Origin of the sequence: Kitasatospora sp. NPDC093679 (assembly GCF_040683455.1) — a bacterium.
GTDB lineage: Bacteria > Actinomycetota > Actinomycetes > Streptomycetales > Streptomycetaceae > Kitasatospora > Kitasatospora arboriphila.
Genome location: NZ_JBFBDW010000055.1, coordinates 1 through 56,277 on the forward strand (window position 1 = coordinate 1; position 56,277 = coordinate 56,277).

The following is a 56,277-nucleotide window of genomic DNA, read 5'->3' on the forward strand; positions in this document are numbered from 1 at the left end:
CCTGACGGCCCGTCCGACGTTTCAAACCTTAGCCGATCCCCGCTCCGAAAAGCGAATCCGGCGCCGGCCCGAAGTGCAATTCCTATAAACGCGCACGCCGAATTCGCACCGGGACGCGACAAGGCGCGACCCGGTGAGGATCTGGAAGTGGCGTTTCAAGGGATTGGCCGCTCCGGGACCGTCCGCGCAGATGCGTGTCCGGTGCTCCCTGCCGAGCGACCAGTGAACACTACGCCGATCCGTCGGAAGATGCAAAACGGCCCCGGCGCGGAGTCTCCGCGCCGGGGCCGTACTGCTGTACCGGACAGGGGTCGGGTCAGACCCGGCCCATCTCCTCGGCGATCGCCGCGGCGAACGCGTCGATGTCGGCCTCGCTGGTGTCGAAGGACGCCATCCAGCGGACCTCGCCGGTGTGCTCGTTCCAGAAGTAGAAGCGGTAGCGCTTCTGCAGCCGCTCGCTGACCTCCCGCGGGAGGATCGCGAAGACCGCGTTCGCCTGGACCGGGCGGACGACCGTCACGCCCTCGATGCCGGTGACGGCCTGCTCCAGGCGCTTGGCCATCGCGTTGGCGTGGCCGGCGTTGCGCAGGTACAGGTCTCCGGCCAGCAGCGCCTCGAACTGCACCGAGACGAAACGCATCTTCGAGGCGAGCTGCATCGACATCTTGCGCAGGAACTTCAGGTTGCGGACGCGCTCGGGGTTGAGCACGACGACGACCTCGCCCAGCATCAGGCCGTTCTTGGTGCCGCCGTAGGACAGCACGTCCACACCGGCGTCGGTGGTGAAGTCCCGGAACGGCACGCCCAGGGTGGCGGCGGCGTTGGCGAGCCGCGAGCCGTCCATGTGCACGAGCATGCCGTGCTCGTGGGCGTGGTCGCAGATGGCCTTGACCTCGTCGACCGTGTACACGGTGCCGAGCTCGGTGCTCTGGGTCAGCGAGACGGCCAGCGGCTGGGCGCGGTGCTCGTCGTCCCAGCCCCAGGCCTGCTGGTCGATCAGCTCGGGGGTGAGCTTGCCGTCCGGGGTGGGGACGGTGAGGATCTTGATCCCGGCGATCTTCTCCGGCGCACCGCACTCGTCCACGTTGATGTGCGCGGACTCGGCGGCGACCACGGCGCCCCAGCGCGGCAGCAGGGACTGCAGGGCGACCACGTTGGCGCCGGTGCCGTTGAAGACGGGGTACGCCTCGGCCCGGTCGCCGAAGTGGCGGCGGAAGACCTGCTGCAGGTGGGCGGTGTAGTCGTCCTCGCCGTAGGCGACCTGGTGGCCGCCGTTGGCGAGGGCGATCGCCGCGAGGACCTCCGGGTGGATGCCGGCGTAGTTGTCGCTGGCGAATCCGCGCACGGTGGTGTCGTGGTGCCGCACCGCGTCGGTGCGGGTGTCGTCGGTGCCGATGGTCATCGGGCTGTCAGCCACAGGTGCTGTCCGTTCAGTTCTGCTGCGGGGCGGTCCCAGAGGCCCGCCAGGGTCTCGGCCAGGTCGGCGGTGTCGGTGAAGCCGGCGAACTTGGCGTCCGGCTTCTCGGCACGCATCTCGGGAGAGACCAGGGCCTTGATCACCAGGATGGCAGCCGCGGCGGTGGGCGTTCCGTCCCCGGCGGTGGTCTCCTTCACGAAGGAGTCCGCCATGGCGAGCGTCCAGGCCTCGGTGGCCGCCTTCGCGGCGGCGTACGCCGCGCCGCCGGCGGTCGGCTTGTGGGCCGCGGCCGCGGAGACCATGGCGTAGCGGCCGCCGCTGCGGACCAGCGCGGGCTGGAAGGCCAGCGAGGTGTGCTGCAGGGTCCGCACCACGGTGTCGTGCAGGAAGTCCCAGTCGTCGATCCGGGAGTCGAAGAAGGTCTTGCTGCCGCGCCAGCCGCCGACCAGGTGGAGCAGGCCGTCGACGTGGCCGTGCTCGGCCTCCAGGTGGTCGGCCCAGTCGTGGACCTCCTGCGGGTCGAGCAGGTCGATGACCTGGCCGCTGACCTTCGCGCCGGGCACGGTGGTGCGCACGCTGTCGAGGGCCTTGTCGAGGCGCTGCTGGTCGATGTCGGCGCCGATGACGGTGGCACCGGCGGCGGCGAGGCGCCGCATGGTGGCCTGGCCGGCGGGGCCGCTGGCCCCGGCGACCGCGATCACCTTGTCGTCGAGACGGGCGCTCACGCGGCGACCCCCTGGACACCGGTGCCGGTGATGCCGGTGGTGGCGGCGATGACGCCGCTCAGCTTCTTGGAGAGGGCCTCGTAGAACATGCTGAGGGGGAACTCGTCCGGCTTGACCGCGTCGCAGAGCGCCTTGTTGAGGGCCTTGCCGTCGGTGATGTCGAGCGGGAGCGCCTCGGTGCCCTTGGCCCAGGTGGAGGCGGGGTGCGGGGTGAGGTAGCGGGAGACGAGCTCGTAGGCGGCGATCCAGTGGGCCGTCTTCGGGCGGTCGATGCCGTCGCGGTAGAGGGTCTCGATCTCGCCGCAGAGCTGGTTGGTCACCTCGGCGACGCGGTCCCAGTCGATGGAGAGGCGGTTGTCGCGCCAGCGCAGCGCGTCGTGCTTGTGCAGGTAGGCGAAGAGCAGCTGGCCGCCCATGCCGTCGTAGTTGCGGACGCGGTCGCCGCTGACCGGGAAGCGGAACATGCGGTCGAAGAGGATCGCGTACTGGACGTCGCGGCCCTGGGCGTAGCCCTCGGCCTGCAGCTTCACGGCCTCCTTGAAGGCGGTGAGGTCGCAGCGGAGCTCCTCCAGGCCGTACATCCAGAACGGGCTGCGCTGCTTGATCATGAAGGGGTCGAACGGCAGGTCGCCGTGGCTGTGGGTGCGGTCGTGGATGAGGTCCCACAGCACGAAGGTCTGCTGGGCGCGCTCCTGGTCCTTGAGGAGGCCGGTGGCGTCCTCGGGGATCTCCAGGCCGAGCAGCTCGACGGCGCTGGTGGAGACGGCGCGGAAGCGGGCCGCCTCGCGGTCGCAGAAGATGCCGCCCCAGGTGAAACGTTCCGGCGCCTGGCGGACGGCCACGGTCTCCGGGAAGAGCACGGCGGAGTTGGTGTCGTAGCCGGCCGTGAAGTCGGTGAAGGTGATCGGCACGAACATCGGGTTGTCGAAGCGCTCGCGCTCCAGCTCGGCCAGCCAGTCCGGCCAGACGACCTTGAGCAGGACGGCCTCGAGGTTGCGGTTCGGGTTGCCGTTCTGGGTGTACATCGGAAAGACCACGAGGTGGTCCAGGCCGTCGGTGCGCTGCTCGGCGGGGTGGAAGGCGAGCAGCGAGTCGAGGAAGTCGGGCTCGCGGTAGCCGGTGTCGGCCCACTTGCGCAGGTCGTCCTGGACGGCGGCGAGGTACGCGGCGTCCTGCGGGAAGAGCGGGGCGAGCTCCTGCACCGAGGTGAGCACGGTCTCGACCAGCGGGTCGACCGTGCCGCGCTGGACGGCGGACAGGTCGATGGAGCCGTCCTTCGACTGCAGCGGGCGGAGGGACTCCACCGCGTCCTTCAGACGGAGCCAGGCGGGGTGGCCGGCCGGAGAGGCGGAAGCATCGCCAGCCACGGCGAGCGTCGGCGAAAGATTCTGCATCGGAGACTCACTTCGACAGGAGGTATTGCGACGTACCCACCATAGATACGAAAGGTTCTTCTGTTCAAGGGGGGTCTGTCGGGCAATCCTGCGGCGCATGGGGCTCACGGCGGGAGATCCGGCTCTCCGGGGCGTCCCACGGGGGCGGTCCGGAGTGGGTCGGAGGCCGCCGCATCCCGACCATCCCGCGCCCGCCGCGGCCCCGCCACCGGGAAGCGGCGACGCCCGCCGGGGTACGGTCCGGTCCCCGATCGGCCGGGCACTCCCGTGCGCCCCCCTGCGCGCCCTGCTGCCCGCCGCCCGGATCGGTGATCGTGGACGTACTGTCCGCTGGCACCGGTCGGGAGGGGCGCCGTGCACGGTCCGGCCGTCGTCACGTGGATGCTGGCGGGACTGGCCGCCGGCTCGGCCGCGCTGTGCGCGCTGCGCCTGCGCCGCCCGGGCTGTGCGGGGGCGCACCGCGAGGCAGACGCCGCCGAGGCCGCGATGGCGGTCGGCATGGCCGGGATGGCCGTGCTGCCCGGTGCGGTCTGGGGCTGGCTCTTCACCGTGCTGGGAGGCGCCCTGGTACTGGGGGCGGTCGCGGGGCGCGCGGGGCGCGTCCACCGCCTGCACCACGGGGTCGGGGCGCTCGCGATGGCGTACATGGCGCTGGCCATGGCCACCTCGCCGGCCGCCCCCGCCCACCTGCACCACGCGGCGCCGGGCGTCCCCGGAGCGGCCGGCACGCCGATGGGGCTGCCGGCGCTGACCGGCTTGCTGCTCCTCTACTTCGGCGGGTACACGCTGTGGGCGGGCAGTCGGCTGCTGTCCGCGCCCGGGGCCGCGGGAGGCACGACCGGGGTGGAGGGCGGCACCGTGCGGGCCTGCCGGGTGGCGATGGGCATCGGGATGTTCGCCATGCTCCTGACGCTCTGACGGCTTCCGCGGTGTTGACGGGGTGTCGTTGGTCACCTGTCCGCGGAAGCCGTTCCACCGGGGCGCGACGGAGCATAGGTTGGGAGCAGCGCACTGTCGCGCTCCTGATCGCTCCTCGGGGGAGCCCCTGCCATGACGGCCCTGCTGAGCCTGCTGCTGCTCGGACTGCTGCTCGCCACCGTGGCGCCGGGCCTGCTGGCCCGGGCCCGCTGGCCCGAGCGAGAACCCGTGCTGGCGCTGCTCGCCTGGCAGTCCCTCGTGGTGGCCGTGCTGCTGTGCTGCGTGCTCTCCCTGTTGCTCGCCTGTGCCGCCGCGCTGCCCGCGCTGCGCGTGGCGGTGTTCACGGGTGCGCCCTCGGGCGTCGAGGAGGCCTACGGCCTCGCGGGCGCCGAGGGCTGGGGCCGGCTGACGGCGGCTCTGCTGGCCCTGGGCGGGGTGCAGACCGCGGTGTCGCTGACCCGTGAGGTGCGCGCGGCCCGTGCGCTGCGCGAGGCGCGCCACGCCCAACTGGACGACCGGGCACCGCAGTTGCCGGGCGAGTCGGCGGCCGAGCGGCGCGGCGGTGAGCGCCTGGTGGTGCTCGAGAACCTCCGTCCGGAGGCCTGGTCGCTGCCCGGCCCGGCGGCCCGGCTGGTGGTGACCACCGGGGCGCTGCAGCAGTTGACCGACCGTGAGCTGGCGGCGGTGCTGAGCCACGAGCGCAGCCACGTCCGCGCGCGGCACCACTGGCTCGCGCAGTGCGCCGAGGCGCTGGCGACCGGCTTCCCCGGGGTGGGCGTGTTCAGCGCCTTCCGGGACCAGGTCGGCGAGCTGGTGGAACTGGCCGCGGACGACCGGGCCGCCCGTCGGCACGGGCGGATCACCACGGCGCTCGCACTGGTGGAGATCAACGCCGGACGCGGGGTGTTCGGCTCGTGCCCGCCGAAGCAGCTCGCACAAGCACCGCGCCGGGTGGACCGGCTGCTGGCGGGCGCGCCGCGGCTGCCGGTGCACCACCGGCTGCGGCTGACGCTGGCGGCGCTGGCCGCGCCCGCCGCGGTGGTGCTGCTGGCGATGGCACCCGGGCTGGGCACGCTGCTCTGACGAGGGCCCCCGCCACGGGGGATCGGCCGGGAATCAGTCGGGGATTCAGCCGAGGGTGCGGGCGAGCACCTCGCGGTGGATCGGCTGGGCCTCCTGGTACCGGGCGCGACCCTCGTCGGTGAGCGCCACGAAGATCCCGCGCCGGTCGAGCTCGCACATGACCCGGGCGACCAGGCCGTCCTTCTCCAGCCGGCCGATCAGCCGGGACAGCGCGCTCTGGCTGAGGTGGACCGTCTGCGCTATCTCCTGGACCCGGAGCTTGCCGGGGCCGACCCGCAGCTCGTCCTCCCAGAGGCGCTCCAGCACCTCGAACTCGCTCATGCCGAGGCCGAACTGCTCGCCCAGCGTGCGGTCGAGCGCGCAGGAGACGGCTGCGTGACGCGCGAGGACGTCCCGCCACTCGAACACGAGGGCGGACTCTGGGGCGAGATCCGGTTCAGCCACCCGGCCAGGATACCACGTGCCCGCACATCTATTGCAGGCGCATTAAATTCACTTGCACTGGATGCACGTGCATGTAGTCTCGTGGCCATGACGACCGCATCTGACGACCCGTCGACGACCGGGGCCTGGAGTCCACGCCTGTGGGGCACCCTCGTCGTCCTCTGCGCCGCCCTCTTCCTCGATGCCCTCGACGTCTCGATGGTGGGCGTGGCCCTGCCCTCCATCGGCACCGACCTCCACCTGTCCACCTCCGCCCTGCAGTGGGTGGTGAGCGGCTACGTGCTCGGCTACGGCGGGCTGCTGCTGCTCGGCGGGCGCGCCGCCGACCTGCTCGGGCGGCGGCGCGTCTTCCTGGCCGCCCTCGCCGTCTTCGCCGCCGCCTCGCTGCTCGGCGGCCTGGTCGACGACGGCGGCCTGCTGATAGCCGCCCGGTTCCTCAAGGGCGTGAGCGCCGCCTTCACCGCCCCCGCCGGCCTGTCGATCATCACCACGACGTTCGCGGAGGGCCCGGCACGCAACCGGGCGCTCTCCATCTACACCACCTGCGGCGCCAGCGGCTTCTCGCTCGGCCTGGTGCTCAGCGGCCTGCTCACCTCGGCCGGCTGGCGCTGGACGTTCCTGATGCCGGTGCCGGTCGCACTGGTGGCCCTGGGCGCGGCCGTCCGGCTGCTCCCCCGTCAGCCCGCCCCGGCCCGCGGCACCGCCGGGTACGACGCGGCCGGCGCGATCACCGGCACCGGCTCGCTGCTGCTGCTCGTCTTCACCGTCACCGAGGCGCAGAACGCCGGCTGGGCGAGCGCCCGCACCATCGGCTCGCTCGCCGTGGTCGCCGTGCTGATGGCACTCTTCCTGCTGATCGAGTCCCGGGCCGCCCACCCGCTGGTCCGGCTGGGGATCTTCCGCAACGGCGGGGTGAGCCGGGCCAACGTCGCGGCGCTGGCGGTGTTCGGCTCGTACGCCGGCTTCCAGTTCATCGCCACCCTCTACCTGCAGCGGCTGCTCGGCTGGTCCGCGCTGGAGATGGCCCTGGCCTTCCTCCCGGCCGGTGCGCTGGTCGCACTGTCGGCCACGAAGATGGGGGCGGTGGTCGACCGGTTCGGCACGGCCCGCCTGCTGCCGCTCGGCATCGGCTTCCTGACCGCGGGCTACGCGCTGTTCCTGCGCCTGGACGAGCACTCCGGCTTCCTCGGCCTGGTGCTGCCCAGCATGGTGCTGCTCGGCATCGGCTTCGCCCTGGCCTTCCCCTCCGTCAACATCGCCGCCACCAACGGCGTCGACGACGAGGAGCAGGGGCTGGCCTCCGGCCTGGTCAACACGGCCTTCCAGGTGGGCAGCGCGATCGTGCTGGCCGTGGCCACGGCCGTGATCACGGCGGGCAGCGACGGCGGCCTGAGCCCGCAGGCCCAGCTGGCCGGCTACCGGCCCGCGCTGCTGCTGGTGACGGCGGTCTCGCTGGGTGCCCTGGTGGTGACCCTGGTGGGCTGGGCCCTGGAGCGCCGCCGCACGGCAGCACCCGTCGCGGCCGAGTCCACATCCGTGCACATCCCCCGGGCGGTTGCCGGGCCGGCCACGGCCGGAGGCTCCGACGAGGGGGAGGACGCCGAGGGCAGGGTGCTCGCCGACCGCTGACGCCCGACCGGGACGCCCGACCGGCCGGGATCGACATCCGTCCAGGGCCGGGAACGCAGCAGCGCCGGCTCCACCAACACGGGGGTTTGGTGGAGCCGGCGCTGCTGCGTGCGCTGCCGCCGAGGCCGTCCGGGCCCGGGCATACGGCCGCGCCGCGACGGGCTCGGCCAGTATATTGGCCCGGAGCCAGTCAACGTTCGGAGCAGACACGATGGCACCTCGCGGGGAATCGGTCAATGAGGAGATGCGCCGGCGATCCCGCCGCCGAATCATGCGCGCCACCGTCGAGCTCGTCGACCAGCACGGATACGCAGGGACGACGCTCAGTGACATAGCGGAGCATGCAGGGCTCGCCCGCGGCCTGGTCTCCTACTACTTCGACGGCAAACGGCTGCTGATGCAGTCCGCCACCCACCGCCTGATGCACCTGGAGCTGGGCGCGGCACTGGCGGCGATGCCGGAGGGTTCCTCGCCGGAGGCGCGGCTGGCACGGGCCATCGACGCCGTCCTCGGTCTCGCCATGGACCATCCGCGGGTGATGCGCGCGCATCTGGCGCTGATCCTCGATCCGGACGTCGGCGCCTTCGTGCAGGATCCGGAGCAGCGGCAGTTGGGCGCGATCCTGCGGGGGCTGCTGAAGGACTGGGGCGCCCCGGATCCGGTCGCCGAGCACGCGGTGCTGCGCAGCGCGTTGATGGGGGGCTGCATCGGGGTGCTGCTGCCGGGGGCGTCCACGCCGCTGGCCCCGATCCGGGCCGACCTGTTCGCGCGGTACGGGCTCGTCTGGGAGCTGGGGGTGCCGCCGCAGCCCGAGGCGCCCGAGCGCGCCCAGGCACCCGTCCGCGGGGGGATCTCGACCCGGGCGTGACGGCCTGCCCCCGGGCACGCACGCCGGGCCGGCTCGGGGCTGTCTGCCTCGTTCGGCGGGTCGATAATCGGCTCGTGGGCACCAGCCGCGATCTCGTCCGGGGCCGTGCGTGTTACGCCGCCGGGGCCTGGCGCGAGGCCTTCGAGAGCCTCAGCGCCGCCGACGGAGCCGCACCGGTGGGCGCCGACGACCTGGAGCTGCTGGCCAGGTCCGCCTACATGCTCGGGCTCGACGAGGACTACGTGGCCCGGCTGGAACGCGCCCACGCGGATTGGCTGGACGCCGGTGACGTGCCACGGGCCGTCCGCTGTGCGGTGTGGATCGGCCACAGCATGCTGTTCCGGGGCCACGGCGCGCGGGCGAGCGGTTGGTTCTCCCTCGGCGAGCGCCTCCTGAAGGCCGACGGGCGGGACTGCGTCGAACGCGGGTACCTCCTGATCCCCGTGTGGCTGGCCCAGATGGGCGGCGGCGACTGGCAGGCCGGCCACGCCACGGCGGCCGAGGCCACCGAGGCCGGTGAGGCCTTCGGCGACGCCGACCTGGTGTGGTTGGCACGCGACGAACAGGCCCGGGCCCTGGTGAACCTCGACCGTGTGCACGAGGGCCTTCGCCTGGTGGACGAGACGCTCGTGGTCGTCGAGTCCGGTGCGCTGTCTCCGATCGTCAGCGGCATCGTCTACTGCAACACCATCAGCTTCTGCCACGACCTGTACGAGCTGCGCCGACTGCGCGAGTGGACGGACGCCCTGACCCGGTGGTGCGAGCGCCAGCCGCAGATGGTCGCCCACAACGGACTGTGCCTCGTGCACCGGGCCGAGGTGATGCAGTACGGCGGTGCCTGGACCGGCGCGCTCGACGAGGCCCGCCGCGCCGCCGAACACTTCACCCGGGGTGTGCTGAACCGGATCGCCTGCGGGCAGGCCCACTACCGGCAGGGCGAGATCCACCGGCTGCAGGGCCGCCCGGCCGAGGCCGAGGCCGCCTACCGGGAGGCCAACCGCTGCGGGTTCGAGCCGCAGCCCGGGTTCTCCCTGCTCCGGTTGGCGCAGGGCAACGGCGAGGCGGCAGCGGCCACGGTCCGCCGCGCCGTGTCCGAGCACACCCGGGACCTGGAGCGGGCGGCCCTCCTCCCGGCGTACGTCGAGATCATGCTGGCCGGCGGCGACATCGACGCCGCGGCCGAGGCCGCCCGCCGGTTGGAGGCCGTCGCGGAGCGCCGGGACGGCGACGTGCTCCGCGCGGCGGCGGCGTACGGCGTCGCCTCCGTGGCACTGGCCGGGGGCGACGCCTCCGCCGGTCTCGCCGCGGCACGGCGGGCGTGGCGCGGGTGGCAGGAGCTCGAAGTGCCGTACGAGGCCGCGCGGGCGCGTGTCCTGGTGGCGCTCGCCTGCCGTGCGCTCGGTGACGGCGACACCTCCGATCTGGAGCTCCAGGCGGCCCGCACGGTCTTCGTCGGGCTCGGGGCCGGGCCGGACGTCGCCCGTCTGGATTCCCTCGCCCGCGGCGGACCGGGCACGCACTCGGGCACCGGCGCAGGTGGGGACCCGGTCACGGGGCCGGCCGGCTACGGTCTTTCGCCGCGCGAGGTCGAGGTGCTCCGGGAGGTGGTCGGTGGCGCGACCAACCGGCAGATCGCCGTCGCCCTGGTGATCAGCGAGCACACCGTCGCCCGGCACCTGCAGAACATCTTCGGCAAGCTGGGTGTCTCCTCCCGCACGGCGGCGAGCACCTTCGCGCTGGAGCACGGCCTGGTCTGAACCGGATGGCCAGGATTGACCATGCCTCCCGCACCGGATCGGTGCCGGATTGGTGAATGTGCGCGACGCGGTGTCCGCCCCCGCGGACCTAGCGTCGAACTGTCCGAAGGGGAGGGCAGGCAGTGAGGAGGACTCCCCATGTACGTCGTGGTCCAGCACACGATCCTCGACCCGGAGACCGCGTTCTCCCGTGGCCGGACCCTCATGAGCGGCAGCGGAGCGCCGGAGGGCACCCGGGTGCTGCAGTTCTACCCGCATGTCGGGGGCTCCGCCGTGGCGTGCCTCTGGGAGACGGAGTCCGTCGGCGACGTCCAGCGCTTCGTCGACACGGCCCTCGGGGATTCCAGCACCAACCTCTGCTACGAGGTCGATGCGGATCGGGCGTTCGCCGACCGCCCGCTCGGCCTGCGCCCGTCACCGGCTCCGGCCGCCCACCCGGGCCCGTCCGGCACGTCCTAGGCGTGTCGCCGAAAAGAAAAGAAAGGTCGGGCACCCGAGGGGTGCCCGACCGCCTTCTGCCGTGTTCGCCGGCTCAGCGCTCCTTGAGGATCGAGGTGAGCAGGTCCACGGTCTGATCGGGCGTCAGGCTGTCGACGCAGAGCCGCTCCATCACCTGGATGTAGGCGTCCACGTCGTCGCGCTTGTCGAGGTAGAGGGCGCTGGTGAGCTGCTCCAGGTAGACGACGTCGGCCAGGTCCTGCTCGGGGAACCGCAGGATGGAGAAGGCGCCGCTCTCGCCGGCGTGGGCGCCGAAGCGGAACGGCATGACCTGGATGGTGACGTTGGGCCGGTCCGCCATGTCGATCAGGTGCTGCACCTGGGCCCGCATCACGGCCGGGCCGCCGACCGGGCGGCGCAGCGCGGCCTCGTCGATGACGGCCCACAGGTGCGGGCTCCGACCCTCCGTCAGCAGGGTCTGCCGGCGCATCCGGAGGCTGACCCGGCGCTCCAGTTCCTCGGCGCCGATCGCCGGGCGGCTCTGGCCGAAGACCGCGCGGGCGTACTCCTCCGCCTGCAGCAGGCCGGGGATGAACTGCACCTCGTAGGTGCGGATCAGCGCGGCGGCCTCCTCCAGACCGACGTAGGTCTGGAACCAGCCGGGCAGGACGTCGTTGAAGCTGTGCCACCAACCGGACTTGTTCGCCTCGCGGACCAGGCCGAGCAGGGCCTCGCGCTCCGTGGCGTCGTCGACGCCGTAGAGGCTGAGCAGATCGGCGACGTCGCGCTCCTTGAAGGAGACGCGGCCGAGCTCCATACGGCTGATCTTCGACTCGGAGGCGCGGATGGTGTAGCCGGCGTCCTCGCGGGTGATGCCCCGACCCTCGCGCAGGCGCCGCAGCTGCGAGCCGAGGAGGATGCGGCGCACCATCGAGCCCCCGCCGGGCTGAACTGTGGTCATGCGGTCGGAAACCTCCACCTCGGGTCAAACAGCGCACAGTCTGCCATCAGTTGGGCGCGCTCGGTGCCCGTAGTGGCGCAACGATCTACTACTTCTGCATCACATCCTCCATCTTGCACGTGCATCTGGCGCTTGCATATGCCAAACATGCGACTGCACGTGAATCGACTCTTGCATCTGCAGTGGGCGCAGAGGACCATGGTGCACGTGCACTTGCACGCACCTGACAACTCCGCGGGCTTCGCGTCGACCGAACGCGCGACCCCACACGCCCTCCCGGCCGCGCCCCTGTGCGGCCGGGAGTTCGTGTGCGGGTGCGGGCTTACCGGCGGGCGGCCGAGCGGCCGAGCGAGTCGGAGGTGACCGGCATGACCCGGGTGGGTCCCGCCGTGTCCGCCCCCTTATGGGAGGAGCTCTTCATGAGCACCGGTACGGCCATCGCTGCCGACCCGTACGTGGTCAGCTGTACCCTCGTCCCTCGCTACGAAGCCGTCAGATCGGCCCGCGACTTCGCCAGGACCACCTTGCGGAACTGGGGACTCGACTCGCTCTTCGACGATGTCGCCCTGGTCGCCTCGGAGTTGGTGACCAACGCGCTGCGGCACGCCGTGGGCGCGATGCCCGACGGCTGCGGCGCCCCGACGGCACAGGTGCCCGTACAACCGTCCCGCCCGCAGGGCCCGGAGGGCCGCACCCCCATACGCATCAGCCTGGTGCACCGGGCGCCGCAGGTGGTGTGCGCGGTGAGCGACCCCAGTAGTCAGGGTCCGGTGGCGCGCGAGGCGGACTTCGTGGCGGAGTCCGGCCGCGGACTGCACCTGGTCGATTCCTTCAGCACGTCCTGGGGCTGGCACCCGCTGGCCGGGGCGGGCAAGGTCGTCTGGGCGCTGTTCGAGGCCGCACCCGCGGTCGGGACCGGCCGGCACCGCTCGGTCTGAGCCGGTCCGCACCGGGCCCCGACCGGACCGGACGCGAGCCGGACCGGGACCGGACGGGACGGGCAGCGGCCGCGACGCCGGGTTGGGGCGGGCGGAGGGTAGGGGCGGGTCGGGCGGAGGGGACCCGATCGGCGACCGCGCACCGCACGGGCAGGCACCGCGACCGCAGGGAGACGGTCCACGGACGCCGCGCCGCCGAGCGGTCGGCCCGCACGCCCGGGGCCCGGCAGCAAGGGGGGTCGGGAAGACGTCGGACCCGCACGGGGCCGGGCACGCAGCCGGGCCGCCGCGGCGTCCCCCACGACGGCCCCCGGAACAGGAAGCCCGAACACCTGGGCCCACCGGGTGCGGCGGGCCGACGGGCGGTCAGGTCGCCAGGTGGTCGAACTCCCCGTCCTTGGCCCCGAGGAGCAGTGCGGCTATCTCGGCCCGGGTGTAGATGAGCGCCGGGCCGTCCGGGAACCGGGAGTTGCGCATCGCCACCTCGCCGCCCGGAAGGGCCGCGAACTCGACGCAGTTGCCCTGCGAATTGCTGTGCCGGCTCTTCTGCCAGACGACCCCGTCGAGGTCCGCAGCCGCCATGCCGTTGTACGTGTCACTCATCGCTGTCTCCCTGAGCCTGGCGTTCGCCTCACTTGACGTGATGATAGCTGGCCTGCACGTGCATCAGCACGGGACAAAGCGCGTGCATCTGACTCATCAGTAGCGTCGAACAACCGCGCCGTGCGCCGGGCAAACCAGGTCAAACCAGAGCAGACGTCACGGCAAACGATCACCGTACGTATGGGCCGCTCTGCGTCCCGTGGATCTTGACGCTCGTCGCCGGACTTTACGCGCAGTCACATCGGCCACTGTGAGGAGCATCACGCACCCGGACACCAGTGCGCACAGCGCTTTGCCGGTGTTTGTCCGACCTTGTGCCGTCACCACCAACCCCTCACGGGAGTCGACTGCAGTAAGGGCCCCGGTATGTCCTACGATCTCCGCCATGAGCACCGCAGCCATCCCGGGCGCGCCACTGCCCGTCCGTACGCCAGGCTCCCGTGCGCGGGGGCGCCACCGCCGTCCCGAGCGCCCCGAGGTCCCGGCCGGCTCCCCGGCCCTGCTGCTGGCCGTCCCGGCCACGGCCGGGCCCGAGGCCCGCCCGATCGTCGACGAGCTGCTCTCCATCGTGCGCGGCGAGCAGCCGGGCATCGAGATCGCCGCCGGCTACCTCGCGGCCGAGTCCGAGGACGCCCCGACCGTCTCCGACCTGCTGGCCATGGCGGCCGGCAACGGCGCGCCGCCGCCGATCGTGGTGCCGCTGCTCCCCGGTCCGCACGGTTTCCTGACGGAGCTGCACGAGGTGGCCGCGGCCGCCGGCTCCCCGGTGACCGACCCGCTGGGCCCGCACCCGCTGCTCGCCGAGGCCGTGCACGTCCGTCTCTCCGAGGCCGGTCTGGCCCGCGCCGACCGTGCCCGCCTGTTCGCGATCGCCACCTCCGCCGACGGCGTGGTCCTGACCGTCTCCGGCGGCGAGGACGCCGCCGCGGCCGCCGGGATCACCGGTGTGCTGCTCGCCGCGCGCCTCGCGGTGCCGGTGGTGGCCGCCGCCCTCGACGTCCCGGGTTCGGTCGCCGCCGCGGTGGACCACCTCAAGGCGACCGGTTCCGAGCGCCCGGCGCTCGCCCCGCTGGTGATCGGCCCGGAGGCGGACTCCGAGCTGCTGGCCACCGCCGCCGAGGAGACCGGCTGCCCGAGCGCCGCGCCGCTGGGCGCCTACCCGGCCGTCGGCCAGCTGATCGCCTCCACCTACCTGGCTGCGCTGCCGCCGCGGCCGGTCGACGAGGAGGAGCTGGCCGCCGCCGAGGCCGCCGCTCAGGCCGAGGCCGAGGAGACTGCCGCCGAGCAGTGAGCGGCGCGCGGTTCCCGACCGCGCACGCCGTGAATCGACGAGGGGCCCCGACCGCACCAGGTCGGGGCCCCTCCGCGCGTCCCGGGCTTCGGGCCGCATTGCCTCGGGGCCGCATTGCCTCGGGGACTCGGGCCGCGGGACTCGGGGGCCCTCCGTTGCGGGGACCTCGGGCCGCGGGTTCAGACGGGCAGCCGCCGGGTCGGTGCCGCCGCGTCGGCGAGCCGGATCGCGGGGGTGACGACCGCCCGGGGCGGCCCGTCCACCGCGGCCGGTGCGGCGGCGGCGTTCCACTCGGCCTTGCCCGGGCCGGGCCGCAGCTGCACGGCCTGCCGTTCACCGGCCTTGCGCAGGACGATCCGGGCCGGTTCGGGTGCCTGCGGGTCGAGCCACACCTCGTTGCCGCCGAAGGAGCAGTCCAGCACGGCGATGTCGTCCGGTTCGCCGTCCGTGGTGGCCCGGAAGGCGACGCCGGCCTTCCGATAGCCCGTCAGGTGACTCCGACCGATCGTCACCGTCGTTCCGGCGAGCTGGTGTTCGGCGGTGGCGACGGCGTAGTCGGACTGGCCCGCGGCGTCGATCAGCAGGCCGTCGAAGACGGTGCCCCTGTCCCGGCCGAGCGCGTGCACGGCCACTCCCCCGGCGCCGTTGCCGTACAGCACGCCGCCGTTGTAGTCGAAGTCGTTGAGGTAGGCGCCGTGCTCGATGCCCCAGCCGCCGTTGTGGTACGCGACGAAGCGTTCCAGGGTGTGGTGGTGACGGGCGTTCAGCCAGACGAAGACGCCGTTCTCGAGGTTGTTGTGGGCCAGGCAGCGCTCGAAGGTCCAGACGCCCTCGCTGGTCTCCGGCCACTCGTAGCCCGAGGCGCCGGTGGCGCCCTGGACGCCGACGGCCACGCAGTCGCGGGCGGTGCCGCCGGTGCCGGCGCCGAGCGAGAAGCCGGTGAGCCGGTAGCCGCGGGGGTTCGGCTCGTGGACGGTGCGGGAGGCCACGCAGGACTCGTAGGTGATGTCGTCGGACGGCGCCTGCGGGGTGCGGGTGTCCGGCGGGCCGTCCCACCAGTAGGCGTCCTCCCAGGTGTTGTGGCTGATGCAGCTGCGGAAGGTGATGCCGTGGCTGGCGTGCGGGACGAAGGCGTGGCTGCCGCTGTCGCGGACCACGACGCCCTCGACGACGGTGCCGCGGGAGGTGTCGCCGAGCATGTGGAAGTGCAGGCCGTACCGGCCGAGCACGGGCTCGGTGACCGGCGAGCCGTTCCAGGTCTCCTTGCCCGGCTGCCGCGGGCCGAGCCAGCGCAGTGCGGCGTGCCGGACGTCGGCCCGGCGCGAGCTGGTCAGGTGGACGTGGGCGCGACCCTCGGCGGTGCCCTCGATCCGGACGCTGCGGGTCAGGTTGAGCACCTCGGCGCCGACCGCGACGCCGCCGCCGGCGGTCACCCGCGGGTGCGGGTGCGCCAGGGGTGCGGTCAGCGTGACGGTCTTGCCGTCGACCCGTCCGATCGTGCACAGATCGTACCGGGTGGAGAATTCGTCCTCGCTCGGGGGTCCGGTCGGCGTGACGGCCAGCTCGTCGCCCGCCCGCCAGCCGACGGGCGGCTCGGCCAGCCGCAGCTCGGTGTCGCCGGCCCGCAGCGCGGTGGCCGCACGGACCCAGGCGGTCTTGGCGGCGCCGTCCAGCCGCAGGTAGCCGGTGCCGGTCACCCAGAGCCCGACGTCTCCCTCCACCACCGTCATGCCGCCGCCACGGAAGCTTCGTTCGTCCACGGACGGAAATCTCAGGGTGTGCACCGAGCCGTCCGCCGGGGCCAACGCCAGGATGCCGCGGACCTCCACGGCGCCCGCGGAGGAGAGCGTGAGGCTGCGCCCGGGGGCGAAGACCAGCGAGCCGCCCGGCTCGACCACCAGGGAACCGATCGACGCGTCGGCGTCCAGCAGGACACGGTCGGCGATCCTGACGGCGCTCCTCGCCCCGGGGACGGCGCCGCCCCAGCCCGCCGGGTCGGACCAGCGGCGGCCCGTCAGATCGACCGGGGAGGGCGAGGGGTCGACAGGAGCCGGGACGGCCCGCGCGTGCCCGGCGGAGGGCCCCTCGGAGGCCGCGAGGAGGGGCGCGGCCGCCACCGCGGGCGCAGCCGACGAGGCGAGCGCGCGGCGGGCCAACTCGCCACCGCCGACCGCGGCCGCGGCGGTGGAGATCCCGAGCCAGACGAGCATCCTGCGCCGGCCGACCCGACGGTGCGGCGCCGGCCGTCGCGGCACTCCGCCGGACGCCGCCTCCCGGTGCCGCCCGTGGTGATCCATGAGCGGTCGACCCCTCCCCCCGGACCGTTGCCCGGCCCCCGCCCTGAAGCATAAACAGGCCGGTTTTCCCGGAAGGGCCTTGCCGGAAATCGACAGAAGTCGATCACGAAAAGATCAAGGGATCGATCATGGAATATACCAAGATCGACTGTGACCGGCATCACACATATTTGCGGTTTGAACTTAACTCTGTCTAATGTCCTCCCACGTTCGTGGTCACACGGACCCAGTTGGCCCGAACGCCGAGTCCTGCCGGCGGTCCGACTGGCAATGCGAAACGCACTTCGGCAGGGGCGGGGGAACCAGGTAAGTCGCCCGGGAACGGTCCAGCACCGCTCCCCGGCTTGGGGTGAAGCCGCACGCGCGGAAACGGCGAGGGATCGCCGGATCCTGCGCGCGCGGCCGGGCAACTCCAGCCCGAATCCGACAGCTCACCTCGCAGGCGTGGGAGAGGAACGCTGCTTCATGCTGTCCATCAACTCCAAGCGTGGCCGCCGCATTCTCGCCACCACCGGCGTCGTCGGCATCGGCCTCAGCATCCCGTCGCTGGCCGCCGGCACCGCCTCCGCCGCCTCGGTCTCCACCTGGGACAAGGTCGCCCAGTGCGAGTCCTCCGGCGACTGGCACATCAACACCGGCAACGGCTTCTACGGCGGCCTCCAGTTCACCAACAGCACCTGGACCTCCTTCGGCGGCGGCAGCTACGCCTCCCGCGCCGACCTGGCCACCAAGGACCAGCAGATCGCCGTCGCCGAGAAGGTGCTGGCCGTCCAGGGCCCCGGCGCCTGGCCCGTCTGCTCCGTCAAGGCCGGCCTGACCAAGGGCGGTCCGGCCCCCGAGATCAACACCGGCGGCTCCGCCTCCACCCCGGCCCCGGCGGCCACCACCCCCGCCAAGCCGGCCGCCCCGGCCGCGCCGGCCGCCTCCACCGGCTCGACCGCCTCCACCGGCACCTCGCAGGACGGCAAGGCCTGGCAGGGCCAGAAGTCCTGGCAGGGCCAGTGGAGCCACGGCGCCACCTACACCGTGCGGGCCGGCGACTGGCTGTCGACCATCGCCGAGCACAACCACGTCCAGGGCGGCTGGCAGAAGCTCTACGAGATCAACAAGTCGGTCCTGAAGAACGGTCCGCACACCATCTACCCGGGCCAGAAGCTGTCGCTGGGCACCCCGGCCAAGGCGTCCTCCACCCCGGCCCAGGCCGCCCCGGCCGCCGCCAAGCCGGCGACCACCGCGGTCAAGGCGAGCACCGCCACGGCCGCGCAGACCGCCACCGGCTCCAAGGCCGCCGCGGTCAACTTCGCGCTCTCCAAGGTGGGTCAGGCCTACATCTACGGCGGCACCGGCAACGGCGGCTGGGACTGCTCCGGCCTCACCCAGGCCGCGCTGCGCGCCGCGGGCATCTCCGTCCCGCGCGTCGCCGCCGACCAGGCCGACTACTCCACCCGCGTCTCGCTGGACAACCTGCAGCCGGGCGACCTGCTGTTCTGGTCCAACAACGGCGCCAACTCGGGCGTGCACCACGTCGCCATGTACATCGGCGACGGCAAGTACGTCGAGGCCGCCAACCCGAGCGCCGGCGTCCGCGTCCAGACCATCGCCAACTGGGCCCCGGACTTCGCCGGCCGGGTCTGAACCACCCCTCCCGGCGTCGCGTACGCCGGGGCAGGCGCCCGAAGCCGTACCTGGGTCCCTCGGCCCGGGCGCTCCTCTCCCCCTCCGCAGCCCCGGAGCGGCCTCCCGCCGCCCCGGGGCTTCGGCCTGCCCGCACGGATAGGCTGACGCCCCCACGGAGTTGAGGAGCCGCCATGGCAGCGAAGGTCACCGTCACGCTGGACGCCGATCTGGCGATCGAGGTCATGCTGGCCGTCGGGGCGGGCAACCCGCAGGACGCGGTGGAGCTGATCGTCCGCGACTACCTGGCCCGCAGCCGCCGCACCGAGGCCCGCACCGGCGACGCCGCCGCCGCCGAACGCACCACCCGCCCCCACCGCACCGTCGAAGAGGGCTGAGGCACACGCCCGGGGGGATCAGCCGCCGGGGGCGCCGGGCCGACCACCAGGGGCGCGTGGAGCACCTCCCGCGCCCCCTGAACGGTTGCCCCGCGCCCCTGGGTTGTTGCCCCGCGCCCCTGGGCCCTGCCCCCGGAAACGCCCGCGGCCCCGGAGAGAGGGCTCTCCGGGGCCGCGAGGGTGTGCCTCGGGCCCGTCGGCCCGTGGCGGGGGTCAGCGCACGCTGGCGCCGGTGGAGCCGCGCATCACGAGCTCCGGCTGGAACATGAACTCCGCGCGCTGCGCGGGGTTGCCGCCGACCTCCTCCAGCAGGGCGTCCACGGCCGCGATGGCCATGGCCTCCACCGGCTGGCGGATCGTGGTCAGCGGCGGCTCGGTGAACGCTATCAACGGCGAGTCGTCGAACCCGACCACCGAGACGTCCTGCGGCACCGCGAGGCCGCGCTGCCGGGCCGCCCGGATCGCGCCGAGCGCCATCATGTCGCTGCCGCACACGATCGCCGTGCAGCCCTTGTCGAGCAGCACGCCGGCCGCGGCGTGCCCGCCCTCCACGCTGAACAGCGTGTGGTGGATCCAGCCGTCGGCCTCCTCCTCGGTCACTCCGAGCAGTTCCTGCACGGCCGCCCGGAAGCCCTCGACCTTCCGGAGCACCGGTACGAAGCGCCGCTGCCCGATCGCGAGGCCGATCTTCGTGTGGCCGAGCTCGACCAGGTGCTGGACGGCCATCCACATCGCGGCGCGGTCGTCCGGGGAGATGAACGGCGCGGCGATCCGCTCGCTGTAGCCGTTGATCATCACGAACGGCACCTGGCGGCCGATCAGCTTGTTGTACCGCTCGTGGTCGGCGGTGGTGTCGGCGTGCAGTCCGGAGACGAACACGATGCCGGACACCCCCCGCTCCACCAGCAGCTCCACGAGTTCGTCCTCGGTGGAGCCGCCGGGGGTCTGGGTGCACAGCACCGGCGTGTAGCCGTGCCGGCTGAGCACCTGCTCGATCACCTGCGCGAGCGCGGGGAAGATCGGGTTGTTCAGCTCCGGGATGATCAGACCGATCAGACCCGCGCTGCGCTGTCGCAGCCGGGTCGGCCTCTCGTACCCGAGTACGTCGAGGGCGGCCAGTACGGTCTGGCGGGTGGTCGCGGAGACGCCCGCCTTGCCGTTGAGGACGCGGCTGACGGTGGCTTCACTGACCCCCGCCTGCGCCGCGATGTCCGAGAGTCGCGCCGTAGTCACGATCCCAGAGCCTATTGCAACCATCTCAGACCGCCCACCATACGGTGCTGTCCGATGCCAGCAGAATCTCGCCGTCCGCGGCCTCGGTGTCCGCGGAGGACAGCAGGATACGTCCGGGAGCCGCCATCCGGACCGGCGCACCGGTGGTGTTGGAGGTGCAGACGAATGAGCCCTGCGCGCTGTCGCGACGGAAGGCGAGCACGCCCTCCGGCGCGTCCAGCCAGGTCACCTCGGTGCCGGCGCCGAGCGCGGGGTGCTCGCGGCGGACGGCCAGCGCGGAGCGGTAGAGCTCCAGGGTGGAGGTCGGGTCGCCGGTCTGGACCTCCACGCTGAGGTCGGCCCACTCGGCGGGCTGCGGCAGCCAGCTCGGACCGCCCGCGGCGGGGCCGAAGCCGTACGGGGCCTCGGTGCCGGACCACGGGATCGGCACCCGGCAGCCGTCGCGGAAGCCGTCCTGGCCGGAGGCGCGCAGGAAGGACGGGTCCTGGCGGACCTCGTCCGGCAGGTCGGTGACGTCCGGCAGGCCGAGCTCCTCGCCCTGGTAGACGTAGGCGGAGCCGGGCAGGGCCAGCATCAGCAGGCTGGCGGCGCGGGCGCGGCGCAGGCCGAGCTCGCGGTCGCCGGCGGTGCGGATCTGGGTGCCGAGGCCGGGCTCGTTGGCGAAGCGGGTGGCGTGCCGGGTGACGTCGTGGTTGGAGAGCACCCAGGTGGTGGGGGCGCCGACCGGGCGCATCGAGTCGAGCGAGACGTCGATCACCTCGCGCAGCTCGTCCGCGGACCAGGAGGTGCCCAGGTACTGGAAGTTGAACGCCTGGTGCAGCTCGTCGGGGCGGACGTAGTTGGCGGTGCGCTGGACGGTCGGGGTCCAGGCCTCGGCGACGCCGATCCGCTGGCCCGGGTACTCGTCGAGGATCTTGCGCCAGTCGCGGTAGATCTCGTGGACGCCGTCCTGGTCGAAGAAGGGCATCACGTCGTTGCCGAGCAGCTTGAGCTGGTCGCCCTCGCCGCCGATGTCGGGCAGGCCGGCCTGCTTGACCATGCCGTGCGCGACGTCGATCCGGAAGCCGTCGACGCCCATGTCCAGCCAGAACCGCAGGATCGAGCGGAACTCGTCGGCGACGGCCCGGTTCTCCCAGTTGAAGTCGGGCTGCTCGGGGGCGAAGAGGTGCAGGTACCACTCGCCCGGGGTGCCGTCCGGGTTGACGGAGCGGGTCCAGGCCGGGCCGCCGAAGATGGACTCCCAGTTGTTGGGCGGCAGCTCGCCGTCCTCGCCCTTGCCGGGGCGGAAGTGGTAGCGGTCGCGCAGCGGGGAGCCGGGGCCCTCGCGCAGCGCGCGCTGGAACCACTCGTGCTGGTCGGAGGAGTGGTTGGGGACGAGGTCGACGATGATCCGCAGGCCGAGCGCGTGCGCGTCGCGGATCAGCCCGTCGGCGTCCAGCAGGGTGCCGAACATCGGGTCGACCGCGCGGTAGTCGGAGACGTCGTAGCCGGCGTCGGCCTGCGGGGAGGCGTAGAAGGGGGAGAGCCAGACCGCGTCGACGCCGAGGTCGCGCAGGTAGGGCAGGCGGCTGCGGATGCCCGGCAGGTCGCCCATGCCGTCGCCGTTGGAGTCGGCGAAGCTGCGCGGGTAGACCTGGTAGATGACCGCGTCCCGCCACCAGCCTCTGCTCGCGCCCGCACTCGCTGCGATGGGCTCGGCGGCGGTAACGGGGGCGGGCCGGGAGGCGTCGGCCAGGTTCTGGGTCATGGGTCAGTCATCCCTTGGGGAATCGCGGCGAACGGAGCGTGGTGTGACGGTACGTCGGACCGACGGCCTCGGCGGGTGCTTCGGCCGTTCGGTGCGTGCGTTCGTCAGGACTTGGCCGCACCTGCGGTGAGTCCGGTGACGAGGTGGCGCTGGACGAGGTAGAAGACCAGGGCGGCGGGCAGCGCGATGAGCACCGAGGTGGTGGCCATCAGCTGCCACTGGTGGTCGTGCTCGCTGATGAAGGACTGCAGGCCGACCGCGAGCGTGTACTTGTCCGAGCTGAGCATGAAGGTCGAGGCGAAGGCGACCTCGGCCCAGGCGGTGAGGAAGGAGTAGAAGGCGGCGACGGCCAGGCCCGGGCGGGCCAGCGGCAGGATCAGCCGCCAGAAGGTGCCGAACGGCGAGAGCCCGTCGACCCGGCCGGCCTCGTCGATCTCCACCGGGATGGTGTCGAAGTAGCCCTTCAGCAGCCAGGCGCAGTACGGGACGGTGGTGCCGGAGTAGACCAGGATCAGGCCGAGGTAGCTGTCCAGCAGCTGCAGGTTGGACAGGATGTAGTACATCGGCACGATCAGCACGGCGATGGGGAACATCTGGGTCACCAGCAGCGTCCACATCAGCTGCTTGTGGCCGGCGAAGCGCATCCGGGAGACGGCGTAGCCGGTGCTGGCGGCGAGCATGACGCCGACGACCGTGGTGCCGCCGGCGACGATCACCGAGTTGCCGAACCAGCTGAAGAAGTCGGTCTGGTTGAGCACCTTGTCGTAGTTCGACAGGGTCGCCTTGCCGAGGATCTGCCCCGGGTGCAGGTAGTCCATGTCGTCCGGGCCCAGCGAGATGTAGGCGATGTAGACGACGGGGAAGAGCGCGATCAGGCTGGCGGTGATCAGCGCGAGGTGGCTGAGCACGGAGGCGACGGGGCTGCGCTGCTCGCGGCTGCGGACCTTGGCCGGCCGGGCGGCGTGGGCGGCCGCGGGGCGGGCGGCCGGTCGATCGGTGGTGGTGGTCATCGGGGTACCTGCCTCGTGGATGTCGCTGGTCTGCTGGATGCTCGCGGCGCTCAGCCGTTCGCCTGCTCGTTGCGGGCGAGCCAACGGCGGTAGAAGCTGGTGAAGACGATCAGGAGCGAGAGCAGCAGGACGCCGTAGGTGGCGGACTGCGCGTAGTCGCGGGGCATCTGGCCGAAGCCGAGGCGGTAGGCCCAGGTGACCAGGATCTGGGCGTCGGGCGCGCCGTTGCCGAACAGCAGGAAGATGACGGCGAACTGGTTGAAGGTCCAGATCACGCCGAGCAGGACGACGGTGCTGCTGACGGTGCGCAGGCCCGGCAGGGTGACGTAGCGGAAGCGCTGCCAGGGGCTGGCGCCGTCCATCTCCGCGGCCTCGTAGAGCTCGGCCGGGATGGACTGCAGGCCGCCGAGGAGCGAGACCATCATGAAGGGCACGCCGACCCAGGTGTTGACGGCGACGGCGGCGGCCTTCTGCGCGAACGGGTCGGAGAGCCAGCCGGGCTCGGGCAGGCCGAGGGAGCCGAGGACGGCGTTGATGGCGCCGCCGTCGGCGAGCATCAGGCGCCAGGAGAAGACGGTGACGAAGGTCGGCACGGCCCAGGGCAGGATCAGCAGCATGCGGTAGAGGCCGCGGCCGCGGAGCTTCTGGTTGAGCAGCATGGCCAGCGCCAGGCCGATGGTGTAGTGCAGGACGACGCAGATGACCGTCCAGGCGATCGTCCACACGAAGTGCGACCAGAAGCGGTCGTACGAGCCGGGGCCCCAGAGCACGTCGGCGTAGTTGTGCAGGCCGACGAACTTGAAGCTGTCCGGGATGTGGTTGACGCCGATCTGGCGGCCGGTGTTGAGGCTGGTGGCGTCGGTGAGCGTCAGGTAGACGCCGCGCACGAGCGGGTAGCCGACCAGCACGCCGAGCACGACCACGACGGGCGCGATCATGGCGTAGGCGTACCAGTACTTGCTGTACGAGAGCTTGATGCGCTCCACCAGGCCCGGACGCGGTTCGCGGCCGCGGCTGCTCTTGCCGGGAGCGCCCTGCACGGCGACTGCCATTGTTGACACCTTTTCGGGAGGTCCGCCGCCTCGCGTCGGCGACTGGGTCTTCGTACGGGGGTGGCCGACGGCCGCCCGGCCCACCTGGGGTGGGCCGGGCGGCCGGTGGTGTTACTTGGCGAAGCCGGGGAGGAGCTTCGCGTAGTCGACGGCGGTGGCGTCCAGGCCGGTCTTGGTGTCGGCCTGGCCCTGGACGATCTTGCCGAGGTTGGTGCCGATCGAGGCGAACAGCGAGGAGTACTCGGGCAGCTCGGGCCGCGGCTGGGCGGTGCTCAGGATGGCCTGGTAGCCCGCGATGCCCAGGTTGGCCTTGACCTCGGCGGTGTAGGCGTCACCGCGGGTCGGCAGGGTGGAGTTCTTCAGCGCGAGGGTGGTCTGGCTCTCGGCCGAGGTCAGGAACGCGGCGAGCTTCTCGGCAGCGGCCTTGTGGGCGGCGTCGGAGCCGGCGTAGACGGAGACGTTGTGGCCGCCGGTGGGGGCGCCGGCCTTGCCGGTGGAGCCGGCCGGGACGGGGGCGATGCCCAGGTTCGCCTTGTTGCTGAACGCGGCGCCCTTGTAGATGTTGGTGATCTCCCAGGGGCCCTGGATGATCATCGCGACCTTGCCGGTGTTGAAGGCGTCCATCATGTGGGCGTACGAGTCGGTGGTCACGTCGGCCTTGGCGGTGCCGGGCGAGGTGAACATCGACTTGTAGGTCTCGACGGCCTTGGTGGCCTCGGGCGAGTTGACGGTGATCTTCTTGCCCTTGGCGTCCACCATGTCGGTGCCCTCGCCGAACAGGAACGGCAGGGCGAAGTAGCCGTCGCCGGCCCGCATGAAGAAGCCGTCGACGCCGGCCTTGTCCTTGATCTGGGCGGCGTCGGCCTTCAGCTCGTCCCAGGTGGTGGGGGCCTTGGCGATGCCGGCCTTGGTGAAGAGGTCCTTGTTGTACAGGAGGCCGAGGGTGTCGGTGACCAGCGGCGCGCCGTAGGTCTTGCCGTCGAACTTGGCCTGCTGGACCAGGCTCGGCTGGAAGGCGGAGGCGTCGGGGAGCGCCGGGGTGCCGTCCAGCGGCTCCAGGAAGCCGGCCTTGGCGAAGGCGGAGGTCCAGCCGACCTCGGAGCGGAAGGCGTCCGGTGCGCCCTTGGCGCCCATCGCGGTCTGCAGCTTGTTCTGCGCCTGGTCGAACGGCACGTTGACGAAGTTGACCTTGATGTTCGGGTTGGCGGCCTCGAACTTCTGGACCAGCGCCTGGTAGGTCGGAGCCTCGTTGGTGGCGTTGGACGTGTCCCAGTAGGTGATGGTGACCGGACCGCCGTCGCCCTTGGCGTCCGAGCCGGAGCCGCTGCTACCACAGGCTGCAAGGGAAACCGCAAGGGCCGCAACGAGAGCGGAGGCCGCGATGCCACGCCGCATGAGAACTCCTAGGAAGGTGGGGGTGCCCGAATTGGTGGAGGACCGCGCATAATGGCTGTCCCGTGCCGACTGCGCCGTTGCGGCCGTCGGGCTTGTGGAGGAACGTAACAGCGCCGAAAGCCAACCTGAAAGCCCTTGCAGCAACTTTCTGCAAGCGTGATTCAGATCGTTACATCCGCGTGTCCTCCGAGTTGCCGTCGCGCGAACCGCCCCCTCGACCCCTGTGACCTGCGTCGCTCCCGGTCGACCGGGGCATGCGAACGGCCCGCGCCGTCCGGGTCGTCCCCGGCGGCACGGGCCGTCGTTGCGGTGGTTTGCAGCAACCGTTCTCGGTCGGACGGGCCCGCGGCCCCTCCCGGACGGTCGCCGGGCCTCAGGCGGTGCCCAGGCGCAGCACCGTCGTCGAGCGGAACTCCTCGCCCGGGCGCAGCACCGTCGACGGGTACGAGGGCTGGTGCGGCGAGTCCGGGTGGTGCTGGGTCTCCAGCGCGACGCCGGCGTACGGGCCGTACGGGACGCCGCGGGCACCGGTGACCGCGCCCTGGAAGCCGTTGGCCGTGTAGACCTGGATGCCCGGCTCGGTGGTGAGCACCTCCAGGGTGCGGCCGCTCTCCGGGTCCTCCAGCAGGGCGGCGCGGGACGGGCCGCCGTCGGCGGGGCGCTCGCGCAGCACCCAGTTGTGGTCGTAGCCGTGGGCCGCCGCCACCTGCGGGTGGTTCTCGGCGATGCCCTTGCCGAGCGGTCGGGCGGTGGTGAAGTCGAAGGGCGTGCCGGCCACCGCCTCGAACGGGCCGAGCGGGATCTGCCGGGCGTCCACCGGGGTGTAGTGGTCCGCGTCCAGGGTGAGCAGGTGGCCGAGCACGTCGCCGCTGCCCTCGCCCGCGAGGTTGAAGTAGGCGTGGTTGGTCAGGTTGACGACGGTGGGCTTGCTGGTGACCGCGTGGTAGTCGATGGTCACCGCGTCGGCGGAGAGCGTGTACGAGACGGTGACGTCGAGGCCGCCGGGGAAGCCCTGGTCGCCGTCGGGGCTGTACAGCTTGAGCCGGACGCCGCCGGGGATCTCCTCGGCCTCCCAGATCCGGTGGGCGAAGCCGTCCGGGCCGCCGTGCAGGGTGACGCCGTTGCCGGTGGGGGCGAGCGGGTGGTCCTCGCCGTCGAGGGTGATCCGGCAGTCGGCGATCCGGTTGGCGTAGCGGCCGACGGTGCTGCCGTAGTGGCGGGCGGCGCCGAGGACCTGCGGGAGGTCCTCGGTGGAGAGCAGGATCTGGGCGGGCGTGCCGGAGCGGTCGGGCGCGGTGAGGGTGTGCAGGGTGGCGCCGAGGGTGAGGACGCTGGCCTCCAGCGGGCCGTTGCGCAAGGTCCAGCGCTCGATCGCCGCGCCCGCGCCACTGGGTTCGAAGGGCTCGTGCCGGACCTCCGTGGCCTGTGCGGATGCCGCCATGGCCTGCTCCTCACCGAAGCGGCCGCGACCGCCTCACCTCGACTGCTGTTCGATTATGAGCGATCTTGTCGCCCCGGGAGCAGCCTAGCCCGGCCGGGACCCGGTACGGCGCTGCTGCGCGGTGCGTGCCCCGGCCGGTCGCGGGTTCCGGACGGTCTCAGCCGTCGTCGCCGGTGCGGGAGTCCTTGTCGGGCAGCCCGAGGGCGGCCGCCAGGCCCTCCGGCCCGGTGCCCGCTTTGCGGTGCACTGCGGCCAGTCGGCGGTGCACCAGGCTGAGCGGCAGGTCGAGGTGGTCGGCGATCCGCTGCGGCGGCAGTCCGCGCACGGCGAGTTCGGCGACCTCCCACTCGTGCTGGCTGAGGGCGTCCTTGGTGAGCGTGCGCAGCCGGTTCGGGCGCAGCCCGGAGACGGCGAGCTCGCGGCGGGCGCGGGCGACCAGGCCGTCGGCGCCGCACTGCTGGGCGAGTTCCATGCCCTGGTAGAGGTACTCGCCGGCGTCGACCAGCCGGCCGCTGCGGCGCAGCGCGGCGCCGAGGTCCACCAGGGCGTGCGCGTGCTCGTGGCCGGCCGGGGACTGGCCGAGCACGGCGACGGCCTCCTCCAGCAGCTCGACCGCGACCGGGCCGTCGGTGACGGCGGCCTGCAGCCGCAGGGCGGCGCCGACCGCGGAGGCCGAGCCGAAGGTGCGTGCCCGGTCGACGGCGTCCTGCGCGTGCTTGCGGGCCTCCTCCGGGTCGTCCGGGGCGAGGGCGAGCGCGAGGTGGCCGGCCCAGGGCGCCCAGACGGTGTTGTACCGGCCGCGGGCGTCGAGCTGCCGGCCGACCTCGGTGAGGACCTCGACGGCCCGGGCGCGGTCGCCGCGGGCGAGCAGCAGCTTGCCGTAGAGGGTGGGCGCGTCGGGCAGCACCATCGCGGTCTCGTGGTACGGCGGGGCGAAGCGGTACTGTTCGGCGAGCTCCCAGGCCTCCTGGACGCGGCCGCGGGCGAGCAGGGTGTCGGCGAGGACGCCGACGATGTCCCACTGCAGCGGCAGGTCGGGGGCGATCCGCTCGGAGATCCGCAGTCCGCGGCGGAGGAAGTCCTCGGCCTCCAGTAGGAAGCCGCGGCGGAACCGGACGAGGCCCATCAGGAAGTAGGCGAAGCCGCGGTGCGCGCCGCTCCACCCGGCGACCTCGAACTCCATGATGGCGTCGGAGAACAGCCGCTCGGCGCGGATGAGCTCGTCGGTGTAGGTGAGCGTGAGGCCGATCAGGGCGGGCAGCTCGAAGCCCCAGGTCGTGCCCGTCCAGCGGAGTTCTGCGGGCAGCCGGCCGTCGACCAGTGCCCGGTCGGCGAGCTCCACGGCGCGGGCGGCGGACCCGCCGCGCAGGGTGAGGTCCCAGGCCTGCATGGCCACCAGGGCGCGCTCGGCGCTGTCCCGGCCGGTGAGCGAGGTGGCCAGGTCCTCCAGCCGCCGGGAGCGGCCGACCGCGTCGTCCTCGTCGCGCTGGAAGGCGGCCCACATGAAGTGCGCGGCCTCCAGGCGGAGCCGGCCGGGGCCCTGCGGGGTGCGCTGCGCCTCCTCGTGGCAGACCGCGGCGGCCCGGGTCAGCTGGCCGGCGTGGGCGAGCGCCTCGGAGAGCCGGAAGGTGGCGTCGACCCGCAGCGCGGGGCTGAGGCCGTTCTCCGGCTCCAGGGCGACGGTGAGCTGGTTGACGGTGGCGGCCGGGTCGGTGAGCAGGGCGGAGCAGCCGAGCTCGTACATCACCTCGGCGCGGATCTCCTCGTCCGGCGGCTCGTTGAGGGCGCGCTCCAGGCAGCGCTTGGCGGCGTCCGGGGCGCCGATGGCCAGGTGCTCCTGGGCTGCCTTGCGCAGCTTGCGGACGATCGCGTCGTCGCCCTCGGGCAGTACCTCCAGCAGGTGCCGGGAGGCGGCGAGCATGGTGCCGCCGGCGTTCTCGATGGCGGTGGCCGCGATGCCGTGCATGGCGGTCTTGGTGGCGGCCGGCATCGTCAGGTAGATCGAGGTGCCGATCAGCGGGTGGACGAACTCCAGCCGGCCGTTGGGCTGGCTGGTGAGGACGCGCTGGCGGCGCAGCTGGCGGACGGACTCCTCGGCCTGGTCCGGGCCCTGGGCGGAGATCGCGGCGGCGAGGGTCTGCCGGATGTCGGTGCCGAGCAGCGCGGCGGCCCAGGCGAACCGCAGGGTGGTCGGGCCGAGCTTGTCCAGCCAGTGCTGCAGGGTCTCGCCGCGGGCGGCGGCGGCGAGGTCGTGCAGCCTGCGGGCGTTCTCCTCGCTGGGCTCCAGCGCCTGGTCGCGGACCTCGCGGAGCAGCGCGACGACCTCGTACGGGGTGCCGCCGGTGACGGCCCAGACCTGGCGGCAGAAGGCGTCCTCGGCGTGCGGGCCGAGTTCGGCGCGGACGAGGTCGGCGACGGTGTCCGGGGTGAGCCGGCGCAGTTCGTGGCGGTGCTGGGCGATGGACTCGATCTGGTGGCGCAGCGGCAGCGCCTTGTGGTCGAACTCGTCGCGGTAGGCGAGGACGAGCAGCACCGGCAGTTCGCGCGAGCGGACGGCGAACGCGGCGAGCCAGCTGAGGGACTCCTGGTCGGCCCAGTGCAGGTCGTCGACGACCATGACCAACGGGGCACGGCGCGGCGCGAGTTGGGTGAAGACGAAGTCGAGGCCGTCGCGCACGCCCTGCGGGTCGAGGGGCTCCAGCTCGTCGGACGGCGGGACGAGACCGATGGCGGGGCCGACGATGCCGTACCAGTTGCCGAAGACCTCCTGCTTCTCCTCCTCGGGCAGCGAGCCGAGCACCGGCTGCAGCAACTGCCGCAGCACGCGGAAGGGTTCGTTGCGCTGGCGCTCGCCGCCGCGGGCGAAGAGCACGGTGCAGCCGGGCTGGAGCTTGCCCAGGCGGCGGACCCGGTGCAGCAGCGAGGTCTTGCCCATGCCGCCGGGGCCGGAGTAGCAGAGCACCTCGCCGATCTCGGTGCCGCCGGCGGCGAACTTGCGGCACAGCCGGGCGACCGCCTCGTCGGCGGTGTGCAGCTCGGTGTCCCGCTCGCGCAGTGTCTCCTCGGCCGGAGAGGTGACGTACTCCTTTTCGCCCTGCCCGTTCTGATCTGCCGACACCGCCGCGCCTCCGCCTCTTCCGTTCCTCGTTCCGCCCACGACCCTAGCGCCGTGCACGCCCGCGCGGGCGGCATTCGTGCAGGCCCGACGGGAGTCGAGGGTTGAGGCCGCAGGGCCCGGGCAAATGCCCTGGTGCGCATGCCATCTGATGATCCGATCGGGTAGTCTGCCGGGCCGGACGACGCAGTGGATCTTCCGCACGTCCCAGTATCAGCATCGGGGTCACCGTACGACGCGCGAACGCACAGCACCGGATCCGAGAGTCACCTCGCTGGGAGCACCATGTCCGACGACAGCTCGCTCGACTTCCCGTTCCCGCACCGGCGCAGCGGGCACCACGCCCACGCCGCCGAGCGGCACCGCTCCTGGCTCGCCCGCCACCGCGAACTCGCGGACGTCGCGGACGCGGCGGTGTACGGCCACTGGGAGGTCGCAGAGCTCGCGGCGCTCAGCCATCCGGACGCGGGCCCGGACGAACTCGCCCTCGCCGCGGACATGTTGGGCTTCTTCTTCCTCTTCGACGACCAGTTCGACAGCGCCCTGGGCCGGCGCCCCACCGAGGTGTCCCGGATCTGCGAACGGCTGACCGCGCTCCTCTACGGCGCCCTGCCGGACGGCACCTCCGGCGTGGAACGGGCCTTCGCCGACCTCTGGAGACGGTCCACGGCCGGCATGCCCGGCCGCTGGCGGGCCCGGGCCGCCGCCAACTGGGAGTGGTACTTCGCCAGCCACCCCGCCGAGGCCGCCGGCCGGCTCTCCGGCCGGATCCCGGACCGCGAGGGCTACTTGATGCTCCGCCGGGGAACGGCCGCCATGGAGACCATCTTCGACATGGTCGAACGGCTCGGCGGATTCACCGTGCCGCAGGGCACCTTCCACCACCCCGTGCTGCGGCAACTGCGCCAGGTCGCCGCGGACATCCCCTCGTACAGCAACGACGTCCGCTCCTACCCGCTGGAGGCGCCGCGCGGGGACGTGTACAACCTGGTGATGATCGTCCAGCGCGAACGTTCCTGCCCGCCGGAGGAAGCCTGCTCGATCGTCCTCGCCGAGGCGCAGCTGCTGGTCGACCGCTACACCCGGCTGCTCGCCGAACTGCCCTGCGCCTTCCGCGAGCTGGAACTCGACGAGGAGCAGCGCGCCGTCGCACAGCGCTACGCCGACGGTATGACCGCCTGGCTGGCGGGCTACCTGCACTGGGAACGGTGGACGGGCCGCTACCGCACCGCGTGACCGGCGATGCACCCACCGTAGCGGACCCGGAGCCCCGCGACCAGAGCCCCCGGCACACGTGTACGGAGAATTCGGCCCCACCCGGCAGCGCGGGAGGTGACCACCCGGGGGCGAACCAGGGGCGCGTGGGGCCCCTGATCGTCCTCACCGCCCGCTGCGGGCCCGTGCCGCGCGGACGGCCTCCTCGATCCGCTCCGGCGGGATCCGCACGCCGGAGGCGATCCGCCCGCCGACCGCACCGAGCGCGGCCGCCGCACTCCGCGCCCACAGGTGCTCGATCAGCACCACCACGGCGACGCTGCCCGGGGCGAGCAGGGCGGCCGCCTCCTGCGCGTCGGCCGGTCCGATCAGCGGCAGCTCGTGCCCGCCGGCCGCGACCACCCCCTGCAGGTGCTCCACCTCGCCGACCTCCGCGTACTCGACGGTGCCGTCGGCGCGGCGGGTGACCACCAGGGCGTCGACCACCCGGATGTCCCCGGCCGTCCGCAGGGCGGCGAGGGCGCGGGCGCTCTCGGCGGTGATGGCCTCCTGCGGGAACGTCAGGACGATCAGTTCGGCCGGCCCCATCCAGGGCACTCCTTCCGTCGGCGGTTCCCCGCGGTGACCCCCGGATGCGGATCAAAGCACAGCCCGGGCCCGGTGCCGCGGAGGCGGGGCGCGGACGGCGCACGCCGCTGGCGGGCGGCCGGGCCCCGTGGTCTCTGGGAAGCACGGCACCGTGCCGTGCATCCGGGACGAGGAGGCCCCGACCATGACGATCCCCGCCGCCAAGCTGTCCAATCCCGCCGTTCGCGCCCTGGTCACCGCGATCAACGGGGGCGACCCGAAGGCGTTCTTCGACGTGCTGACCCCGGACGCCACGATGTCCGACGACGGCTCGGACCGCCCGCTGGCGGCCTGGGCGGAGCGGGAGATCTTCTCCTCCCGGGGCCACATGGACGTCCAGACGGAGAAGAACGGCGGCCTCGCCCTGATCGCCAACTACCGCAACGACACCTGGGGCGAGATGCGCACCGCGTGGCGGTTCACCGTGGACGGGGAGCGGATCAGTCGTTTCGAGACCGGCCAGGCGTAGGCTCCGCAGCCCGCCCGGCACAGGTGGTGAAGCGCTTCGACACCGGGCCTGGACACAGTCCATCTGCCTCTCTAAGCTCTCCGGGCAGGACAGCATCAAGCCGCACAGCAGACGTCGTCGAAGCGCTTCACCAGCGGCGCCCGGCCGTGTCGCGAGACGGAGCACCAGATGGTCACGCTCGCCCAGGTCGCCCGGCACGCCGGAGTGTCCCCGAGCACGGTCTCGTACGTCATCAGCGGCAAGCGGTCCATCTCGCAGGACACCCGGCTGCGGGTGGAGCGCAGCATCGCCGAGCTCGGCTACCACCCGCACGCGGGGGCCCGGGCGCTGGCCAGCAACCGCTCCAACGTGATCGCCCTGATGATCCCGCTGCGCACCGACATGTTCGTGCCGGTGATGATGGAGATCGCCATCGCGATCACCACCACCGCCCGCCGGTTCGGCCACGACGTGCTGCTGCTGACCAGCGAGGAGGGCCCGTCCGCGGTGAAGCGCGTCGCCGCCAGCGGGCTGGCCGACGCGATGATCCTCATGGACGTCGAACTCGAGGACGAGCGGATCCCGCTGCTGCGGCAGACCGGGGCGGCGGCCGCGCTGATCGGCCTGCCCGCCGACCCGGCCGGGCTCACCTGCGTCGACCTCGACTTCGAGGCCACCGGCGCGCTGGCCGCCGACCACCTCGCCGACCTCGGCCACCGCGAGGTGGCCCTGATCGGGGCCGCCGAGTCGGTCTACCGCCGGCACACCGGGTTCGCCGAGCGCACCCTGGCCGGCTTCCGGCAGCAGGCGGCCGCCCGTGGCCTGGGCTTCCTGCACCGCCCCTGCGGGGCCGGCCACGAGGCGGCCAGCGGGACGCTCTCGCGGATCCTGCAGGAGCGGCCGAACACCACGGGCTTCGTGGTGCAGAACGAGGCGGCGCTGCCGCACCTGCTCAGCCAGCTCCGGCAGTCCGGACGGGCCGTGCCGGAGGACGTCTCCGTCGTCGCGGTCTGCCCCGACGAGGTGGCCCTGCACTCCGCCCCGCAGCTCACCTCGGTCTCCATCCCCGCACAGGAGATGGGCCGGCGCGCGGTCGAGCTGCTGATGGCCCAGGCCGGCGGTGAGGACACCTCCGGGCTGACCCTGCTGCGCCCCGCCCTCACCGTGCGGGAGTCCAGCGGTCCCGCCCCGCGGACCGACTGACGCACCGCCGGCCGTCCCCTCGTCCGATCCCCCGCACCACCCGCTCCGCCCGCTCCACCCGGCCGCTCGCGCGCATCGCCGATCCCCGGGAGCCGGGCGCACCCGCACGCGCCCGTACCCCCGTCGATCCGCACGCCGGGGCGCAGCCCGCGCCGGCGCGCCCCGCGCTGCCGCGCGCAACCCCCAGGAGCCGTCCCGTGAACCACCACCTGCCCATCCCCCCGCCGGAGAAGCCCGAGGCCCCGGTGTGCTGCGCGAGCACGACGGCGCCCTGGAGTGGCACGGCCACCTGGAGACCCTGCGGGTGGAGCCCTGGGGCCCGGACGCGATCCGGGTGCGGGCGGTGCGCGGCGGGCGGCTGCGGCCCGACCTGCCGGGGCGCTCGGCGAGCGCCCGCCGGCCGCGCCGCAGGCCGCGGTGAAGACCGAGGGCGCGTCGGGCGGGTCGTCAACGGCGCGATCACCGCCGAGGTCACGGAGCGCGGGATCGTCCGCTTCCTGCGGGCCGACGGCAGCGAACTGCTCTCCGAGCGGCCCGCGCACTTCTGGTGGCCCGGCGCCCGGCTCTACACGCCGACCGGCAACGGCCACCACCGGCCGGAGCAGCGCTTCGCCGCGTACGACGGCGAGAAGCTGTTCGGCCTCGGTCAGCACCGGCACGGGCTGCTCGACCAGAAGGGCGCCACGATCGACCTGGTGCAGCGCAACGCCGAGGTGTCGATCCCGGTGCTGCTCTCGGACCGCGGCTACCTGCTGCTGTGGAACGACCCGGCGGTCGGCCGGGTGGAGCTGGCCGTCAACGGCACCCGCTGGGTCGCGGACAGCGCCCGCCAGTTCGACTACTGGATCACCGCCGGGCGGCCGGCCGAGACCCTGGCCCGGTACGCCGACGCCACCGGCCACTCCCCCGAACTCCCGTCGTGGGCCATCGGGTTCTGGCAGTGCAAGCTGCGCTACCGCACCCAGGAGGAGCTGCTCTCCGTCGCCCGCCGGCTGTCCACCTCCAGCCGGACGCTGCGCCGCCGGATCCGGGTGCTCTGCGACCGGATCGGGGTGCGCACCCCGCTGCAGGCCGCGGTCTGGGCCGCCCGGCGCGGCCTGATCTGACCGCCCGTCGGCTCCGCGGCAGGAGCCGACGGCACCCGAACCGGAGGGAGAACCCGTGCCGCTGACCGACCTGCCCTACGAGGACCTGCTGCGCTACCGCCCGGAGCCGGCCGCCCCCGCCGACCTGGACCCCTTCTGGGACGACACGCTCGCCGAGGCCCGGGCGCACGGCGGCCCGGCCTCGGTCACCCCGGTCGGCGACAGCCTGCTGCGCGGCGCCGAGGTGCACGACGTGCGCTTCCCCGGCTACGGCGGCAAGCCGGTCGCCGGCTGGCTGCTGCTGCCGCGCGGCGCCCGCGGGCCGCTGCCGGTGGTCGCCGAGTACCTCGGCCTGCACCGCCGGGACGCCGTCGAGCAGGTCTTCGCCGCCCTCGCGTACGTGGACGGCCTGCACCTGGCGCCGCGGGCCACCGCGCCCGCGCTGTTCAGCGCGGCGCTGATGGACCCGGTCTGCCCGCCGTCCACGGTCTTCGCCACCTACCACCGCTACGGCGGCCCGGCCGCGATCGAGGTGTGGCGATTCGGCGACCACACCGGCAGGCGGGCCTCCCAGCAGCGGCGCCAGCTGGAGTGGCTGTGCGAACAGGGCCTGGGCGCGACGAACTGACGGCCGGTCAGCCCGTCCGGCCCGCCAGGCAGGCCCGGACGGCGGTCATCAGGCTGCGGGAGCGGATGTCGCCGGTCACGCCGGGCTGCATGCCGTTGGTGACGTAGCCGAAGCCGATGCCGAGCTCGGGGTCGGCGAAGCCGAGCGAGCCGCCGCGGCCGGGGTGGCCGAAGCTCGCCGGCGTGGCCATCGGGGAGGTGGCGGCGTGCCGGAAGAAGCCGTGGCCGAAGGTGGTGTTGACGATCAGCACCTTGTCCGGGCCGCTGACCGCGGGGCCCATCGCCTCCTTCAGCACCTCGGGGCCGAACAGTGCGGGCAGCCGCTCGCCGGGCGCCCCGCCGTGCCGGTCGGCGGCGCCGATCAGCGAGGCGTAGAACCGGGCCACCGACCGCGCGGTGCCGATGCCGCCGGCGCCGGGCACCTCGGCGGCCTGCACCGCGGGGTCGTTCAGGTCGACGGCGGCGAGCACCGCGCCGAACGCCCGGGCGGTCAGCGAGGTGCGGTCCTGGTAGGCCCGGACGACGGAGGCCTTGGGGCGGACCTTCATGCCGCTCGGGCCGGTGTGCGCGGCCTCGGGCGCGGGCAGGTCGACCAGCCGGCCGACCCGCGGCGCCGCGCCCGCGGGCAGGCCGATCCACAGGTCGAGGCCGAGCGGCTGGGCGATCTCCTCGGCCAGGTAGTGGCCGATGCTGCGGCCGCTGACCCGCCGCACGATCTCGCCGACCAGCCAGCCGAAGGTGTACGGGTGGTAGCCGTGGGCCGTGCCCGGCTCCCAGGCGGGGGCCTGGGAGGCGACGGCGGCGGCGGCCGGCTCCCAGGTCAGCAGGTCCTCCAGGCGCAGCGGCACGTCCAGGACGGGCAGTCCGGCCTGGTGCGAGAGCAGCCAGCGGACGGGGATCCGCTCCTTGCCGGCGGCGGCGAACTCGGGCCAGTAGGAGACGACCGGGGCGTCCAGGTCGAGCAGGCCCTGCTGGACGAGGTGCAGGGCGGTGGCGGCGGTGAGCCCCTTGGTGACGGAGCGCAGCACCTGGGCGGTGTCGGCGGTCCACGGCACGGCGGGGGCGGGTCGCCCGCCGACCTCGGGCCTGGCGTCGCCGCCCCACAGGTCGACCACCTTGCGGCCGTCCAGGTAGAGCGCGAAGGCCGCGCCGAGTTCGCCGTACTCGCGGAAGTTGCGGGCGAAGGCCTCGCGGACGGGTTCGAAGCCCTCCGCCGTCTCGCCCCAGATCTCCACCGCTGTCACGTTCCCCGCCGTTCCTCGCCCGTGCGTCCGGTCGCTTCCTCGCCCACGTCTCCGGTTGGAACGATAGTCGGACGGTCCTACCGGTGCCGCCGGGGTGCCGGGCCGCGCGGGAGCCGGACCGCCGGGAGCGCCCGCACCGCCCGCGGCGCGGCCCCGTCCGGCGGTAGTGTCCCGAGCATGACGAATCCCGCCGAAGAACTGCTCGACGTGGTGGACGCCCGGGACGAGGTGGTCGGCACCGCGACCCGCGCCGAGGCGTACCGGGACGGCCTCACCCACCGCTGCGTGTTCGTCCTGGTCCGCGACCCGCAGGACCGGATCTTCGTGCACCGCCGCACGGACACCAAGCTGTTCGCCCCCGGCGCCTACGACTGCTTCGTCGGCGGGGTCGTCGGCTCCGGGGAGTCGTACGCCGAGGCGGCCGTCCGGGAGGCCGAGGAGGAGCTCGGGGTGCGCGGGATCGAGCCGGTGCCGCTGTTCCGCTTCCTGTTCGAGCAGGACGGGCTGTCCTGGTTCTGCGACATGCACGAGGCCCGCTGGGCCGGCCCGGTCTCCCCGCAGGTCGAGGAGGTGGCCTGGCACGGCTGGCTGACCGAGGAGGAGCTCGCCGAGCGGCTCGCCGAGTGGGACTTCGTGGCCGACGGCCGGGAGGCGTACCGGCGCTACCTGGAGTCCCGTCCGTCCTGAGCGGCCCGCTCGTCGCCGAGGTCCCACTCGGGGTGCTCGCGGGCGGCCCAGCGCCGGTCGACCAGCCCGGTGCGCATGCCGCGCCGGGCCTCCGGGTCGCGCACCGCCATCCAGACGTGGCCGCCCACCACCACCCCCACGGCGACCGCCAGCCAGTCGTGGACGAAGGTCGCCCCGGTGCGCCACACCAGCGGCGCCAGGTGCGTGAACCACATCAGCAGCCCGGTGCCGAGCATCACCAGCACCGCACCGGCGATCCACGCCGCGTACAGCTTCTGCCCGGCGTTGAACTTGCCGGCCGGGCGGTCGTGGGAGCGGCGGCGGACGGCCCGCAGCCAGCGCCGGTCGGCCGCGGTGAACCGGTTCAGCCGGGCCAGGTCGGCGCGCAGCGCCCGGGAGGCGAGGCCGAGCAGCAGCGGGACGGGCAGCAGCAGGCCGCACCACTCGTGCACCACGACGACCAGCCGGCGGCGGCCGACCAGCTCCGACAGCGGCGGGTAGTAGAGCATCAGCGCGGTGGCCAGGCAGGTCAGCAGCAGGCCGGCGGTGGCCCGGTGCACCAGCCGCTCGGCGTGGGCGAAGCGGGCCACCCGGGCGGCGGGACGGGCGGCGCGCCCGGGGTCAGCCGGTGGGTGCATCGTCGCGTCCGTTGGAGCGGCCGACCCAGGCGTCGACGTCGTAGCCGAGGCGCTCCCAGTAGCCGGGGCGCACCTCCGGGGTCACCGTGATGCCGGAGAGCCACTTGGCCGACTTGTAGAAGTACATCGGCGCGACGTACAGCCGCACCGGGCCGCCGTGCGCGTGGCCGAGCGGGCGGTCCTGCATGCGCAGCGCGACCAGCACGTCGTCGCGGCGCGCCTGGTCGAGGGTGAGGCTCTCGCTGTACGCGCCGTCGAAGCAGCTGAACCGCACGGCGGCGGCGCCGTCGCGGACACCGGCCCGCTCCAGCAGCAGGCTGAGGCGCACCCCCTCGAACGGGGTCGCCGGCACCCGCCAGCCGGTGACGCACTGTACGTCGTGGACGATCCGGGTCTGCGGCAGCGCCTCGAGGTCGGCGAGCCGCAGCGTGGCCGGTCGGTCGACCAGGCCGTCGATCCGCAGCTCGTAGTCGGCGGCCGTGCGCCCGGGCACCGAGGCGACGACCGAGTAGTAGCGGAACCCGCCGCCGCCCGGCACCAGGTCGCTCAGGCCCGTCGGGTCGCGGCTGGTGACCGCCTCGACGACGCGCTGCAGGTGCGGGCCCGCGGCGACGCCCGCCGCCCCGAGGCCCAGCATGCCGAGCACCACCCGCCGCCCGACCGGCGTACCGCTGGATTCGTTCACCCCTCGATTCGACCACCCGCCGGGCCCGCCGACCAGGGGCTACCGGCGGACGTCAGACTTTCGTCACCTCCGCCACCCGGCGGGAATCCCATGATCGAGTGATCATCCGACGGTCCGGGCTGGATAGGGTGGCGCCATGGTTTCCCGTACGCCCTCGACGGCGCCCCGGTCGGAGGATCAGCCCAGCCGTGCCGACAAGGCGCCCCGGCGCCGGCTCAGCGTCGACGAGCGGCGGGAGCAGTTGATCGCGGTGGCGCTGGAGCTGTTCAGCCGGCGCCCGCCGGAGGAGGTGTCGATCGACGACATCGCCGCGGCGGCCGGCGCCTCCCGGCCGCTGGTGTACCACTACTTCCCCGGCAAGCAGGCGATCTACGAGGAGTCGCTGCGCCGGGCCGGGCAGGAGCTCACCGCCCGCTTCGAGGAGCCCGCCGACGGGCCGCTGTCCGAGCGGCTGCTGCGGGTCATGGGCCGCTACCTGGACTTCGTGGACAGCCACGGCCCCGGCTTCGCCGCCCTGCTGCGCGGCGGCTCGGTCGCCGCCAGTCCGGGCACCAACGCGGTGATCGACGAGGTGCGGCGGGCCGCGCAGGAGCAGATCCTGCTGCACCTGGCGCTGCCGAAGGCGAGCCCTGGGGTGCGCCGCACCGTCCGCGCCTGGATCGCCAACGCGGAGATCAGCTCCCTCGACTGGCTGGGCGAACGGGCCGTCCCCCGCGAGGAGTTGCAGCTCCAGCTGGTGCAGGAGCTGGTCGCGGCGCTGGCCGTCACCGCCTCCCGCGAACCCGCACTCGCCGTGGAGTTCGCCGCCTTCTTCGCCGAGGAGCGCCCGGACGGCCCGTGCGCCGGACTCGTCCGCGACCTCGCCGGCCTGCTCGCCGTCGACGGCATCGCCGACGCCCTCGGGCACCTGGCGTCGGGGGCCTGACCGCACCGCGGGACCGGCCGCAACAGGGCGGGGACGGACGGCCGGTGGGCCTCGGGGGTCACCGCGGCGTCGGCCCGGTCTGATAGAAAGTGGACAGATTTTCCACCGGGAACGAGGGGGGCTCGGCGCATGACTTTGGACGGCTTCGCCGGCGCGGAGCGGATCGCCGCGACACTGGACGTACTGGCCGAGGCGCTGTTGGACGAACGGGCCACCCACTACGCAGCCGGGTCGCTGACGGCCTTCCGGCGCGACGACCACCCGTCCGCCGACGCCCTGTTCGGCCTGCGGATCGCCCCGGGCGGGCCCGGTGTGCTGACGGTCCGTGGGCTCGGCACGGTGGTCGAGGGCGGCACGGCCCGCGGCACCGGGTCCGCCGCCGGCGCGACGGCCGCACTGGCCGCCCGCTTCGGCGCCGGCGAGGTCCGCGGGGTCGCGGTCGACGCAGCGGCGGGCGACGCCGTCCCGGGCGCCTTCCGGCTGCCGGTGGTGCCGGAGCCCGGCGACGTCAAGCTCCGCCCGCCGTTCACGGCCGCCCTGGCCGCACTCGCCTCCGAGCGGCCCACCCGCGCACCCGAGGAGCTGTCGACCGGTTCCGGCACCGAGGTGCGCCTCGTGGTGCCGCCGGTCTTCCACCCGCTGACCGCCCGCGGCGACGGCGCCTCGGTCGCCGCCCACCTGGCCGAGGTCGCGGAGGAGCTGTTCGCCGGCGCCGGTCCGGCCGCGCGCCGCGACTGGTCGGTGATCGCCGCCTCGCTGGCCGGCGAGGCGGCCGCGGCCGGGGTGGTCTTCGCCGGGCTCTGCGCGCTCGCCGCCGAGGGCCGGACGAGCCACGCCTCGCTCACCGTCTCGCTCCATCGGCACAGCGGACCGGCCGACCAGCTGGCCGTCCGGCTGGCCGACGCACGGCCGCACGCCGAGGTGTGGACGGTCCTGCTGCCGGCCGGCCCCGCCGCGCTGCTGGTCGAGCCGCGCACCTCCCCGGTGCCCGCCGAGCTGACCGCCGACGGCCGGCGCCGATGGGCCGTCAGCTCCGTGGCCCAGGCGGTGCTCCCGCTGCCGGACGGCGCCACCACCCTGGTCCTGCAGCTCGGCACCGTCCAGGCCGAGGACTGGGAGCTGTACGCGGGCGTCTTCGCGGACGTCCTGCAGAGCGTGCAGCTCGGCTGGGACGGCGTCGGCGCGGCCCGGCCGCAGCCGGTCGCGGAGCCGGTCGCCGGCGCGCCCGCACCGCCTGCGCCTCCCGCGCCTCCGGTGCCTGCTCCTCCGGTGCCCGCCGAGCCGTCCGTCACCGCCCCGACGCTGCCGCAGGCCGTCTTCGAGCAGCCGCCGGCCGTGCCGCCGATGCCCCCGGCCCCGCCGGTGGTGCCCGCACCCACCGCCGAGCCCGTTCCCGCCCCGGCGCCGGTGCCGCCCGCGCCGGTCGCGGCCGAGCCCGTCCTCGCCTCGGTCGCGGAGGTGGCGCCCGCACCCGCCCCGGAGCGGCCGAAGGGCACGCCCGTCCGGGTGCCCCCGCCGGACTTCAACCCCTTCGCCCCGCCGGCACCGGCCCCCGCCCCGGCAGCCGCCGCGGCCCCGGCCGAGACGGCGGCCGCCCAGGTCGGGGGCCAGGCCCCGGGCGCGGGCAAGGGCACCCCGGTGCGCGTCCCCCCGCCGGACTTCAACCCCTTCGCCCCGCCCGCGCCCTCGGCCCAGGCCGCTCCCGCCGCGCCGGCACCGGCCCCCGTGGCAGCGGCCCCCGCTCCGGCGGCGCCGGCGAAGGCGGACCCGTTCGGCACGGTGGTCACCAACGAGCCGCAGGACCCGTTCGGCACGGTGACCTCGCGGCCGGCTCCGGCGGCTGCCGCCCCTGCGGCGCCCGCCCCGGCACCGGCCGCTCCGGCCGCGGCTCCGCCCGCTCCGGGCAAGGGCACCCCGGTACGCGTCCCCCCGCCGGACTTCAACCCCTTCGCCCCGCCGGCACCGGCCCCCGCCGCCGCCGAGCCGGCCGCACAGGAGGCTCCGCCCGCTCCGGGCAAGGGCACCCCGGTACGCGTCCCCCCGCCGGACTTCAACCCCTTCGCCCCGCCCGCGCCCTCGGCGCCGGCCGCTCCCGCCGCGCCGCCGGCGCCCGAGGAGCCCCCGTCGTACAGCCCCTTCGGCTGACCGGGTCAGCGGTGCACGGCCGACGGCCGGGCAGGTGGTCTCCCACCCGCCCGGCCGTCGGCCGTTTCCGCACCCGGACCTCCCACCACCGCCCGCCGAGTGACGGAGCGTCATCACCCGGCGACACCGCATGGTCCAGACCTATTGCGCAGCGGCCGCACCCTCCCTAACCTCCTGGACAGGACCTCCGCGGCAACCCGACGGCCCGAGGACCCGGCTCCGCCGCGCCCGCGCGTCCGGAGCCCTGCACCTGGCACCTCCCCCACAGGTAGCGGAGCCCTGGGCCGTACGCGGTCCGGCGTGCTCCCGGACAGGAGCTCTCACCCATGCGCAAACGTCGGTACCGCCTCCCGCTGATCGCCGCGGGGACCCTGCTCGCACCGCTCGTCGCGGTCGCCCTGCCCGCCACCGCGGCCCATGCCGCGGGCGCCACCGCCACCTTCACCAAGGACCAGGACTGGGGCACCGGGTACGGCGGCAGCTACACCATCACCAACGGCGGCACCAGCGCCGTCAACGGCTGGACGCTCGAGTTCGACCTGCCCGCCAACAACACGGTCTCCTCGCTGTGGAACGCGACCTACACGGTGGCGTCCTCGCACGTGACGGTGAAGAACCCGAGCTGGCAGCCGAGCATCCCGGCCGGCGGCTCGTACAACTTCGGCTTCAACATCGCCTACTCGGGTGCCTACGTGCCGCTCGCCAACTGCAAGCTCAACGGCGCGCCGTGCGGCGGCGGGGGCGGCGACACCGCTCCGCCGACCGTGCCGGGCAACCTGACCGGGACGCCGAGCGGCAGCAACGGCGCGGCGCTGTCCTGGACGGCCTCCACCGACAACGTCGGGGTGGCCGGCTACGACGTGCTGGAGGGCAGCACCAAGCGGGCCACCGTGACGGGCACCTCGGCCACCGTCACCGGGCTGTCCGCGGGTGCGCACGGCTTCACCGTGGTCGCCTTCGACGCGGCGGGCAACCGCTCCGCCGCGGCCGGGCCGGTGACCGTCACCGTCCCGACCACGACCGACCCGCAGCCGCCGACAGCTCCCGGCACACCGACCGTCACCGGCACCACGTCCAGCTCGGTCTCGCTGACCTGGGGCGCCTCCACCGACAACGTCGGCGTGGTCGCCTACGACGTGTACAACGGCGGCACGATCGCCGCGACCGTCACCGGCACCTCGGCCACCGTCGGCGGGCTGGCCGCGGACACCTCGTACACCTTCACCGTGAAGGCCCGGGACGCGGCGGGCAACGCCTCGGCCGCCTCCGGCCCGGTCACCGCCCGCACCCGGACCGGCGGCGGGGGCGGCGGCACCATGAAGATCGGCTACTTCACCCAGTGGTCGATCTACTCCCGCGGCTACAGCGTGAAGCAGCTGGAGACCTCGGGCAGCGCGGCGAAGCTCACCACGCTCAACTACGCCTTCGCCAACATCCACCCGACCACCAAGCAGTGCTTCATCACCAACAAGGCGGCCGGCAACGACTCCGACCCGAACGCGGGCGACGGCGCCGGTGACGCCTGGGCCGACTTCGGGAAGGGCTGGGACGCGGGCAACTCCGTGGCCGGCACCACGGACACCTGGGACCAGCCGCTGGCGGGCAACTTCAACCAGCTCAAGCAGCTGAAGGCCAAGCACCCGAACCTGAAGATCCAGATCTCCATCGGCGGCTGGTCGTACAGCAAGTGGTTCTCCGACGCGGCCGCCACCGACGCCTCCCGCAAGGCGCTGGTGAGCTCCTGCATCGACATGTACATCAAGGGCAACCTGCCGGTGATCGACGGCCGCGGCGGCGCCGGCTCCGCAGCCGGCATCTTCGACGGCATCGACCTCGACTGGGAGTGGCCGAACTCGGACGGCCACCTCGGCAACATCTACAAGCCCGCCGACAAGGCCAACTACACCCTGCTGGCCCAGGAGTTCCGCCGCCAGCTGGACGCACTGGGCGCCACCACCGGCAAGCACTACACGCTGAGCGCCTTCCTGCCCGCCGACCCGGCGAAGATCTCCGCGGGCATCGACGTCCCGGGCCTGTTCGGGGCGTTCGACTTCGCCACGATCCAGGGCTACGACTACCACGGCGCCTGGGAGACCACCACCAACCAGCAGTCGGCGCTGACCCTGCCGGCGGGCGACCCGAGCCCGGCGAACCAGCGGTTCAGCTCCGAGATCGCCATCAACGCCTACGTCTCCGGCGGGGCGCCGAAGAGCAAGCTCACCCTCGGCATCCCGTTCTACGGACGCGGCTGGCAGGGCGTGCCACGCGGCACCACCAACGGCCTGTTCCAGACCTCGACCGGCGCCGCCCCCGGCACCTACGAGGCCGGCTACGAGGACTACCACAAGCTCAAGGACATGGCCGCGAGCGGCGGTTACACGATCTACCGGGACCCGGTGGCGGGCTTCGCCTACCTCTACAACGGGAACGTCCTCTACACCTACGACGACCCGACGGAGATCGCCCGCAAGACCGCCTGGATCAAGGCGCAGGGGCTGGCGGGGGCCATGATCTGGTCCTTCGACGGCGACACCACGAGCGGTGAGCTGATGACCGCGGTGGACAACGGCCTCAAGTAGCCGTCGCCTCCGAGGGATTCACGCGCGGCGTGCCAGGTGCACCGCATCCGGCACGCCGCGCGCGACCGCCACCTCCAGGGTGTGCACCTCCGCGAACCCGGCCCTGCGCAACGCCTGTTCGAAGGCGGCGGAGGGCCGGGCGCTCCACACCGCCAGGACGCCGCCGGGGTTGAGCCGGCGATGCGCGGCGGCCAGGCCGGCCGGGCCGTACAGCCCGTCGTTGGCCTCGTCCACCGTCCAGTCCGGGCCGTTGTCGATGTCGAGGCAGAGCGCGTCGTACGCCTCGCCGCCGCCGGCCAGGTGCGCCACCAGGTCGGTGTGCAGCACGCTGACCCGCGGATCGTCCAGGGCCCCGGCGGAGAACGCGCCGAGCGGGCCGGTGCGGTGCCAGTCGATGACGGCCGCCTCCCGCTCCGCCACCGCGATCCGGCCCCAGCGGGGCTCGGCCACCGCGTGCACCAGCGAGAAGCCCACGCCGAGCCCGCCGATCAGCACGGCCGGCCGGGGTGCGGCGAGCGCGTCCAACGCGGCCTGCACCAGCAGCCGTTCGGAGCGGCCGTCCGCGGTGTCCATCAGGAAGCAGCCGTTGGCGATGATCTCCAGGTGCTCGCCGCGGCGGCGGAGCACCACCTCGCCGTACGGGCCCTCCCGCCGGTCGAGGGTGACGGGGGCGGCGTCTTCGCGGACGGGCGGGCGGTTCATCGCTGCGCACCTCGGGGGTCGGACAGGTCGGACGCGACCGACTCTAACCGCTCAGCGGGTCAGCAGGACACCGATATAGGACACCCCGGCGACCACCGCCCAGGAGCCGAGGCCGAGCAGCGCGATCCGGCCGCCGGTGCGCAGCAGGGCGGGCAGGTCGACCGCACTGCCGAGGCCGAACAGGGCTGCGGCGAGCAGGAGTTCACGGCCGTCCTGGGCGAGGTTCAGGGCCGCCTCGGGCAGCAGTCCGGTGGAGCGGACGGCGACGGCGAGCAGGAACCCGGCCACGAACAGCGGCACCGGGGAGGGCCGCCGGGCACCGGCGCTCCCCTTGCCGCCGGGGGCCGTTGCCACGCCGGACGGCCGGGCACGGCGGGCCAGGGCGAGGGCGGTGCCGGCGACCAGCGGGGCGAGCAGCAGCACCCGCATCAGCTTGACGACGACCGCCTCCCGCAGCGCCACCGGCCCGGCGGTCTGCGCGGTCGCGACCACCTGGCCGACGTCGTGGACGCTCGCGCCGACCCAGCGGCCGAAGCCGGGCGCGTCGAGCCCGAGCGGATGGTGGAGCAGCGGCAGGACGGCGATGGCCAGGGTGCCGCAGAGGGTGACCAGGGCGACGGACGCCGCGACGTCCTCCTCGTCGCTGCCCGCGGTCTCGGCGACCGCGCCGATCGCGGAGGCCCCGCAGATCGAGTAGCCGGTGGCGACCAGCAGCGGCTGGTCGCCGGGCAGGCCGAGGCGGCGGCCCAGCCAGACGGTGCCGGCGAAGGTCGCGGCGACCACGGCGAGCACCATGGCGACGGTGGCCCAGCCCAGGCCGAGCAGGTCGTCGAGGCCGAGGGCGAGTCCGAGCAGCACGATGCCGGCGCGCATCAGCCGGCGGCCGGCCAGCGACAGCCCGGGGCGGGCCGGACCGCGGACGATCGGGCGCAGGCCCGGCAGATGGGCGGCCGCGATGCCGAGCACCACGGCGGCGGTCAGTCGCGGGACGGCGGGCACGGCGGCGTGCACCGCCCAGGCGGCGGCCGTGCCGAGGCAGGCGAGGAGCAGGCCGGGGCCGGTGCGGTGGAGCAGCGGCGGTGCGGTGGGCCCGGCCGTGGTGCGCAGGGTGAGGGCCATCAAGCTCACCTTCCGCCGGTGGCCGGGCCGGGCCCGGCGGGCAGGTGGTAGGTGCGGCGGATGCTGGTGGTGAGCCGGGAGATGTCGGCGCCGTAGACGTGGATGGACAGCGCGGTGCTGGGGCCGGGGTTGCGGACGAGGTGGATGTCGCCGGGCGGGGCGAAGGCGGCGACCGAGCCCTGCGGGCTGACGGCGGCCTCGGTGAACTCCAGCCGAGCGACCGGGCCGTCGGGGACGAGCCGGTAGCGCAGTTCGCTCTCCTGGCCGCGGTGGACGCCGGCCACGCACCAGGCCACGTGGTCGTGGATCGGGGTCTGCTGGCCGGGCAGCCAGACCAGGGCGACGACGGAGAAGGAGCCGTCGGCCTCCGCGTGCACCAGGTGCTGCCGGTAGCGGTCGGGGTCGCCGAGGCGCTGCTCGGGGGTGAGCAGGTCGTCGGGGCCGAGGTGCGGGGCGAGGCGGTCGGCGACCAGCTGGGCGGTGGTGTCGGGGTCGAGGCCGCGTCCGACGGCGGCACGGATGTCGGCGATCAGCTGCTGCATCCGCGGGGTGGCCGGGCTGGTGGCGGCGAGCCGGCCGGTGGCGTCGGCAAGGGGGGCGGCGGCCTGGACGGGGACGGCAGTGGGAGCGGTGCGGGCGGCGGCGGGGGCGGCCGTGCCGGCCGGGGTGGCGGCGGGGACGGCGGCGGTTTTCGCGGCGGTGGCCATGGCAGCAGGGTCGGCGCGACGACCCATCACGTCCAACGACAGTCTGTTGAGGGATCGCCAACTCCCGCTTATGGGTCGGCGGCCCCGGGCGGGTCGGTCAGCAGCCGGCCCGGGCGGCGGCGGCGCGGCGGAGTTCGTCCAGCACCAGCGCGGTGGCCGGCATCCGCAGGTGCTCGCGCAGGGCGTAGGCGAGCACCCGGCGGCGGTGGTGCGGCTCGACCAGGCGGCCGGTGACCTTGGCGTGGCACAGGAAGGACAGCACCAGGGCGGGCATCAGCGCGATCCCCACGCCCGCGGCGACGAGGCTCTGCACGGCGAGGTTGTCGTCGGTGGTGAAGACGATGTCCGGGGTCCAGCCCTGCTCCGCGCAGATCTGCAGCAGGTTGGCGCGGCAGCGCGGGCAGCCGGCGATCCAGCGCTCCTCCGCGAGGTCGGCGAGCCGGACGGCGCTCCGGCGGGCCAGCGCGTGGCCGACCGGCAGCAGCACGGTGAGCTGGTCCTCCAGCAGCGGCGTCTCGACCACCTCGGGCGGGACCTCCACCGGCAGGTTTGGGTACTGGAAGGCCAGCGCGATGTCGCACTCACCGCGCAGCAGCCGCTCCACGGAGTCGGGCGGCTCGGCCTCCAGCAGCTCCACCCGGATGCCGGGGTGGTCGGCGAGCAGCCGGGCCATCGTCTCCGGAATGAGGGTCGCGTTGGCGCTCGGGAAGGCGCACACCCTGACCTTCCCGGCGCGCAGCCGGGCGAGTGCGCCGAGCTGCTGCTGGGCGGAGGCGAGACTGTCGAGGATCGTCTCCGCGTGCCGGGCCAGCGCCTCGCCCGCCTCGGTGAGCCGGAGGCCGCGGCCCGCCCGGGTGAACAGCGGCACGCCGACGGAGCGCTCCAGCGCCTTCATCTGCTGGGTGATCGCCGGCTGGGTGTAGCCCAGCGTGCGGGCCGCCGCCGAGTACGAACCGGAGACGACCACCTGGTGGAAGGTCCTGATGTGCCGTGAATCGAACACCGACGAATCATAAGCGGAGGTTGGGTCCCCGGACGACGCACCGTCAGCTCGCGGTCACCGTAAGCGCTCCCTGCACCCCCGGGCGTGTGGGGCCCTCCCCTGGACATCCGGCCGCGGACCGCTCACCGTACGCGTCTCCCACCAGGTGACACCACCCGGGGGCGCGGGGAACTGCGCAACTCGGACGCAGCCCACCTTACGAACCAACGGCAAGCCTGAATCAGCGCCCGCACACCACCCCCGGGCTACGCAGTTCCCCGCGCCCCTGAGGTGATCGCCCTAGCCCTGGGCGTCCGGGGGTAGGCCGGTCACGGCTTCGGCCGGGGCGACCGGTGCCCCGCCGCGCAGCTTCGGGCTGCGGCGGCCGTGCCGTTCGACGGTCCGGGCGAGCCAGGACAGCAGGAGGCAGAGGCCGATGTAGACCGGGGCGACGACCATCACCACCGGGATGAACGGCAGGCCGTAGTCGAGGTTGGTGGCGATCAGCTTGCCCGCGTGCAGGAACTCCTCGTAGGTGATCAGGAAGCCGAGCGAGGTGTCCTTCAGCGCCACCACCAGCTGGCTGATGATGCTGGGCAGCATCGCCCGGTTCGCCTGCGGCACCAGGACGTACGCCATCACCTGGGTCTTGCGCATGCCGAGCGCGTACCCGGCCTCCCGTTGGCCGGCGGGTACGGCGAGCACGCCGGCGCGCAGCACCTCGGCCAGCACCGAGCCGTTGTAGAGGACGAGTCCGGCGACCAGTGCCTGGAGCGGGTCGGCCTTCAGCGCCACGAAGATGAAGAAGATCATCACCAGCAGCGGCATCGCCCGGAAGAACTCGACCACCGCCCCGCTGATCCGCCGCACCGCGGTGTGCTCGGAGAGCCGCCCGGCCGCGAACAGCGCCGCGAACGGCAGTGCGAGCAGCACCGTCCAGCCGAAGGCCTTCAGGGTGTTGGCGAGCCCGCGCAGGAGGAGTTCCTGGATGCCGCGGTACTGGAAGGCCGTCCACTTCTCGGCGGTGAACTGGTGGGTGTCGAAGAGTTCGACGACCAGCCGGCCGAGCAGGGCCGCGAGGGCCAGGGCGGCGAGCAGGCCGTACAGCCGGTGCCGGGCGAGGGCCCGTGGGCCGGGGGCGTCGTAGAGCGCGGAGGCCTCGGTGCTCACCGGCTCACCGCCGCGCGCCGTTCCAGTACGCCGAACAGCGCGCTGATCGCCAGGGTGAGCAGCAGGTAGCCGACCGCGATCCAGACGAAGGCCCAGATCACGCTGTAGCCGAGTTCGTTGACGGTGCGGTAGGTGCCGAGCAGTTCGACGACGCTGAACGAGCCGGCGATCGCGGTGTTCTTCGCCAGGGCGATCATCACGCTGCCGAGCGGGGCGACGACCGCCCGGTACGCCTGCGGCAGCACCACCAGGCCGAGCGTCTGGCCGAACGTCAGGCCCAGGCTGCGGGCGGCCTCCCCCTGCCCGGCCGGCACGGTGTTGATGCCGGAGCGGAACGCCTCGCAGACGAAGGCGGAGGTGTAGCAGCCGAGCGCCAGCACGGCGAAGGTGAAGAACGGCAGCACGACGCCGAACCGCGGCAGGCCGAGGACGACCACGAAGAAGAGCAGGGTCAGCGGGGTGTTGCGCAGCACCGTCACCCAGCCGGTGCCGAAGGCCCGCAGCGGCCGCACCGGCGACACCCGGAAGGCCGCGACCAGCACGCCGGCGGCGAGCGCCAGGGCGGCACTGACCCCGGTGAGCGCCAGGGTGCCGAGGAAGCCGTGCCAGTAGGTGGACCAGTTGTCGATCAGCACTTTCATGCGGGCGTCCCTCCGGGGGGGCAGTGGGGCGGTGGCGGCCGGCCGGTGGCGGGGCGGGCCGCCGGTCAGTAGCGGTCGATCGGGGGCGGGGCGGGGGCGGGCACGCCGGACAGGCCGAGGGTGGCGTCGTAGGCCTTGCGCCAGTCGCCGTTCCCTTCGTGCCGGGCGAGGGCGTCGTCGATCGCACCGCGCAGGACGGTGTCGCCCTTGGGCGTGCCGATCCCGTAGGGCTCCTCGGAGAAGGGCGCGCCGACCACCTTCATCTCGTCGGGCGCCTTGGCCGCGTACCCCTGGAGGATCGCGTTGTCCGTGGTGACGGCGGCGACCTGGGCGGAGATCAGGTTGTCCACGCAGGCCGAGTAGGTGTCGTAGGCGACGAGCTCGGCCTTCGGGTACTCCTTTGCGATCCGCTGGTAGGGGGTGGAGCCGGCCGCGGAGCAGACCTTGCGCCCGGCCAGGTCCTCGGGGCCGTGGATGCTGTGGTCGCCGCGGCGCACCAGCAGGCTCTGCCCGGCGACGAAGTACGGGCCGGCGAAGCCGACCAGCTTCTTGCGCCGGTCGTTGATGGTGTAGGTGCCGACGTAGTAGTCGACCCGGCCGTTCTGCAGGGCGGTCTCGCGGTTGGCGGAGGCCACGGTGCGGAACTCCACGTCCTCCGGGGCGAAGCCGAGGTCCGCGGCGACCATCCGGGCGATCTCGATGTCGAAGCCGGAGTAGGCGCCGGTGGCCGGGTCCTTCTGGCCGAGGTAGGGCTGGTCCTCCTTGGCGCCGACGACCAGGTGGCCGCGGCGGCGGGCGGCGTCCAGGGTCGGCGAGCCCTGCACGTCGGAGGCGTCCCGGACGGGGTAGTGCGGCAGGGCGCCGGGCTGCGGGCCCTTGGGCGGCGGGGTGCCGGGCCTGCCGCAGGCGGCGGTGGCGGCGAGCGGGGCGAGGACGGCGAGCAGGAGGGCGGCGGCCGTGCGGGCGGGTCGCTTCACTCGGCCGCCTCAGTGCTGGAGGATCTTGGCGAGGAAGTCCCGGGCCCGGGCGCTGCGCGGGGCGGCGAAGAACTCCTCCGGCGGGCGGTCCTCCACGATGCGGCCGTCGGCCATGAAGACCACGCGGTCGGCGGAGGCGCGGGCGAAGCCCATCTCGTGGGTGACCACGACCATGGTCATCCCGTCCCGGGCGAGGCCGCGCATGACGTCCAGCACCTCGGTGATCGTCTCCGGGTCGAGGGCGGAGGTCGGCTCGTCGAAGAGCAGCGCCTTCGGGTCCATGGCGAGGGCGCGGGCGATGGCCACCCGCTGCTGCTGGCCGCCGGAGAGCTGCGCCGGGTAGCGGTCGGCGAGTGCGGCGAGGCCGACCCGGTCCAGCAGGTCGAGGCCGCGCCGCTCGGCGTCCGCGCGGGAGCGCCGGCGGACCTTGGTCTGCGCGAGGGTGACGTTGTCCAGCACCGTCCGGTGCGCGAAGAGGTTGAAGGACTGGAAGACCATGCCGACCTCGGCGCGCAGCGCGGCCAGCGCCCGGCCCTCCTGCGGCATCGGACGGCCGTCGATGCTGATCCGGCCGCTCTCCACGGTCTCCAGCCGGTTGATCGCCCGGCAGAGGGTGGACTTGCCGGAGCCGGAGGGGCCGATCACCACCACGACCTCGCCCCGGCCGACGACCAGGTCGATGTCCTGCAGCACGTGGAGCTCGCCGAAGTGCTTGTTCACCCCGGCGAGTTCGATCAGCGGCGGGCGGGCGGTGCTCACCTGGTGCGACGCCCCCTGAGCAACCAGCCGGCCGCGCCGCCGACGAGCACGGTGCCGAGCAGGGCGATCCACAGCGGTGCGGTCACCGTGAACACCCAGAACCGGATCTGCACGTCGTCGAGGTTGGCGAACAGGAACCAGATCGCCAGTACCGCGATCACCCCGCCGGCGATCCATCTGGTGGGCACTCCCGCGATCTCGCCGCGCGGCCCGCCGCCGGACGGGCCGCCCGGGGAACCACCCGAAGTCTTGGTCACACCATCAGTCTGCTCCGTTCCGTACCGGTTTGCCGGTATCGCGCCGCCCGGTACGACCCGGGCGGCGCAATGCCGGTTGCTCCGCGCTCCTCACCGGCCGGGTCGGACGCGCCCACCGGCCGGGTCGGACGTGCTCAGCGGCCGGGTCGGACGTGCTCAGCGCTCGTCCCGCCAGGAGCGCCAGAGCGCCGCGTACGGCCCGCCGGCCGCGACCAGCTCGGAGTGGCTGCCGTACTCGCTGATCCGGCCCTGCTCGACCACCGCGATCACGTCGGCGTCGTGCGCGGTGTGCAGGCGGTGCGCGATGGCGATCACGGTGCGGCCCTCCAGCACCCGGGAGAGCGAGCGCTCCAGGTGGCGGGCGGCCCGCGGGTCGAGCAGCGAGGTCGCCTCGTCCAGCACCAGGGTGTGCGGGTCGGCGAGGACGAGCCGGGCGAGCGCCAGTTGCTGGGCCTGTGCCGGGGTGAGCGCGGTGCCGCCCGAGCCGACCTCGGTGTCCAGGCCCTCGGGCAGCGCGTCGGCCCAGTCCTCGGCGTCGACGGCGGCGAGCGCGGCCCGCAGCTCGGTGTCGTCGGCGCCCGGCCGGGCGAGCCGCAGATTGTCCCGGAGCGTGCCGACGAACACGTGGTGCTCCTGGTTGACCAGGGCGACCTCGGCCCGGACCCGCTCGGCGGGCATCTCCGCCAGGGCGGCGCCGCCGAGGGTGACCCGGCCGCGGCCCGGTGCGTAGATGCCGGCGAGCAGCCGTCCGAGCGTGGACTTGCCGGCGCCGGACGGGCCGACCAGGGCGACCCGGCTGCCCGGTGCGACGTCCAGGCTGATGCCGTGCAGCACGTCGGCGCCCTCGCGGTAGCCGAAGCGGACCTCCTCGGCCCGCACCCGCCGGCCGTCGGGGCTGAGCGTCCCGTCGGTGTCCGGGTCCTCCACCTCGCGGACGCCGACCAGGCGGGCCAGCGACGCCTGCCCGATCTGCAGCTCGTCGTACCAGCGCAGGATGAGGTCGACCGGGTGGACGAGCGCCTGCGCGTAGAGCACGCCGGCGGTGAGCCGGCCGACGTCGATCCAGCCCTGGACGGTGAACACCCCGCCGAGGGTGAGCGTGCCGAGCACGGCGAGCGCGTAGGTCGCGTCGACGGTCGGGAACCAGACCGAGCGCAGCCAGAGCGTGTACCGCTCCCAGGCCACCCACTCGCCGATCTTGCGGTCGGCCAGCCGGACCCGCTGCTCGCCGAGACGCAGCGTCTCGACGGTGCGGCCGGCGTCGACCGTCTCGGCGAGGACGGTGTTGACCGCCGCGTACCCGGCCGACTCGGCGCGGTAGGACTGCGGTGCGCGCCGGAAGTACCAGCGGGAGCTGGCGAGCAGCAGCGGCAGGCCGATCACCGCGGTGGCGGCGAGCAGCGGCGAGGTCAGCACCAGTGCGCCGAGCACGAGCACCACGGAGACCACGGCGACGGCGAGCTCGGGGACGGCCTCGCGGACCGACTTGGCGAGCCGGTCGACGTCGGTGGTGCCGCGGGAGACGAGGTCGCCGGTGCCGGCCCGCTCCAGGACGCCGGGCGGCAGCGCGACCGACCGGACGAGGAAGTCCTCGCGCAGGTCGGCCAGCACCTCCTCGCCGAGGATGCCGCCGCGCAGCCGGGACAGTCCCGTGAACACGGACTGCACGACCAGGGCCGCGAGGTACCAGCCGACGGCGGTGAGGATGCGGTCCTCGGTGGTGCCGGCGGAGAGCGACTCGACGAGCGAGCCGAGCACCCACGGGCCGACCAGGCCGGCCACGGTGGCGACCGAGTGCAGGGCGACGACGGCGGCGAAGCCGCCGCGGTGGCGTCGGGCGAGCAGCCGGACGTAGGCGCGGACGGTGGCCGGGCGGGCCACCGGGAGCATGGTGGCGGGCCCCTGCTCCTGGACGGTGGGGGGCTTCAGGCCTCGGGGGAGCCGCATGCCGCCTCCTTCACGGTCTGGTTCGGTGCGGGGGTGCCGGCGTCCGGCGCGGGACGTGTGGCGGCGGGGCCGGCGGGAGCGGGGCCGGCGGCGTCCTCCTCGCGGGTGACGACGGCCCGGTACCGGGCGTCGTCGGCGAGCAGGGCGCGGTGGGTGCCGGTCGCGGCGACCCGGCCGTCCTGGACGAGGACGACGGCGTCGGCCTGGTCGAGCAGCAGCGGGCTGGTGGCGAAGACCACCGTGGTGCGGCCGTCCCGGACCTTGCGCAGACCGGCCGCGATCCGCGACTCGGTGTGGGCGTCGACGGCGCTGGTGGGCTCGTCCATGACGAGCACCGGCGGGTCGGCGACCAGCGAGCGGGCGAGGGCCAGCCGCTGCCGCTGGCCGCCGGAGAGCGAGCGGCCGCGCTCGGTGATCCGGGCGGCCATCGGGTCGCCGCCGCACTCGGGCGAGCCGTCGACGAGGGCGTCGAGCACGTCCTCGGCGCGGGCGGCGGCCAGTGCCTCGGCGGTGTCCACCCGTCCGGCGCCGGGGACGTCCAGCAGTTCGGCCAGCGTGCCGGAGAGCAGCACCGGCTCCTTGTCGTGGACGAGCACGGCGGCCCGGGCGTCGGCCAGCGGCACGCCGTCCAGCGGGACGCCGCCGAGCCGGACGGAGGGCTGCGGCCGTTCGTCCTCGCCGAGCGGGACGTGTCCGCCGAGCCGGGCGGCGAGCGCGCCGGCGACGTCCGGGTCGCCGCAGACCACGGCGGTGAGCCGGCCGGCCCGGGCGGTCAGGCCGGTGACCGGGTCGTGCAGGTCGCCGCGTTCGGGCCGGACGATGCTCTCCGGGAAGTCGCTGCCGGGGGCGGTGCGGCTGAGCGCGAGGACGCGGGCGGCCCGGCCGGCCGAGACCCGGGCCACCGACCAGGCGTGCGCGGCCTCGCCGAGGATGCGCAGCGGCGCGGCGAGGAAGGCCGTCGCGCCGTAGACGGCGACGAGTTCGCCGATGCCGAGCGCGCCGGTCGCGGCGAGGTGGGCGCCGTACCAGGTGACGCCGACGACGAACAGGCCGGGCAGCAGGACCTGCTGGGCCTGCATCAGGGACCAGGTGCGGGCGGCCCGGACGGCGGCCCGGCGGACCTTCTGCGAGGCGGTGCGGTACCGCTCCAGGAAGAGCTCCTCGCCGCCGATGCCGCGCAGCACGCGCAGGCCGGCGACGGTGTCGGCGGCGAGTTCGGTGGCCTTGCCGCCGAGGGCGCGCTGCTCGGAGTATCTCCGTTCGAACGGGCCGAGCAGCGGCCAGACGGCGGCGGCGAGCACCGGCACGCCGAGCAGGACGGCGGTGCCGAGCAGCGGCTCGCGGACGAGCACGACGAGGCTGACGGCGAGCCAGACCAGCGCGGCGGCGCGGACCCGGGCCATCAGCTCGACGTACCAGCCGATCTTCTCGACGTCGCCGCTGCTGACGGCGACGACCTCGCCGGTGGCGATCCGGCGGGAGAGACCGGCACCTAGGCGGGAGGCCTGGCGGGCGACGAGCTGGCGGACCTGGGCGGCGCAGGTGATCCAGTTCCACACCGCCTGGCGGTGCAGCAGGACGGTGCCGGTGGCCTGGAGGACGGCGAGCAGCACGGCGAGGCCGCCGGCCCGCCAGATGCCGGCGGTGTCCCCGTCGACGGCGGCCTGGATGCCGAGGCCGAGGGCCAGCGGCAGGGCCGCCTGGCAACCCATTTCGAGGACGCCCCAGCAGGTGGCGAGGGCCTGCCCGCGCCGCTGGGCGCGGGAGAGCCAGCGCAGCAGGCCCAGCGGCGAGGAGAGGTCGGGTCTGCCGGGGTCGTCCAGCGGCAGGTGTGCGAGCGGCATGACGCTCCGTTACGGGTGGTACGGGCAGGTCGGGCGCACGGCCCGGGTCGCGGGCACGGCGGAGGGCCCAGCGCTCGGGCGCGACCAGGGCTTCGGGAGGCGGGGTGCGGGCCCGTCGGGGGTGCGGGCGCCGGACACGGTTCAGGACGTCATGGTCACCGAGCGTCCCCGTCGGGGTGTGGCGCACGCAACAGGTTTTCCGGGCGACCCGCGGGATTCCGGCCAGGGCGGCGGTGGGTCTCACCGGATCGAGGGAATATCCGCACACCGGGAATGTTTTCCCCGCCGCTCCCGTTGGCCGCCTTCGGAAGCATCGGACGACCAGGAGGGCACCCCTTCCCGTGAGCACCATCCCCAGCGTCACGCTCAACGACGGCGCGGTGATCCCGCAGCTCGGTTTCGGCGTCTGGCAGGTTCCGGACGCGGAGGCCGCGCCGGCGGTCCGCGCGGCGATCGAGGCGGGCTACCGCTCGATCGACACCGCGGCCGTGTACGAGAACGAGACCGGCACCGGCGTCGCGATAGCCGAGTCGGGCGTGGCCCGCGAGGAGCTGTTCGTCACCACCAAGCTGTGGAACTCGGGCACCGTCGACTGGTCCGGGCAGCAGGGCCGGGACGCCGTGCTCCGCGCGTTCGACGACTCGCTGGCCAAGCTCGGGCTCGACCACGTCGACCTGTACCTGATCCACTGGCCGCGGCCGATGCACGGCTCCTTCGGCAACATCTGGAAGGCCTTCGAGCAGCTGGCGGCGGACGGCCGCGCCAAGTCGATCGGCGTCTCGAACTTCGGTCCGCAGCAGCTGGAGGTGCTGCTGCAGGAGAGCTCGGTCGCCCCGGTGCTCAACCAGGTCGAGCTGCACCCCTACTTCCCGCAGCACGAGCTGCGGGCGTTCCACGCGCGGCACGGCATCGCGACTGAGGCGTGGAGCCCGCTCGGCCAGGGCAAGTCGCTGCTCGACGAGCCGGCTCTGGCGAAGGTGGCCGCCAAGCACGGCCGCACCCCGGCCCAGGTGGTGCTGCGCTGGCACCTGCAGAGCGGCGTCATCGCGATTCCGAAGTCGGTCACCCCGTCGCGGATCAGGGAGAACCTCGACGTGACCGGCTTCGAGCTGGACGCCGAGGACCTCGCGGCGATCGCCTCGATCGACACCGGCCGCCGGATCGGCCCGGACCCGCAGGGCTTCGACTGGAACTGAGCCGGTGCAGGTCAGTACGGCGGTCGGTGTCGATCGAGGCGATCGCCGCGAGGTCCTCGGCGTCCAGCTCGAAGCCGGTCACGTCGAGGTTCTCCCTGAT

At 73.8% G+C, this 56,277-nt stretch carries 48 protein-coding genes, 1 pseudogene and 1 riboswitch; of the genes and pseudogenes, 20 read left to right on the forward strand and 29 right to left on the reverse strand.

Annotated elements, in window-relative coordinates; genetic code table 11:
• Window positions 1-316 precede the first annotated feature (316 nt).
• From AB0O09_RS31680 to AB0O09_RS31690, 3 genes are read right to left on the reverse strand one after another with little or no spacing between them, the layout of a single operon-like run.
• The gene (locus AB0O09_RS31680; protein WP_363547808.1) at window positions 317-1,402 is read right to left on the reverse strand and encodes a low specificity L-threonine aldolase; all 1,086 of its coding nucleotides are present in this window, start codon (window positions 1,400-1,402) and stop codon (window positions 317-319) included.
• Window positions 1,399-2,142 (reverse strand): SDR family NAD(P)-dependent oxidoreductase, encoded by a 744-nt coding sequence (locus AB0O09_RS31685; RefSeq protein ID WP_030272023.1) that lies wholly within the window; start codon window positions 2,140-2,142, stop codon window positions 1,399-1,401. Before AB0O09_RS31685 ends, AB0O09_RS31680 begins: the two co-directional genes overlap by 4 nt.
• Complete coding sequence (locus tag AB0O09_RS31690; protein WP_363547704.1) at window positions 2,139-3,536, reverse strand: DUF6421 family protein; 1,398 nt, start codon at window positions 3,534-3,536, stop codon at window positions 2,139-2,141. Before AB0O09_RS31690 ends, AB0O09_RS31685 begins: the two co-directional genes overlap by 4 nt.
• A gap of 354 nt (window positions 3,537-3,890) precedes the next feature.
• Here AB0O09_RS31690 and AB0O09_RS31695 point away from each other — a divergent pair, with 354 nt between their 5' ends.
• Window positions 3,891-4,454 carry a DUF5134 domain-containing protein gene (locus tag AB0O09_RS31695; RefSeq protein WP_363547707.1) on the forward strand — a complete coding sequence of 188 codons (564 nt, stop codon included), beginning with the start codon at window positions 3,891-3,893 and terminating at the stop codon, window positions 4,452-4,454.
• A gap of 132 nt (window positions 4,455-4,586) precedes the next feature.
• A complete protein-coding gene (locus AB0O09_RS31700) occupies window positions 4,587-5,537 on the forward strand; it encodes a M56 family metallopeptidase (protein WP_363547710.1) in 951 nt (316 codons plus the stop codon).
• A 45-nt stretch (window positions 5,538-5,582) separates the two neighbouring features.
• Here the strand turns inward: AB0O09_RS31700 and AB0O09_RS31705 are convergent, their stop codons facing one another.
• The gene (locus AB0O09_RS31705) at window positions 5,583-5,981 is read right to left on the reverse strand and encodes a MarR family transcriptional regulator (protein ID WP_344621869.1); all 399 of its coding nucleotides are present in this window, start codon (window positions 5,979-5,981) and stop codon (window positions 5,583-5,585) included.
• Window positions 5,982-6,068: 87 nt separating this feature from the next.
• Between AB0O09_RS31705 and AB0O09_RS31710 the strand changes: the two genes are divergently transcribed.
• From AB0O09_RS31710 to AB0O09_RS31725, 4 genes are all read left to right on the forward strand, one after another.
• Window positions 6,069-7,610 carry an MFS transporter gene (locus AB0O09_RS31710; protein ID WP_363547713.1) on the forward strand — a complete coding sequence of 514 codons (1,542 nt, stop codon included), beginning with the start codon at window positions 6,069-6,071 and terminating at the stop codon, window positions 7,608-7,610.
• A 244-nt stretch (window positions 7,611-7,854) separates the two neighbouring features.
• Window positions 7,855-8,478, forward strand: a complete 624-nt coding sequence (locus AB0O09_RS31715; protein ID WP_363547716.1) for a TetR family transcriptional regulator — start codon at window positions 7,855-7,857, stop codon at window positions 8,476-8,478.
• 74 nt (window positions 8,479-8,552) lie between these two features.
• Window positions 8,553-10,235, forward strand: coding sequence for a LuxR C-terminal-related transcriptional regulator (locus tag AB0O09_RS31720; RefSeq protein ID WP_363547719.1), 1,683 nt, complete (start codon window positions 8,553-8,555; stop codon window positions 10,233-10,235).
• Between the two features lie 138 nt (window positions 10,236-10,373).
• Entirely contained in the window at window positions 10,374-10,694 is a 321-nt protein-coding gene (locus AB0O09_RS31725; RefSeq protein ID WP_363547721.1) for a hypothetical protein, read from the forward strand.
• A 73-nt stretch (window positions 10,695-10,767) separates the two neighbouring features.
• Here AB0O09_RS31725 and AB0O09_RS31730 read toward each other — a convergent pair whose 3' ends face one another.
• The gene (locus AB0O09_RS31730; RefSeq protein ID WP_359984566.1) at window positions 10,768-11,634 is read right to left on the reverse strand and encodes a helix-turn-helix transcriptional regulator; all 867 of its coding nucleotides are present in this window, start codon (window positions 11,632-11,634) and stop codon (window positions 10,768-10,770) included.
• A gap of 419 nt (window positions 11,635-12,053) precedes the next feature.
• On the opposite strand from AB0O09_RS31730, the gene AB0O09_RS31735 reads away from it, so the two are divergent.
• On the forward strand, window positions 12,054-12,572 hold the full coding sequence (locus AB0O09_RS31735; protein WP_363547724.1) for an ATP-binding protein: 519 nt from the start codon (window positions 12,054-12,056) through the stop codon (window positions 12,570-12,572).
• Window positions 12,573-12,938: 366 nt separating this feature from the next.
• On the opposite strand, the gene AB0O09_RS31740 is transcribed toward AB0O09_RS31735, so the two are convergent.
• Window positions 12,939-13,175: a DUF397 domain-containing protein gene (locus AB0O09_RS31740; protein ID WP_344621862.1), complete on the reverse strand. Its 237-nt coding sequence runs from the start codon at window positions 13,173-13,175 to the stop codon at window positions 12,939-12,941.
• Between the two features lie 385 nt (window positions 13,176-13,560).
• Here AB0O09_RS31740 and AB0O09_RS31745 point away from each other — a divergent pair, with 385 nt between their 5' ends.
• Window positions 13,561-14,466, forward strand: a complete 906-nt coding sequence (locus AB0O09_RS31745; protein ID WP_363547727.1) for a hypothetical protein — start codon at window positions 13,561-13,563, stop codon at window positions 14,464-14,466.
• A 179-nt stretch (window positions 14,467-14,645) separates the two neighbouring features.
• Here AB0O09_RS31745 and AB0O09_RS31750 read toward each other — a convergent pair whose 3' ends face one another.
• Window positions 14,646-16,676 (reverse strand): hypothetical protein, encoded by a 2,031-nt coding sequence (locus AB0O09_RS31750; protein WP_363547730.1) that lies wholly within the window; start codon window positions 16,674-16,676, stop codon window positions 14,646-14,648.
• Window positions 16,677-17,024: 348 nt separating this feature from the next.
• A riboswitch (cyclic di-AMP (ydaO/yuaA leader) is annotated at window positions 17,025-17,223 on the forward strand.
• A 5-nt stretch (window positions 17,224-17,228) separates the two neighbouring features.
• On the opposite strand from AB0O09_RS31750, the gene AB0O09_RS31755 reads away from it, so the two are divergent.
• Both AB0O09_RS31755 and AB0O09_RS31760 read left to right on the forward strand, forming a co-directional pair.
• Entirely contained in the window at window positions 17,229-18,398 is a 1,170-nt protein-coding gene (locus AB0O09_RS31755; RefSeq protein ID WP_363547733.1) for a transglycosylase family protein, read from the forward strand.
• A 173-nt stretch (window positions 18,399-18,571) separates the two neighbouring features.
• Window positions 18,572-18,775 (forward strand): hypothetical protein, encoded by a 204-nt coding sequence (locus AB0O09_RS31760; RefSeq protein WP_363547735.1) that lies wholly within the window; start codon window positions 18,572-18,574, stop codon window positions 18,773-18,775.
• A 213-nt stretch (window positions 18,776-18,988) separates the two neighbouring features.
• On the opposite strand, the gene AB0O09_RS31765 is transcribed toward AB0O09_RS31760, so the two are convergent.
• From AB0O09_RS31765 to AB0O09_RS31795, 7 genes are all read right to left on the reverse strand, one after another.
• Window positions 18,989-20,032, reverse strand: a complete 1,044-nt coding sequence (locus tag AB0O09_RS31765; RefSeq protein WP_344621856.1) for a LacI family DNA-binding transcriptional regulator — start codon at window positions 20,030-20,032, stop codon at window positions 18,989-18,991.
• Between the two features lies 1 nt (window position 20,033).
• Window positions 20,034-21,755 (reverse strand): glycoside hydrolase family 13 protein, encoded by a 1,722-nt coding sequence (locus tag AB0O09_RS31770; protein WP_363547738.1) that lies wholly within the window; start codon window positions 21,753-21,755, stop codon window positions 20,034-20,036.
• Between the two features lie 104 nt (window positions 21,756-21,859).
• On the reverse strand, window positions 21,860-22,765 hold the full coding sequence (locus AB0O09_RS31775) for a carbohydrate ABC transporter permease (protein ID WP_363547741.1): 906 nt from the start codon (window positions 22,763-22,765) through the stop codon (window positions 21,860-21,862).
• A 50-nt stretch (window positions 22,766-22,815) separates the two neighbouring features.
• Window positions 22,816-23,817, reverse strand: a complete 1,002-nt coding sequence (locus AB0O09_RS31780) for a sugar ABC transporter permease (protein WP_363547743.1) — start codon at window positions 23,815-23,817, stop codon at window positions 22,816-22,818.
• Between the two features lie 111 nt (window positions 23,818-23,928).
• Complete coding sequence (locus AB0O09_RS31785) at window positions 23,929-25,212, reverse strand: extracellular solute-binding protein (protein ID WP_363547746.1); 1,284 nt, start codon at window positions 25,210-25,212, stop codon at window positions 23,929-23,931.
• A 373-nt stretch (window positions 25,213-25,585) separates the two neighbouring features.
• A complete protein-coding gene (locus AB0O09_RS31790; protein WP_363547748.1) occupies window positions 25,586-26,653 on the reverse strand; it encodes an aldose epimerase family protein in 1,068 nt (355 codons plus the stop codon).
• A gap of 157 nt (window positions 26,654-26,810) precedes the next feature.
• Entirely contained in the window at window positions 26,811-29,771 is a 2,961-nt protein-coding gene (locus AB0O09_RS31795; RefSeq protein ID WP_363547751.1) for an AAA family ATPase, read from the reverse strand.
• Between the two features lie 282 nt (window positions 29,772-30,053).
• On the opposite strand from AB0O09_RS31795, the gene AB0O09_RS31800 reads away from it, so the two are divergent.
• Window positions 30,054-31,004, forward strand: coding sequence for a terpene cyclase (locus AB0O09_RS31800; RefSeq protein WP_363547753.1), 951 nt, complete (start codon window positions 30,054-30,056; stop codon window positions 31,002-31,004).
• 144 nt (window positions 31,005-31,148) lie between these two features.
• On the opposite strand, the gene AB0O09_RS31805 is transcribed toward AB0O09_RS31800, so the two are convergent.
• Window positions 31,149-31,571, reverse strand: coding sequence for a DUF6325 family protein (locus tag AB0O09_RS31805; RefSeq protein WP_363547755.1), 423 nt, complete (start codon window positions 31,569-31,571; stop codon window positions 31,149-31,151).
• A 184-nt stretch (window positions 31,572-31,755) separates the two neighbouring features.
• On the opposite strand from AB0O09_RS31805, the gene AB0O09_RS31810 reads away from it, so the two are divergent.
• From AB0O09_RS31810 to AB0O09_RS31825, 4 genes and pseudogenes are all read left to right on the forward strand, one after another.
• Window positions 31,756-32,079 carry a nuclear transport factor 2 family protein gene (locus tag AB0O09_RS31810; protein ID WP_363547758.1) on the forward strand — a complete coding sequence of 108 codons (324 nt, stop codon included), beginning with the start codon at window positions 31,756-31,758 and terminating at the stop codon, window positions 32,077-32,079.
• Between the two features lie 168 nt (window positions 32,080-32,247).
• A complete protein-coding gene (locus tag AB0O09_RS31815; protein WP_363547761.1) occupies window positions 32,248-33,261 on the forward strand; it encodes a LacI family DNA-binding transcriptional regulator in 1,014 nt (337 codons plus the stop codon).
• A gap of 253 nt (window positions 33,262-33,514) precedes the next feature.
• Window positions 33,515-34,250, forward strand: a pseudogene (locus tag AB0O09_RS31820) (family 31 glucosidase); the annotation flags it as partial.
• Between the two features lie 172 nt (window positions 34,251-34,422).
• Complete coding sequence (locus tag AB0O09_RS31825) at window positions 34,423-34,974, forward strand: acetylxylan esterase (RefSeq protein ID WP_363547764.1); 552 nt, start codon at window positions 34,423-34,425, stop codon at window positions 34,972-34,974.
• 7 nt (window positions 34,975-34,981) lie between these two features.
• Here the strand turns inward: AB0O09_RS31825 and AB0O09_RS31830 are convergent, their stop codons facing one another.
• The gene (locus AB0O09_RS31830; protein ID WP_363547811.1) at window positions 34,982-36,208 is read right to left on the reverse strand and encodes a serine hydrolase domain-containing protein; all 1,227 of its coding nucleotides are present in this window, start codon (window positions 36,206-36,208) and stop codon (window positions 34,982-34,984) included.
• 186 nt (window positions 36,209-36,394) lie between these two features.
• Here AB0O09_RS31830 and AB0O09_RS31835 point away from each other — a divergent pair, with 186 nt between their 5' ends.
• Window positions 36,395-36,904 (forward strand): NUDIX domain-containing protein, encoded by a 510-nt coding sequence (locus AB0O09_RS31835; protein ID WP_363547766.1) that lies wholly within the window; start codon window positions 36,395-36,397, stop codon window positions 36,902-36,904.
• Here AB0O09_RS31835 and AB0O09_RS31840 read toward each other — a convergent pair.
• Both AB0O09_RS31840 and AB0O09_RS31845 read right to left on the reverse strand, forming a co-directional pair.
• Complete coding sequence (locus tag AB0O09_RS31840; protein WP_363547769.1) at window positions 36,880-37,542, reverse strand: cytochrome b/b6 domain-containing protein; 663 nt, start codon at window positions 37,540-37,542, stop codon at window positions 36,880-36,882. The two genes, AB0O09_RS31835 and AB0O09_RS31840, sit on opposite strands and share 25 nt — an antisense overlap.
• On the reverse strand, window positions 37,526-38,179 hold the full coding sequence (locus AB0O09_RS31845) for a molybdopterin-dependent oxidoreductase (RefSeq protein ID WP_363547814.1): 654 nt from the start codon (window positions 38,177-38,179) through the stop codon (window positions 37,526-37,528). Before AB0O09_RS31845 ends, AB0O09_RS31840 begins: the two co-directional genes overlap by 17 nt.
• 184 nt (window positions 38,180-38,363) lie before the next feature.
• Here AB0O09_RS31845 and AB0O09_RS31850 point away from each other — a divergent pair, with 184 nt between their 5' ends.
• From AB0O09_RS31850 to AB0O09_RS31860, 3 genes are all read left to right on the forward strand, one after another.
• The gene (locus tag AB0O09_RS31850; RefSeq protein WP_363547772.1) at window positions 38,364-39,152 is read left to right on the forward strand and encodes a TetR/AcrR family transcriptional regulator; all 789 of its coding nucleotides are present in this window, start codon (window positions 38,364-38,366) and stop codon (window positions 39,150-39,152) included.
• Between the two features lie 129 nt (window positions 39,153-39,281).
• Entirely contained in the window at window positions 39,282-41,297 is a 2,016-nt protein-coding gene (locus tag AB0O09_RS31855; protein WP_363547774.1) for a hypothetical protein, read from the forward strand.
• A gap of 326 nt (window positions 41,298-41,623) precedes the next feature.
• The gene (locus AB0O09_RS31860) at window positions 41,624-43,876 is read left to right on the forward strand and encodes a glycosyl hydrolase family 18 protein (RefSeq protein WP_363547777.1); all 2,253 of its coding nucleotides are present in this window, start codon (window positions 41,624-41,626) and stop codon (window positions 43,874-43,876) included.
• Between the two features lie 18 nt (window positions 43,877-43,894).
• Here AB0O09_RS31860 and AB0O09_RS31865 read toward each other — a convergent pair whose 3' ends face one another.
• The 11 genes from AB0O09_RS31865 to AB0O09_RS31915 form a co-directional block, all read right to left on the reverse strand.
• A complete protein-coding gene (locus tag AB0O09_RS31865; RefSeq protein ID WP_363547780.1) occupies window positions 43,895-44,578 on the reverse strand; it encodes a spermidine synthase in 684 nt (227 codons plus the stop codon).
• A 51-nt stretch (window positions 44,579-44,629) separates the two neighbouring features.
• Window positions 44,630-45,697 (reverse strand): putative sulfate exporter family transporter, encoded by a 1,068-nt coding sequence (locus AB0O09_RS31870; RefSeq protein WP_363547783.1) that lies wholly within the window; start codon window positions 45,695-45,697, stop codon window positions 44,630-44,632.
• Between the two features lie 5 nt (window positions 45,698-45,702).
• Window positions 45,703-46,239, reverse strand: a complete 537-nt coding sequence (locus AB0O09_RS31875; RefSeq protein ID WP_363547817.1) for a cysteine dioxygenase family protein — start codon at window positions 46,237-46,239, stop codon at window positions 45,703-45,705.
• 262 nt (window positions 46,240-46,501) lie between these two features.
• Entirely contained in the window at window positions 46,502-47,407 is a 906-nt protein-coding gene (locus AB0O09_RS31880) for a LysR substrate-binding domain-containing protein (RefSeq protein ID WP_363547785.1), read from the reverse strand.
• Window positions 47,408-47,686: 279 nt separating this feature from the next.
• Window positions 47,687-48,556: an amino acid ABC transporter permease gene (locus AB0O09_RS31885; protein ID WP_363547788.1), complete on the reverse strand. Its 870-nt coding sequence runs from the start codon at window positions 48,554-48,556 to the stop codon at window positions 47,687-47,689.
• Window positions 48,553-49,197: an amino acid ABC transporter permease gene (locus AB0O09_RS31890; RefSeq protein WP_363547791.1), complete on the reverse strand. Its 645-nt coding sequence runs from the start codon at window positions 49,195-49,197 to the stop codon at window positions 48,553-48,555. Before AB0O09_RS31890 ends, AB0O09_RS31885 begins: the two co-directional genes overlap by 4 nt.
• Before the next feature lie 65 nt (window positions 49,198-49,262).
• Window positions 49,263-50,174, reverse strand: coding sequence for a glutamate ABC transporter substrate-binding protein (locus AB0O09_RS31895; protein ID WP_363547794.1), 912 nt, complete (start codon window positions 50,172-50,174; stop codon window positions 49,263-49,265).
• Window positions 50,175-50,183: 9 nt separating this feature from the next.
• Window positions 50,184-50,912, reverse strand: a complete 729-nt coding sequence (locus AB0O09_RS31900; RefSeq protein WP_344621888.1) for an amino acid ABC transporter ATP-binding protein — start codon at window positions 50,910-50,912, stop codon at window positions 50,184-50,186.
• Window positions 50,913-50,929: 17 nt separating this feature from the next.
• Window positions 50,930-51,190: a LapA family protein gene (locus AB0O09_RS31905; RefSeq protein ID WP_363547796.1), complete on the reverse strand. Its 261-nt coding sequence runs from the start codon at window positions 51,188-51,190 to the stop codon at window positions 50,930-50,932.
• A 156-nt stretch (window positions 51,191-51,346) separates the two neighbouring features.
• Window positions 51,347-53,137, reverse strand: a complete 1,791-nt coding sequence (locus tag AB0O09_RS31910) for an ABC transporter ATP-binding protein (RefSeq protein ID WP_363547799.1) — start codon at window positions 53,135-53,137, stop codon at window positions 51,347-51,349.
• On the reverse strand, window positions 53,116-54,981 hold the full coding sequence (locus tag AB0O09_RS31915; RefSeq protein WP_363547802.1) for an ABC transporter ATP-binding protein: 1,866 nt from the start codon (window positions 54,979-54,981) through the stop codon (window positions 53,116-53,118). The genes AB0O09_RS31910 and AB0O09_RS31915 overlap by 22 nt, the downstream gene beginning before the upstream one ends.
• Window positions 54,982-55,322: 341 nt before the next feature.
• Between AB0O09_RS31915 and AB0O09_RS31920 the strand changes: the two genes are divergently transcribed.
• Window positions 55,323-56,177, forward strand: a complete 855-nt coding sequence (locus AB0O09_RS31920) for an aldo/keto reductase (RefSeq protein WP_363547805.1) — start codon at window positions 55,323-55,325, stop codon at window positions 56,175-56,177.
• Window positions 56,178-56,277: the final 100 nt, after the last annotated feature.

Coding starts and splice junctions, on each gene's coding strand:
- AB0O09_RS31765 (WP_344621856.1), bottom strand. CDS start 20,032: ATGGTTGCAATAGGCTCTGGGATCGTGACTACGGCGCGACTCTCGGAC.
- AB0O09_RS31740 (WP_344621862.1), bottom strand. CDS start 13,175: ATGAGTGACACGTACAACGGCATGGCGGCTGCGGACCTCGACGGGGTC.
- AB0O09_RS31890 (WP_363547791.1), bottom strand. CDS start 49,197: ATGAAAGTGCTGATCGACAACTGGTCCACCTACTGGCACGGCTTCCTC.
- AB0O09_RS31790 (WP_363547748.1), bottom strand. CDS start 26,653: ATGGCGGCATCCGCACAGGCCACGGAGGTCCGGCACGAGCCCTTCGAA.
- AB0O09_RS31730 (WP_359984566.1), bottom strand. CDS start 11,634: ATGACCACAGTTCAGCCCGGCGGGGGCTCGATGGTGCGCCGCATCCTC.
- AB0O09_RS31910 (WP_363547799.1), bottom strand. CDS start 53,137: ATGCGGCTCCCCCGAGGCCTGAAGCCCCCCACCGTCCAGGAGCAGGGG.
- AB0O09_RS31915 (WP_363547802.1), bottom strand. CDS start 54,981: ATGCCGCTCGCACACCTGCCGCTGGACGACCCCGGCAGACCCGACCTC.
- AB0O09_RS31710 (WP_363547713.1), top strand. CDS start 6,069: ATGACGACCGCATCTGACGACCCGTCGACGACCGGGGCCTGGAGTCCA.
- AB0O09_RS31815 (WP_363547761.1), top strand. CDS start 32,248: ATGGTCACGCTCGCCCAGGTCGCCCGGCACGCCGGAGTGTCCCCGAGC.
- AB0O09_RS31735 (WP_363547724.1), top strand. CDS start 12,054: ATGAGCACCGGTACGGCCATCGCTGCCGACCCGTACGTGGTCAGCTGT.
- AB0O09_RS31690 (WP_363547704.1), bottom strand. CDS start 3,536: ATGCAGAATCTTTCGCCGACGCTCGCCGTGGCTGGCGATGCTTCCGCC.
- AB0O09_RS31875 (WP_363547817.1), bottom strand. CDS start 46,239: ATGCAGCAGCTGATCGCCGACATCCGTGCCGCCGTCGGACGCGGCCTC.
- AB0O09_RS31800 (WP_363547753.1), top strand. CDS start 30,054: ATGTCCGACGACAGCTCGCTCGACTTCCCGTTCCCGCACCGGCGCAGC.
- AB0O09_RS31785 (WP_363547746.1), bottom strand. CDS start 25,212: ATGCGGCGTGGCATCGCGGCCTCCGCTCTCGTTGCGGCCCTTGCGGTT.
- AB0O09_RS31835 (WP_363547766.1), top strand. CDS start 36,395: ATGACGAATCCCGCCGAAGAACTGCTCGACGTGGTGGACGCCCGGGAC.
- AB0O09_RS31810 (WP_363547758.1), top strand. CDS start 31,756: ATGACGATCCCCGCCGCCAAGCTGTCCAATCCCGCCGTTCGCGCCCTG.
- AB0O09_RS31750 (WP_363547730.1), bottom strand. CDS start 16,676: ATGCTCGTCTGGCTCGGGATCTCCACCGCCGCGGCCGCGGTCGGCGGT.
- AB0O09_RS31755 (WP_363547733.1), top strand. CDS start 17,229: ATGCTGTCCATCAACTCCAAGCGTGGCCGCCGCATTCTCGCCACCACC.
- AB0O09_RS31680 (WP_363547808.1), bottom strand. CDS start 1,402: ATGACCATCGGCACCGACGACACCCGCACCGACGCGGTGCGGCACCAC.
- AB0O09_RS31845 (WP_363547814.1), bottom strand. CDS start 38,179: ATGCTGGGCCTCGGGGCGGCGGGCGTCGCCGCGGGCCCGCACCTGCAG.
- AB0O09_RS31725 (WP_363547721.1), top strand. CDS start 10,374: ATGTACGTCGTGGTCCAGCACACGATCCTCGACCCGGAGACCGCGTTC.
- AB0O09_RS31770 (WP_363547738.1), bottom strand. CDS start 21,755: ATGACCCAGAACCTGGCCGACGCCTCCCGGCCCGCCCCCGTTACCGCC.
- AB0O09_RS31700 (WP_363547710.1), top strand. CDS start 4,587: ATGACGGCCCTGCTGAGCCTGCTGCTGCTCGGACTGCTGCTCGCCACC.
- AB0O09_RS31775 (WP_363547741.1), bottom strand. CDS start 22,765: ATGACCACCACCACCGATCGACCGGCCGCCCGCCCCGCGGCCGCCCAC.
- AB0O09_RS31855 (WP_363547774.1), top strand. CDS start 39,282: ATGACTTTGGACGGCTTCGCCGGCGCGGAGCGGATCGCCGCGACACTG.
- AB0O09_RS31850 (WP_363547772.1), top strand. CDS start 38,364: ATGGTTTCCCGTACGCCCTCGACGGCGCCCCGGTCGGAGGATCAGCCC.
- AB0O09_RS31760 (WP_363547735.1), top strand. CDS start 18,572: ATGGCAGCGAAGGTCACCGTCACGCTGGACGCCGATCTGGCGATCGAG.
- AB0O09_RS31840 (WP_363547769.1), bottom strand. CDS start 37,542: ATGCACCCACCGGCTGACCCCGGGCGCGCCGCCCGTCCCGCCGCCCGG.
- AB0O09_RS31865 (WP_363547780.1), bottom strand. CDS start 44,578: ATGAACCGCCCGCCCGTCCGCGAAGACGCCGCCCCCGTCACCCTCGAC.
- AB0O09_RS31780 (WP_363547743.1), bottom strand. CDS start 23,817: ATGGCAGTCGCCGTGCAGGGCGCTCCCGGCAAGAGCAGCCGCGGCCGC.
- AB0O09_RS31870 (WP_363547783.1), bottom strand. CDS start 45,697: ATGGCCCTCACCCTGCGCACCACGGCCGGGCCCACCGCACCGCCGCTG.
- AB0O09_RS31715 (WP_363547716.1), top strand. CDS start 7,855: ATGCGCCGGCGATCCCGCCGCCGAATCATGCGCGCCACCGTCGAGCTC.
- AB0O09_RS31805 (WP_363547755.1), bottom strand. CDS start 31,571: ATGGGGCCGGCCGAACTGATCGTCCTGACGTTCCCGCAGGAGGCCATC.
- AB0O09_RS31860 (WP_363547777.1), top strand. CDS start 41,624: ATGCGCAAACGTCGGTACCGCCTCCCGCTGATCGCCGCGGGGACCCTG.
- AB0O09_RS31745 (WP_363547727.1), top strand. CDS start 13,561: ATGAGCACCGCAGCCATCCCGGGCGCGCCACTGCCCGTCCGTACGCCA.